Genomic DNA, 54,665 nt, shown 5'->3' with positions numbered 1-54,665 from the left:
CGCTGACGGGGGCGGTCGGGCCGATTCTGGCGCAGAACTGGGGCGCGGGACGCTTCGACCGGATGCGTCGCGGCCTGACGGCCTCGGCGCTGTTCGGGATCGGCTGCGTCGTCGTCGCGGGGCTCGCACTGGCGCTGCTGCGCGGACCGATCGTCGCCGCCTTCGGCGCGACCGGGCTGACGGCGGAGCTGGTGATGTTCTTCTGCCTGATTGCGGGACCGATGTGGCTGTTCGTCGGGCTGCTCTTCGTCGCCAACGCCGCCTTCAACAATCTCGGCATGCCCTTCATGTCGACGCTGTTCAGCTGGGGCCGGGCGACGCTCGGCACGATGCCGCTCGCCTTCCTCGGCGCGCAATATGCCGGGCCGCAAGGCGCGCTGGTCGGATCGGCGCTGGGCGCCGTCGCCTTCGGCATCCTCGCGCTGGTCTTCGCCTATCGCGGCGTCGCCCGGCTGGAGCGGATCGCGACCCGGGTTGCGCCGCTTGCCTCGCCCCCCGACGCTGCTATCGTCCCGATGCAGGCGGCGAGAGACCGCGCAGCAGCCGGAGGCACGCCATGATGAACCTCTTCGAGATGATGCAGCAGGCCCAGAACGGCCAGGCGATGCAGAACCTCGCCCGTCAATACGGCCTCAGCCAGCAGCAGACGCAGGCCGCGATCGACGCCCTCCTGCCGGCCTTCTCGATGGGGCTGCAGCGCCAGACGCAGGACCCCTACGCCTTCGGATCGCTGGCGCAGATGATGACGGCGCAGCCCTTCGGCCGGATGTTCGACGCCAATGGCGACGGCATTCCCGACAATGCCCGAAACGCCGGCAACGATGTGCTGAGCCAGCTCTTCGGATCGAAGGAGGTCAGCAATGCAGTCGCGGCGCAAGCGGCGGCGACGAGCGGCGTCGGCCAGGCGGTGCTGAAGCAGATGCTGCCGATCATCGCCTCGATGGTGATGGGCGGATTGTTCAAGTCGATGAACAGCCAGGGCATGGGCGGCATCCTCGGTCAGTTCTCGGAAATGATGCGAGGCCAGATGCCGGGCATGCAGCCGGCACCGGCACCGCAGCAGGCGCCTCCGACGAACCCGCTGGAGGCGATCCTCGGCGGCATGTTCGGCAATGCGCAGGCGCCGACCAAGGCCGAGACGCAGGGTGGCGGGCCCTTCGGCGGCGGCCAGATGCCAGGCGGGCAGATGGGTATGGACCAGATGGGCGGCATGCTCGGGCAGATACTGACGGGAATGCTGGGCGGGCAGGCGCCGCAAGCCGAGCCGCAACCGCGCGCGGCCCCCTCCCCGCGTCGCGCTCCTGAGCCCGAGCCCGAGCCCGAACCTGAGGACGAGGCGCCCTCCACCTCGCAGACCGGGCCGGGCTCGATCGGGCTCGATGCGCTGAACCAGATGTTCGAGCATGGCCGCAAGGTGCAGGACAGCCATCAGGACGCGCTGAAGACAATCTTCGATACGATGTTCGGCGGCCAGAAGGGGCGCTGACCCTCGATTGCGCCATGAAAAAGGGCGGAAGCACGAAGCTTCCGCCCGCAGGAACGTGCAGCCCCAAGGGGTCAGGCGCCGCACGCAACCGGATTGACGGCCTTGGCCTGCAAGGCCAGGGGCTGGGACGATGACATGGCTGCAGGCTTGATGCTCTGCTGCGCCGTCAAGGCCTGATGAACGCCGGCCTTGCGGCGCGTCTCCGCGGCGCCCAGCCGAGCGCTGGAGCGCTCGGCCAGCACCACGGAGGGGTCCGACAGCCAGGACACGGAGAGCGCGCCGTCGAGATCGGAACGGATGAGCCCGATGTCCTTCAGGCTGCGCTCGTCGAGTTCTCCGAGGCGCAGGACCTCTCGGCGGTGAATCAGGGCTTTCACGATGGCCACGATCGGCGTGAAACCAAGGGCGGCAACACGCGTGGCGCCGGCCGAAACGGACGAGAGCGACTTCGTTGCGAATGTCATGAGCAGCATGACGGCCTCCTGTGGTTCAAAAGCGACGGGCATTCCCCGACCTTGCCTGGACGCACCGCTGGCAAGGACCGGAAACTGACGAAACGGTAGCTTTGCTCTGGCCATAAGCCAAACGAATGCTTATGATGCTTCACAACACGGATATTGATGAACCGATGTGAGGGGCCGCCATGGCGCATGTGCTCGACGCCGACCAGCTCAAGACCTTCGTGGCGATCGCCGATACCGGCTCCTTCACCCGTGCCGCCGAGATCGTTTTCAAGACCCAGTCGGCGGTTTCGATGCAGATGAAGCGGCTGGAGGAGCGCGTCGGCCGGCCGCTCTTCGGCCGCGACGGCCGTCACGCCAAGCTGACAGAGGATGGCGAGCGGCTGCTCGACTATGCCCGCCGCATCGTGCGGCTGAACCTCGAATGCGTGGCGAGTTTCACCGATGCCGATCTGAAGGGCCGCATCCGACTGGGTGTGCCCGACGACTATGCCGATCGCTATCTGCCGGAAATTCTCGCCCGCTTCGCCCGCTCCAATCCGCGCGCCGAGGTCACGGTCGTCTGCGAGCCGACGCCGATGCTGGCCGAGCGGATCGCCACCGGCGACATCGACCTCGCCATCATCACCCATGTCGAGAGCCGCGGCCAAGGCGAGATCATCCGTATCGAGCCGCTGCTCTGGGTGACCTCGGCGCGCCATGCCGTCCATGAGGAGGACCCGCTGCCGCTCGCCCTGGGGCGGCCGACCTGCAACTGGCGGCAGGCGGCGGTCGATGCGCTGGAGACCAAGGGCCGACGCTTCCGCGTGCTTTATGCGAGCTGGAACTCGACCGCGGTCGGCGCCGCCGTCGTCGCGGGACTTGCGGTTTCCGTGCTGCCGGAAAGCGCGGTGAGGCCTGGCATGCGGATACTCGGACCGTCCGAGGGCTATGCGACGCTGCCATCCTGCAAGATCGGGCTGCTGCGGACCCGCTTCGATCCGTCGGTTTTGTCAAACGCGTTGGCAGAGCACATCATCCAGAGCCTGGACAACCTCGCGAGCTTCAAGACGGCGGCGGAATAGAACGACCAAGATCGAACGGGCACCGCCGGTTCAGCGGAAGCCTTCCATGACGCGTGAAGTCAACTCGCTCACATTGATGCCGATCTGGGTAATGACGGCGACTGCCGCAACCGAGATCAGCATGGCGATGAAGCAGTACTCAATTGCCGTCGCGCCGCGTTCGTCACGGGCAAATGTTACAAATCGGGCGGCAATCTGACGCATGGTCAGGACGATAGCGCGCGAATCCCGCCAAATTGTTAATGCGGCAACGCGAATCCCTCTGGACACCGAATTCGCGAGCTCGGCAGTTCACGAGGCCCGAGTCGCCCCACGACCTATGCGAACGCCGCGACCGCTATAACACCAATTCAGAGAACAGCGGCTCGACCCGGCCGTCCCACTCGGCGCGATAGCGCGCGGCGAGGCGTTGCGAGAGCGTGCGATCACCCGCCACGATCGCATCGAGCGGATCGAGGAAACCAGCTTCGTCGGCGCCTGCGCTGTTCCTTCGGGCGCGGCGCATGAGCCCGGCACGCGACAGGGCCAGCACTTCACAAGCGAGATCGCGCAGCTTCCGGCCGGAAATGCTGGTGGACAAGCCCTGCTTCGGCACGGCATCGCGCAGCGCCTGGCGCTCCTCGTTGCTCCAGCCCTTGACCAGATCCCAGGCCGCGTCGAGCGCCGAGGCGTCGTAGAGCAGTCCAACCCAGAATGCCGGCAGCGCGTTCAGCATCTCGGGCGAGCCGGCATCGGCGCCGCGCATCTCGAGGAAGCGCTTGAGACGGACTTCGGGGAAGAGCGTCGAGAGATGGTTGGCCCAGTCGGATATCGTCGCCTTCTCGCCGGGCAACTGCGCCAGCTTGCCGGCGAGCAGGTCGCGGAAGGAGGCGCCGGCGACATCGTGGTAGATGGCGCCGCGCTTGACGAAATACATGGGCACGTCGAGCGCCCAGTCGACATAGGCCTCGTAGGACATGCCCTCGTCGAAGGCGAAGGGAATCATGCCGGAACGGGCGTTGTCGGTGTCGCGCCAGATCTCGGAACGCATCGACTGGAAGCCGTTGAGCTGGCCCTCGGTGAAGGGCGAGGATGCGAAGAGGGCCGTCGCCAGCGGCTGCAGGGCGAGCGAGACCCTGAGCTTCCTGACCATGTCGGCCTCGGTTGCAAAGTCGAGGTTCACCTGCACCGTGCAGGTACGGAACATCATGTCGAGGCCGCGCGTGCCGACCTTCGGCATGTAGTTGGCCATGATCTTGTAGCGGCCCTTGGGCATCACCGGGGTCTGCACCCGCGTCCAGAGCGGCGAATGGCCGAGCGAGACGAAACCGATGCCATGCGGCTCCGCGACCGCTTTGACGTCTGCCAGATGCTCGGCGAGTTCGGCGGCCGTCTGGTGCAGGGTCTCGAGCGGAGCGCCCGAGAGCTCGAACTGGCCGCCGGGCTCCAGCGAGATCGCGCCGCCGCCATCGGGGCCGGCCAGCCCGATGATGTGGCCGGCATCGACGATCGGCTCCCAGCCGAGCTTCGCCTGCATGCCCTCGAGAAGGTGGCGGATGCCGCCCGCACCGGACCGCCCCTCATAGGGGACCGGCGAAAGATCGTCGCGATAGAACGGAAACTTCTCGTGCTCAGTGCCGAGCCGGAAGGCCGAAGGCGGCTTCTCGCCGGCGGCGAGCCAGGACATCAGTTCGTCCTTGGAACCGATCGGGGTCGAATCGGACACATCACGAGCCATGGGCGCTCCGGCAGAGAAACAAGGCGGCCAGGCTTCCGTCCGCGCCGTGTGACGCAGGGGATCAGGCTCCAGGAGCGCCAGACATAGGCGAGCGCGGAACGCTCGACAACGACCTCCGCCACGCATTGACGGACAATCGACGAACGGCTGGTGCAAGTCGCCGCCCGGTTGTGCTCAGGCGGCGCCGCGCCGACGCACCTCCTGTGTACCCCAGCCGGTCGCATCGAGCCGGGTCTCGGAGGCAATCCAGTCGACGACGGCAGCGAGACCCGCCGCCTGCCCGCCCTCGCGGATGCGCGCCTCTTCATAAACAGCGAGCTGGACATCGGCACTCGTGCCCAGGCCTGCGATCTGGCGGCAGGTCGCCAGTTCAGCCTGACAGCCGAGTGCCGCCGCGTCCTCGGCAAGCTCGGCGACAAGATCATCGAGAAGGCTCGGCACGCTGCGCATGCTGCGGCTCTCAGCATCGACGAGGCCGCCATGGATGCCGTAGCGCTGGGCGCGCCAGAGATTCTCCGCCGCGATGGCCCGAGAGGCCGCCGTCAAATTCGCATTGAGCCCCGGCCGGCGCAGCAGATGGCGGATCAGGCAGCAATAGAGCGCGGCGATGGCGAGCGTATCCTCCAGACGGGTGCAACTGTCCGCGATCCGCAGTTCCAGGGTCGGATGCTTCTCGGAGGGGCGGATCGCCCACCAGATGTAGCTGGCGTCCTTGATCGCGCCGGCGGCCACCATCGTGTCGAGATAGGTGCGGTAGTCCTCGGGATCGCTGAATAGGTCCGGCAGGCCGGTGCGCGGCAGTTCGCCATAGGCGGCGAGACGGTAGCCCATCAGCCCGGTGCGCCTGCCCTGCCAGAAGGGCGAGGAGGTCGAGAGCGCCAGCAGCAGGGGCAAATACGGCATGATCCGCGCCATCAGCCGGATGCGCTCATCCTCGTCCTTGACCTCGACATGGACATGCAGGCCGCAGAGCTGGTTGCGGCTGCCGAGCATCTGCAGGTCCCGCATCAGCGTGTCGTAGCGAGCCGCATCGGTGGCGCGCTGGCGTGACCAGGCGGCGCTGGGGTGCGTGCCGCAGGCCAGCAGCAGCATGTCGTGCTCGAGAGCCAGGCCGGCCAGCCCCGTGCGCAGGGTCGTCAACGAACGTCGCGCCTGACCCATCGATTCGCAGACCGGAGTCGCGACCTCGATCTGCGATTGCAGCATCTCGCGCTGGACCTCGTCGGGAAAGGCGTTCTGGGCCTCCTTGATGAAAGCCGGAGAGACCTTGCGCACGATCCCCCTGCTCCCGGCATCCGACAGGAAATACTCCTCCTCGATTCCGAAGCGGCAGGCTTCCTTCATGGCGTCATCCTCGTCAGGCAAATCGCTTCGGGCAGGTCGGTTCTGTCCTGCAGGCGATGAATCACCGGCAGGCGGCCTTGGGGGCCAGCGCGCCAGACACCCCCCGAATGAGTCGAGAATGCGTCCCCAGCATGAGCGGGAAACGCCGGAGGCCGGGTGACGTTCCGTCGGCTGGACTAGCCTCTCGGCCAGTCGCCGAGCACGGCCTGCACCAGCGCGAGGGCGGCCACGGCCGCAGTGTCCGCACGCAGGATGCGCGGGCCGAGCGAGATCGGCAGCGTCGCCGGCCGCGCCAGGATGCGTTGGCGTTCGGCCTCGTCGAAGCCGCCTTCGGGGCCGATCAGCACGGCGAGCGGCCCCGGCTCGGCGCGAGAAAGCGCTGCGACAGGGCTTTCCTGCGCCATCGCCTCGTCGCAGAAAACCAGCAGCCGTCCGGGTTCGAGCGCGGCGAGTGCGGCATCGAGCGTCTGCTCGGCGCGGATGTCGGGCAGCGAGAGGATCCCGCACTGCTCGGCCGCCTCGACGGCATTGGCGCGCATGCGGTCGAAATTCAGCCGCGAGACCTGGGTCCGGCGCGTCAGGACGGGCTGGATGACGCCAGCCCCCATCTCGACTGCCTTTTGGGCGATGTAGTCGAGCCGGGCATGCTTCAGCGGCGCGAAGAGATAGTGCAGATCGGGCGCCGGCGGCTGTGAACGCGTCTGCTTCACCATCGTCAGGCTAGCCTGCTTGCGGCCCTCGACCGAGATCGCGGCCAGCCATTCGCCATCGCGCCCGTTGAAGACGAGCACGGTGTCATCCTGCTTCATCCTGAGCACAGTAAGGAGATAATTCGCCTGTTCACGCTGCAGAGGCAGCCGCGCACCCTCGGCGAGGTCGTGCTCCAGAAAAAGCCGGTAACGGGCAAAATCGGGAATCGACATTGGCGGCACGAACTCCTGCGGAGATGGAACGATCAGGCCAGCGTGGGTGTGGACAACCCGCCGGCAGGGCCGCCTCGCGCGAAAACCGCCACAATCCCAGTCTATCGGCAGGCGCTGACTGGCAGGCAGCGTGGACTCGCAATGGTCCTTGGCGCTAACACAGCCTTGCTGGTAAGGAAATCGCGGAGGGACGCAAGCGCCCGCGCAGGCAATTCGGAGCGGAACGAGATGCGGCTGAGGATGGCTTCCGGAGTGATCGCGACGATGGGTCTCGCAGCAGCGGCCCTGATCGACGCCGCTCCCGCGCGGGCGCAGGCCTCGGGCTGCGAGCAGATGCAGACGCTCCTGCAGGAACGCCAGTCGCTCGTCGCCTCGCTGAACGCCGCGCAGAAATCCAAGCAGAAGCTTTCGCCGCAGATGGCCTGCAGCACGCTGGGCAAGCTCGTCAGCAACGGCTCGGCGACGGTCAAATTCGCTACCGACAATCAGGACTGGTGTCAGATTCCGGCCTCCTTCATCGACGGGATGAAGGCCGACAATCAGAAGGCCGCCGGAATTCGCAACCAGGCCTGCAACGCGGTGAAGCAGCAGGCGGAAATGATGCGCAAGGCGCAGCAGCAGGCGCAGGGCGGCGGCAACCCGTTCGGCGGCGGCGACGCCATCACGGGTGGCGGCATGCGCGTTCCCCAGGGTGCGCTTTAAGCTCTAGGGCGTGACCATCATGCAAAAGCCGGCGCCTGCGACAATCGGACCGGGGCCGGACGCTCCGCTACCTGACGCGCTGACCGGCCACTGGGTCGATACGCGCGCGCCGAGGGGTTTTCGCCCCTATCTCAAGCTCGCTCGCATCGAACGTCCGATCGGCTGGCAGCTTCTTCTGCTGCCATGCTGGTGGTCGGCAGGGCTCGCGGCCATCGCGACCGGCCAGCACTTGCCCAATCTCTGGCATTGCCTGCTCTTCCTGGTCGGCGCGATCGTGATGCGCGGTGCCGGTTGCACCTTCAACGACATCGTCGACCGCAAGCTCGACGCGCAGGTCGCGCGCACGCGCGGGCGCCCGCTGCCGTCCGGCCAGGTCACGGTGAAGGGCGCAGCGCTCTTCATGGTCGGGCTGTCGTTCGTCGGTCTCGCGGTGCTCATGCAGTTCAATCGCTTCACGATCGTCGCAGGCATCTGCTCGCTCGTGATCGTGGCGATCTATCCGTTCATGAAGCGGATCACCAACCTGCCGCAATTCGTGCTCGGCCTCGCCTTCTCATGGGGCGGTCTGCTCGGCTGGAGCGCGGTGTCGGGCCGGCTCGACGCTCCAGCCTACCTGATCTACGCTGCGGCCGTGGTCTGGACCGTCGGCTACGACACGATCTACGCGATGCAGGACCTCGAGGACGACGTCATCGCGGGCATCAAGTCGAGCGCGCGCTATTTCGGCGATCATGGCCCCGAGGCGATCGCGCTGTGCTTTGCGATCGCGGTCGTGCTGGCCGGGCTCGCCATCTGGACCGCGGGCGGCGGGCCGATCGCCTTTGCCGGCCTTGCCGCCTTCGCCGGTCATCTCGGCTGGCAGGTCTCGAAGCTCAAGGGCGCGACTTCGCCGGTCGCGCTAGGCCTGTTCCGGTCCAACTGGCATGCCGGCCTGCTCCTCGCAGCCGGCCTCGCGCTGGACGCGCTCGGCCGCTACGCACTGCAGGTCTGACCCGTCAGTCGGTCAGCCTGTCGCCACCGAGGACGACAGGGCGCTCCGCGAGTTTTCCGGGCTTGCGCCGCATCAGGAAGCGCGGGCGGCGGCCATTGAGGAAGGCATGGCGGCGCCTGACCCGGGTCGACCCCAGCGCGAGCGGGCCGATCTGCGGGAAGGGCTCGGAAATCTCGCCGTCGCTGGTTTCGAGCAGCAGCGGCATGCCGCTGGCCCGGCCGCAATCGCGCCAGAGCGCCACGGCATCGTCCTGATCCACGGTCGCGACCGTGATTGACCGGCCATCGCCGGCGGTCAGCGCGAGCTGGAAGACCTGATCCTCACCCGTCGCATTGGCCAGCCGCAAGGCGACACCGCGCCAGCCGGCTGACCCGCGCAGGATGCGCACGGAACCGATCCGCTCGATGCGGGGCGCGTCCGGCTGAACCGGCATCGGGTTTCTGGGAACGGTCGCGGGGTCGGTCGCGCCGCCGAGGCCATTCGGCATGAAACCGAATTCCCCGGCGGCCGGCGTGACTCTGGCCATCGATTTAACGCCTCTCTCTAATCCCTGCCGCTACGGAGCCCTCTGTGAAGTTCGGGGCTCTCGTGCTTGCCAAGCGAAATTGCGTCCCGGGCGTCTCCGAGCGCTTAAAGGGTTCGGTTAAAGGAGGGTGTTTTGTGCCTTCCAATGGCCCCAATGGCCTGTTTCATGCATGATGCTTGACGGAATCTTTCGGTGCGCGGGGGCATTTTCAGCTTGAACCGCGGCATCGGCATTCGTACGGAACGCGCATGACTTCTCCCCCCCTCCCCATTGCCCCGGACCTGCTCAGAGCGGTCCGCGAGAGCTGCCTGGAGGCCGGCGAGATCGCGGTCGACCTGTTCCGCCCCGGCGAGAAGACAGCCGCGAGAACCTGGTCCAAGAGCGGCGGTTCGCCCGTCACGGAAGCCGATATCGGCGTCGATACCTTCCTGCGCATCCGGCTCTCCGCGCTGCTGCCCGAGGCTGCCTGGCTATCGGAGGAAACCGTCGACGACGCCCAGCGGCTGTCTCGCCGTTTCGTCTGGGTCGTCGATCCGATCGACGGCACGCGCGCCTATATGAGCGGCTCGCCCGACTGGGCCGTCTGCGTGGCGCTGCTCGACGAAGGCGAGCCGATCCTCGGGGTCGTCCATGCGCCGGCCAGCGAGGCGACCTATACGACGCTGCGTGGCGGCGGCGCCCAGAAGAATGGCGACGCCATCACCGCCTCGCCCGCGACACGCCTTGCCGCTGCCCGGATCGCCGGGCCCAAGCCGATGCTCGACGCGCTCGCCCGCTTCGAGAGCTTCGAGCCCGTCGACAAGATTCCCTCGCTCGCGCTCCGGCTGACGCGGATCGCCGACGGCTCGATCGATGCCGGGCTGATCTCGACCGATGCCCGCGACTGGGACCTCGCCGCGGCCGACCTGATCCTGCGCGAAGCCGGCGGGCGTCTCAGCGGTGGCGGCGGCGAGCCCGTGGTCTACAACCGCGAAGCCCCGGTCCACGGCATGCTGATCGCCAGTTGCGGCGGCCTGTCGGAGCCGCTGCTCATCGCCATGCAGCGCCTGCGCGACGGACAGCCGCAGCGCATCTGACGCCTTTTTCGCCTGCTTGCAGCCCTGCTGCGCTTAAAGCGCGCCTTTCAGCACTCGCACACGGCGCATGGATGGCTTAACTGATGCCGCGCGGTTCCCGGACTGGACCGCGCGTGCTGGAGGGATCGATGGTTGTGGAACCGGAACAGAAACAGCTTCTCCACCTCGTCTTCGGCGGAGAGCTGAGTTCGCTCGAAGGCGTGACCTTCAAGGATCTCGACAAGCTCGACGTCGTCGGCGTGTTTCCGAACTATGCCACCGCCCATACGGCATGGAAGGCGAAGGCACAGGCAACAGTCGATCAGGCGCAGACGCGCTATTTCATCGTGCATCTGCATCGCCTGCTCGACCCCGAGAGCTAAGTCCGGCGCAAGCTTCAGGACCCAATCTGGATAATGGGCTTTTCGATCCTCAAGACGCGCGTGGCGCAGGAAGCGCTCGGCCGGATGCTGGCCGGCTATCTGCGCCTCGTGCAGCGCACGAACCGGTTCGTCGTCGAGCCGGCCGACATCTATGAGCGCGTCCGCCCCGAACTGCCGCTGATCATCGCGATGTGGCACGGCCAGCACATCATGATCCCGTTCTCGCGGCCGGACTGGATGCCGGCTTGCTCGCTGGTCTCGCGCCATGGCGATGGCGGCTTCAACGCTGTCGCTCTGCGGGAACTCGGCATCGGAGCGATCCGCGGCTCGGGCGCGCTGGGCAAGAAAATCCGCGAGAAAGGCGGCGCCAGCGCCTTCCTCGCCATGGTCAGGCGGCTCGCAGCGGGCGAAACCATGGTGCTGACCGCCGATATTCCCAAGCGGGCCCGCATCGCAGGGCCGGGCATCATCCAGCTCGCGCGGGCGTCCGGGCGGCCGGTGCACCCAATCGCGGTGGTGACGAGCCGGCGCATCGACTTCAAGAGCTGGGACCGGGCCTCGATCGGCCTGCCCTTCGGGCGCGGGGCCATCGTCGTCGGCGAGGCGATCCATGTCGCGCGCGAGGCCGACGAGGCGACCTGCGAGGCAGCGCGGCTGGCGCTCGAAACCGGGCTCGACGCCGTCCATGCCCGTGCCTACGAGATCGTCGGCGCGCAGGACCCCGGCGCCGGACTGCGGCAGGCGCATCTCTCCGCCACGAGCGGGCCCGGGAAGGATCTCCCGGCATGATCGGCAAGGGTGCCATCCTGACGAGCTACCGCACCGTGACCGGGCTGCTCGAACCGGCCGCGGCTGCGCTGCTGGTCTGGCGGCGCGGGCGCGGCAAGGAGGACCCGACGCGCCTGGCCGAGCGCCGCGGCTACCCCGGCGTCAGGCGGCCGGACCGCTCGCTAGTCTGGCTGCATGGCGCCAGCGTCGGCGAGACCGTGACGCTGCTGCCGCTCGTCGCTAGGCTGCAGAAGCGCGGCCTCACCGTGCTCGTCACCTCCGGTACCGTGACCTCGGCCAGGCTGCTCGCGGCGCGGCTGCCGGCCGGCGTCATCCATCAGTATCTGCCGCTCGACGTGCCCCGCTACATGCGGCGATTCCTGGACTACTGGCGCCCCGAGCTCGGGCTGATCTGTGAATCCGAGATCTGGCCCAATCTGCTCATCGAGGCGCGCAAGCGCGCGGTGCCGCTGGTCCTGGTCAATGCCCGCATGTCGGAGCGCTCCTTCGCGCGCTGGTACAGGGCGCCGCAGACCTCGCGCTATCTGCTCTCATGCTTCGACTCCTGCCTCGCCCAATCACAAGGCGATGCCGAGCGGCTGGCGCAGCTCGGTGCGCCGCGCGTCAGCGTCGCCGGCAACCTCAAATTCGATGTGCCCGCTCCTCCCGCCGATGCCGATACGCTGGCGATCCTCGATGGTTTGACCACCGGACGGCCGATCTGGGTCGCGGCCAGCACGCATCCCGGCGAGGAAGAACAGGTCGTCGCGGCCCATCTCGCGCTCAAGCCCTATCTGCCGAACCTCCTGACGATCATCGCGCCGCGCCATCCGCAGCGCGGCATTGAGGTCGAGGCGCTGGCGGAGGCGAACGGCATCGCCGTGGCAAGGCGAGGCGCCGGCCAGATGCCGGAACGCGACGTCGAGCTCTACATCGCCGACACGGTCGGCGAGCTCGGCCTGCTCTACAGGCTCTCGCAGGTTGCCTATCTCGGCGGCTCGCTGGTGCCATTGATCGGCGGGCACAACCCGATCGAGCCGGCCAAGCTCGGCTGCGCGCTGCTGCACGGCCCGTTCGTCCACAACAATGCCGACATCTTCGCCGCCTTCGATCAGGATGGCGGAGCACGCGAGGTCGCCGACGCGCAGGGGCTTGCCGGCGCCGTGCATCGCTGGCTCAGCGACCCCGCAAGCGCAAGGCAGGCGGCGCGCGCCGCCGCCCAGACCAGCGCCCAGCTCGGCGGCGCGTTGAACCGGACCGTGCAGGCGCTGGAGCCGCTGCTGATGCGGATCGCGCTTGGACAGCGCGACAGCATCTCCTGATGCGCGCGCCTGGCTTCTGGTGGCGGCCGCCGGGCCTGCTGGCCTGGCTCCTGTCGCCCTTCGGCAAGCTCTATGGCGCGATCACGCTGCGACGGATGCGAGGCCTCGGCAGCGATGTCGGCATTCCCGTCATCTGCGTCGGCAATTTCATCGCGGGCGGCGCTGGCAAGACGCCGACCGCGATCGCGCTGGCGGGACTGCTGACTCAGCGCGGCGAGACGCCCTTCGTTCTGATGCGCGGCTATGGCGGCTCGCTCTCCGGACCGGTCGAAGTCCATGCCTCGCATCACGCCGCCCATGCGGTCGGCGACGAGCCGCTGCTGATGGCGCGCCATGCCCGCACCGTGATCGCGCGGGACCGGACAGCCGGGGCCGCGCTCGCACGCGCGCTGGGCGCGAGCGTGATCGTGATGGATGACGGACTGCAGAATCCGGCGCTCACCAAGCGGCTGCGGCTCGCGGTCGTCGATGGAGCGTCGGGCGTCGGCAACGGCCACTGCCTGCCAGCGGGCCCCCTGCGCGCGCCGCTCGGCGGGCAACTCGCGCAGACGGATGCCGTGCTGGTCATCGGCGAGGGAGAGCCGGGCGAAGCCGTCGCAGCGACGGCTCGGGCGGCCGGCGTCGCGATCCTGCGCGCCCACCTGGAAACGGCTCAAGAGATTGTTGGAAAACTGAGGGGGCAGCCAGTTCTTGCGGTCTCAGGGATCGGCCGGCCGGAGAAGTTCACGGCTACCCTGCTTGGAGCCGGAGCGCAGATCGTCGCGGAGCACGCCTTCGGTGACCATTACGCCTATAAGGAAAGCGACGTAGCGAACCTCGTCGCCGACGCGAGACAGCATGATTGCCTGATCGCCACGACGGAAAAAGACATGGTCAAGCTCGGCCCACTCTGGCCGGACGGAGAGCGCCACCGCCTCCTGCCGGTGCCAGTCTCGCTGGTCTTCACGGAGCCGAAGCGGGTCGCGACGATGCTTAGTGCCACGCTGTCAGGCTCGGCCGGCGCGGCGCAGCCTTAGCTGCACGGCTTCGGGCGAGGCATAGGCTTCCTGCCACTCGACCGACCAGTAGCGAAGTTCCTCGATCCGGATCGGAGCGCCAGTGACGGCGCAGCGCACGAAAGCGCCCGGCCGCACCACGCGGAACTCGCCATGACCATAGTCGAGCGCCGCTTCAGGGCCGTGCAGGGGCGTGCGTTCGCTGATGTTCATGATGATATATCTAAAATGTTGCTCGATGGACGGATTATCGAAATAATCCAACTTCGTGATAGCGTTCCCATCGATGATGTCCAGTCTGGTGATGTCTTGCCTCGCGCGCCTTGGCACGGTCCTGACCGGGCTCGCGCTACTGACGACGGCGACGTTCGCCGGCGGCTATGAGCGTGTGCGCGTTCCCAGCTATGACGGCGACCTCGACGCGGTGCTGTATCTTCCGCCCGGTCCCGGGCCGTTTCCCGCGGTCGTCGCACTGCATGGCTGCGGCGGACTGTGGCGCGACAATGGCAAGATCTCGACGCGGCATTCCGACTGGGGCGAACGCCTGGCGATGGAAGGTTTCGCCGTGCTGATGCCCGACAGCTATGGCTCGCGAAAGCTCGGCTCGCAATGCGGCGTCAAGGAGTTGACCGTCCGGGCCAGCCGCGAGCGCGTCGCCGATGCCGCGGCCGCGCGCTACTGGCTCCAGTCCCGCAACGACATCCGCGCCGACAAAATTGCATTGCTCGGCTGGTCGGGCGGCGGCTCGACGGTTCTCGCCGCCATCCGCAGGGATCGCCGGCCGGCCGATGAGAAAGCCGATTTCGCCCGGGCTATCGCCTTCTATCCGGGCTGCCGGATCCAGTCGGAATCGACCAGCTTCGCCGCGCGGCTGCCGCTGATGATGCTGATGGGCGATGCCGACGACTGGACCCCCGCCGCACCTTGCGACTTCCTCGCCAAGGCCGCGCAATCGCGCGGCGAAAAGGTCGAGCTGGTGATCTATCCCGGCGCGCTGCATGATTTCGATCACCCTCGGCTCGAGGTGAAGGAACGCAGCGACATTGCCTATTCCGCCACCGGAACCGGCAAGGCGACGGTCGGCACCAATCCCGCCGCACGCGAGGACGCGATCAAGCGGGTGAAGGCGTTTCTCAAGGGGCTTTGAGCCCGTTTCACCTCCAGCCCTCATCCTAAGGAGCCGCGTAGCGGCGTCTCGAAGGATGCTTCAGGAGGCTCCGGAAACATCTGGACCATCCTTCGAGACGCCATTCCTGGCGGAATGGCTCCTCAGGGTGAGGGCTGAGTGTGCGATTGGCCAGTCTCTTAGAACAGGTCGCCCTGCCCTAGCGTCCGGCTCTCCGTCTTGGGGCCCTCCCGTCGCGGCGGTCGCGCCGGCCGCGACGGGCCATCGCTCCCACCCGCTACCATCACGCCGAAGCGTCCATCGCTGACCTGAACGCTCAGCGCCTGCCCTGGCCGCACCTGGCCCGTGTCGCGAATGAGCGCGCCGGCCTCGTCGCGCACCAGCGCATAGCCGCGCGCCAGGACTGCGTTGGGGCCGAGCGAAGCCGCCAGGGCCCAGAGGCTGCCGAGCTGATCGCGGCGGCGCTGCAGCAGACGCGCGAAGGCCGCCGTGAGATTGCCCGACATCGCTCCGAGGCGATCACCTGCGCGCCCGATCCGGTCGCGCTCGCGCCTCAGGAGATTGTCGCGGGCGACGGCCATCGCCTTCGAGAGGCCTTCGACATCCTTGCGAGCGGTCGCCAGCCGCAGCAGCGGCGAATGCCGTGCGAGGCGCTGCGAGGCCAACGCGAGCTGCTGCTCATGCGCGCGGGCATTGCGCGCGAGCGCCGGCGCCAGCCGCGCGGCCGCGAGGTCGAGCCGCTGGCGCGGGCCAGACAGCACCGCCTCCGGGCCGGGGAGAGCGCGGGCGAGCGCCCGCAGATCGCTGCGACGGCGGTCGGACAGACGGCGCATCGCGCCCACCTGACGGCGCGAGAGGTCGGCGACGAACGCCATCAGTTCGGCCCGGACGGGCACGACCTTCTCGGCCGCGCCCGTCGGCGTCGGCGCCCGTAGGTCGGCGGCGTGATCGATCAGGGTGACGTCGGTCTCGTGACCGACCGCCGAGACCAGCGGGATCGACGAGGCGGCGGCAGCGCGCACCACGACCTCCTCGTTGAAGCCCATCAGATCCTCGAGCGAGCCGCCGCCGCGCGCCACGATGATGACGTCGGGCCGCGGGATGCGTCCGCCCTCAGGCAGCGCATTGAAGCCGGTGATGGCCGCGGCGACCTCGGCCGCGCTGGTCTCGCCCTGAACGCGCACCGGCCAGACCAGGACATGGCGGGGAAAGCGGTCCTCCAGCCGGTGCAGGATGTCGCGGATAACAGCCCCCGTCGGCGAGGTCACGACGCCGATCACGACAGGCAGATAGGGGATGGGTCGCTTGCGCTCCTGCGCGAAGAGGCCCTCTGCGGCGAGGCGCTTGCGGCGCTCTTCCAGCAGCGCCATCAGCGCGCCGATGCCCGCGGGCTCCAGCGAGTCGATGATGATCTGGTAGCTCGACTTGCCGGCGAAGGTGGTGATCTTGCCGGTGGCGATGACCTCCAGCCCCTCCTGCGGCCGCGTCCTCAGCCGCCCGAAGACGCCCTTCCAGATCACCGCGTCGATCTTGGCGTTGGCGTCCTTCAGCGAGAAGTAGACGTGGCCAGAACCGACCGGGCCGCGATAGCCCGAGATTTCGCCGCGCACGCGCACGAAGCCGAAGGCATCCTCCAGCGTGCGCTTGAGCGCGCCGGAGAGATCCGAGACCGACCATTCGGGAGCGTTGCCGGCGGGCTTCTGCGATTCGCTGTCCATGAGCGGACCATAGCGGCGGGAAAGCATCGGCAGAAGCGTTGCGGTGGACGCGAGCGGGGGCTATTGCCCGGACAGACAAGCGGAGAATGGCGATGAACATCCTTCTGATCGGTTCGGGCGGCCGCGAGCATGCGCTCGCCTGGGCGATCTCCGGCTCGCCGCTCTGCGACCGTCTTTTCATCGCGCCGGGCAACCCGGGCACGGGGCAATGCGGCGAGAATGTCGTGCTCGACATCGCCGACCATCCGGCGGTGGTCGCCTTCTGCAAGCTGCAGCACATCGATCTCGTCGTGGTCGGCCCGGAGGGGCCGCTGGTCGACGGCATCGCGGATTCGCTCACAAGCGCGGGAATCAAGACCTTCGGCCCCTCAAGAGCCGCCGCCCAGCTCGAAGGTTCGAAGGCCTTCACCAAGGAACTCTGCGCCGAGTTCGGCATTCCCACCGCGGGCTTCGGCCGCTTCACGGATGCAGCCGCCGCCAAGGCCTATGTCGCGGCCCAAGGCGCGCCGATCGTGATCAAGGCGGACGGCCTCGCCGCCGGCAAGGGTGTGGTCATGGCGCAGACGCTGGCCGAGGCGAACGATGCGATCGACATGATGTTCGGCGGCGGGCTGGGTGCGGCCGGCGCCGAGGTCGTGATCGAGGAGTGGATGATCGGCGAGGAGGCGAGCTTCTTCGCACTCTGCGACGGAGCCCATGCGCTGGCGCTCGCATCGGCGCAGGACCATAAGCGCGTCGGTGACGGCGACACCGGCCCCAATACCGGCGGCATGGGCGCCTATTCGCCGGCGCCGGTGATGACCAAGGCGCTGGAAGAGCGGGTCATGGCCGAGATCATCAGGCCGACGCTGGCCGGCATGGCCGAGCGCGGGGCGCCGTTCCAGGGTGTGCTCTTCGCCGGGCTGATGATCACGGCCTCGGGCCCGAAGCTCGTCGAGTACAATGTCCGCTTCGGCGATCCCGAATGCGAAGTGCTGATGCCGCGCCTCAAGAGCGACATCGTGCCGGCGCTGCTCGCTTCATGCGACGGCGTGCTCGACAGCTTCGACCTGCGCTGGTCGGACGAGACGGCCCTGACGGTGGTGCTGGCAGCCAAGGGCTATCCCGGCAAGCCCGAGACGGGCACCATCATCAAGGGCATCGAGAAGGCGGAAGCGATCGACGACGTGCTCGTCTTCCATGCTGGCACGAAGCAGGACGCAGCGGGCGCGATCCTTGCCAATGGCGGGCGCGTGCTCAATGTCGTGGCCACGGCGAAAACTGTGAGCGAGGCCCAGGCGCGTGCCTATGCCGCAGTCGATGCGATCGACTGGCCAGGCGGCTTCTGCCGCCGCGACATCGGCTGGCAGGCGGTGAAGCGCGAGCGCGAAGGCTGACAAAGGCACGCTCGCGACGTATATATGCGGCGCAATCTCATATATACGTTCGGAGGTGCGTCGTGAGTGTACTCATCAAGGACGCGGAGACTGATCGCCTCATCCGCGACGTAGCGACCCGCACCGGCGAGACCATGACGCAGGCCGTGCGAACCGCGATGCAGGAACGCCTGGCTCGCTTGCCTCCAACTCAAAATGCCGGCCGCCTCGACATGGCGAAGATCGAAGCCTTTCTGGCCGAGATCGACGCCATGCCCAAGATCAACACCGATCTGACCGATGACGAGATCATCGGCTATGACGAGAATGGTGTCCCTAAGTGAACCTATCGCGGATCGTCGTGGACAGCTCGGCGATGATTGCGATCCTGCAGGGCGAGCCCGAGCGCGCCGCCATGGTCGATCGACTGAACCGCGCCGGGGAGGTGATGTGCTCGACGGTCAGCTTTGTGGAAACCTTTATGGTAGCAAGCCAGCGCCTCGTCGGTTTCGATCTCGACAACCATCGGGATTTTCTGACGCGGTTCGGGATTCAAAGCCGCGCAGTCGATGAGGAACAGGCCATCCTCGCCGCGCAAGCCTTCGCCCGCTTTGGCAAGGGCCGCCACCCGGCCAAGCTCAGTCTCGGCGACTGCTTCTCCTATGCGCTAGCCAAATCCCTGAACGCCCCCTTGCTCTATAAGGGGGACGATTTCGGCCAGACAGATATCGTCTCGGCGGCGAACATCGGAGCCCGCCCATGAGCAATCTCGACTCCCTCTTCCCCGGCTTCAAGGGCCATTGGATCGACGGCCCGGTCGGCAAGATCTTCGCGCGGGTCCGCGGCGAGGGGCCGCCGGTCGTGCTGATCCACGGCTTCCCACAGACCCATGCGGAATGGCACAAGATCGCTGGCGAGCTGGCGAAGAGCCACTCCGTCGTCTGCCCGGATCTGCGCGGCTATGGCTGGTCGGCCGCGCCGCATGGCGATGGAGGCGCACAGACCTACAGCAAGCGCGGCATGGGCGAGGACATCGTCGCCGTCATGCAGGCGCTCGGACATTTGCGCTTCGCCGTCGTCGGGCATGACCGCGGTGCGCGTGTGGCCTACCGGCTGGCGCTCGACCACCCCGGACGCGTCGACCGACTGGCGCTGCTCGACATCCTGCCGACGGTCTCGATGTGGGAAGGCATGAGCGCGGCGCGCGCCATGCAGGTCTATCACTGGACCTTCCTGGCCCAGCCCGAGCCCGTTCCGGAAAACCTGATCAAGGGCGATCCGGCCGGTTGGCTCGACCACACCATCGCGAGCTGGACGCGGGCGAAGTCGCTCGAACTGTTCGACCCGCTGGCGCTCCAGGCCTATGGCGAGTCCTTCAACGACCCGGCCCGCATCCACGCCGCCTGCGAGGATTATCGCGCCGGGGCGACCACCGATGTCGAGCATGACAAGGCCGATCTCGCTGCCGGCAGGCACATCCTCTGTCCGGTCCTGATCCTGTGGGGCGAGGCCGGGATTCCGGCCAAGGGCGCGAGCCCGCTCGAAATCTGGCGTGAAACCTTCGCGCCGCAGGCCGAAGGGCTGGCGATCGACAGCGGGCACTTCCTCCCGGAGGAGAATCCGGCGGCGACGCTGGCGGCGCTGATACCGTTTTTGTCCAAGACCGGCGCCTGACGCAGCCATGATCATGCGGCCGCCGGCCTTGCATCCGCCGGCCGAAGCGACCTGGAGCCCCCCGATGAAGCTCACCGATTTCAACACCCTGACGTTCGATTGCTACGGCACCCTGATCGATTGGGAGAGCGGCATGGTCGCGGCGCTCGCGCCGCTGGTGGCGAAGGTCGGCCGCCCCTTGAGCCGCAATGCCGTGCTCGAGGCCCATGCCCGGCATGAATCGAGCCAGCAGCGCCATACGCCGACGAAGCGCTACAGCGAGCTGCTCGCCATCGTCTACAAGCGCTTGGCCGAGGAATGGGGCGTGCCGGCGGCGTGGGAGGAGTGCCAGACCTATGGCCGCTCGGTCGGCGACTGGCCGGCTTTCCCCGACACGGCCGCCGCGCTGCAGCTGCTGAAGCGGCGCTACAAGCTCGTCATCCTCTCCAATGTCGACAACGAGTCCTTCGCGCTCAGCAATCGCCGCCTCGGCGTGACCTTCGACGCGATCTACACCGCCGAGGACATCGCCAGCTACAAGCCGGCCGCGGCGAATTTCGACTACATGCTTGAGGCGCTGGCCACGCTCGGCGTCGGCAAAGGCGACATCCTCCACACCGCCGAGAGCCTATTCCACGATCACAAGCCGGCGAACACGGCCGGCCTCGCCTCCTGCTGGATCTACCGGCGCCATGCCGATGAAGGCTTCGGCGCGACGATGAACCCGGGCAAGATGCCGCATTACGATTTCCGCTTCAACAGCCTCGGCGAGATGGCGCAAGCCGTTATGAAGGAGTGCGGCGAATCCTGAGCGCCGCGGCGGAGCGCGGCGGCACGATGGCACAGGCGAAGCGCAAATCAGTCGTCCGCCCGGGCGGGCCCGCACCGGAACTGGTTCTTGTGCTCGGCGCCGGCGGCGCGCGGGGGCTCAGCCACATCCTGGTGCTGGAGGCGCTCGACGAACTCGGCGTCCGGCCGACCCTCATCGCCGGTTGCTCGATAGGCGCGATCGTCGGCGCGGCCTATGCCGCTGGGCTTTCCGGCCGCGACCTACGCGAGCACGTCACCAGCACCTTCCGCGACCGCGCCCGCGTGATCGCCAGGCTGCTCGATGCCCGGGTCGGCAAGTTCACCGACTTGATGCGCCGGCTCGGCAACCCCGTGCTGATCGACGGCGAGCGGATGCTCGACCTGTTCTGGCCCGAGGCCGTGCCGGATCGGTTCGAAGAGCTGAGCATCCCCTTCGCGGTGACGGCGACCGACTATCATCTCCATGCCGAGGTTTCGCTGAGCCATGGCCCGCTGACACCTGCTGTCGCGGCCTCGCTGGCGATTCCGGGACTGGTGCGCCCGGTTGTAATCGAGGGACGAGTGCTCATCGATGGCGGCGCGATCAATCCCCTGCCCTATGACCGGCTGATGGCGCCAGGCCGGATCGTGATGGCGATCGACACCAGCGCGCCGGCGACGATCAGTGAGACGCGGGTTCCCGAACCGCTGGAGGCGATGCTCGGCGTCAGCCAGATCCTGACCCGGACAATCGTCCAGCGCATGATCGAGCGGCAACCGCCGGACATCCTGGTCCGCGCCGGAGGAGACGGCATCGGGGGGCTCGACTTCTTCAAGGCCAGGGCGATCCTCGACGCGGCGGAGCCGGTGAAGGAGGAGGTCAAGCGAAAGCTGGCACAGGTGCTGGAACGGCAGGGGTAGAGCACTTTAACGATCCGACTGGATCGCTAAAGTGCTCCAGCCATTGATTTCGACGCGTTTTCTTCACGCGAACCGGTGTCCACTTCGCTTGAAAACGCTCTGACCGGCTCCGGCGCATCGCAGCGGAACCCCGGCAGCGCCGCAGCCAGCGCCGCCCTGCCGGCTGGCGTCAGTGTCACGGCGCGGCTGTCCTTGCGGCGCAGGACCCAACCCGTCTCGAAGCAGCGGCAGGCCAGCGCCGCTGCGAGCGAGCCCGCCAGATGCGGACGGCGTTCGCTCCAGTCTAGGCAGGGCCGCAAGGCGGCACGCCGGCCCGGCTTGCTCGCGAGCGTGACGCCGAGCGCGACGAAGATCGCCTCTCCGGATGCGGTCAGGCCGTAGCCGCCATCGGCCACAGTGAGATGGCCGCCGGCGACCAGCGCGTCATGGATGGCGATTCCGAGCCGGCCGGCGAAATGGTCGTAGCAGGTGCGGGCCTCGCTCAGCTCCGCACCGACGCGTGAAGGCAGGCGTCGGCGCACTCCTTCGCCACCGGCCAGCACCATCAGCCCTTCGAGCGCCTGCGCGACCTCCGGACCGGCCAGACGATAATAGCGATGGCGCCCCTGCACCGCGACCGCCAGCAGGCCGCCCTGCATCAGCTTGGCGAGATGCCCGCTCGCCGTCTGAGGCGCGACGCCGGCGAGCCAGGCCAGTTCCTTGGCCGTCAGCGCCCGACCATCCATCAGCGCGTGGAGCATGTTGGCGCGGGCGGGGTCTCCCATCAGATGGGCGATCTCGGCGAGATAGGGGCCGTGCGTGCTCATGGCGGCATGATGCTCCGCTAGCGCTGGCGCGCAAGCGGGAACGCTACGGCCACGACCGTAGCATCCGGCCGCGACAGCAGGCGTCGGCAATGCCACAACCGGTTCATGACCGACCCCAGCCTCAGCCTCATCCTCTTCATCGCCGCCACCTTCCTGCTCGCCGGCTTCGTCAAGGGCGTCATCGGGCTCGGCCTGCCGACCATCGCGGTCGGCATTCTCGGCGTGGTGATGGTCCCGGCGCAGGCCGCAGCGCTGCTGGTGGTGCCCAACCTGATCACCAATGGCTGGCAGATCGCGACCGGCCCTGGGCTGAAGGCCATTCTGCTCCGGCTCTGGCCGATGCTGGCGGGCATCTGCGTGGGGACCTGGGCGGGAGCCGGCCTGCTCGAACAGCAGAAGAACGGCTCCGCCACGCTCTGGCTCGGCATCGCGCTCGTGCTCTATGCGCTTGTCGGGCTCAAGGCCGCGAAGCTGCGCGTTCCGGCCGGGATGGAAAGCTGGCTCGGGCCGGTGATCGGGATCGCGACCGGCGTCGCCACCGCCGCGACCGGCGTCTTCGTGCTGCCGGCGGTGCCCTATCTGCAGGCGCTCGGCCTCGACAAGGACGAACTGGTGCAGGCGCTCGGCCTGTCCTTCATCGTCTCGACGCTGGCGCTGTCGGTCGGATTGCTGGGCGCGGGCGCGCTCGATGCCAAGGTGGCCTGGCATTCGGCACTGGCGCTGCTGCCGGCTCTCGCCGGGATGGCGGCCGGGACGATGATCCGCAACCGCATCTCGGCGCAGACCTTCAAGCTCTGCTTCTTCGCGGGGCTGCTGGCGCTCGGGGCCTATCTGGTGCAGCGGGCGGCCTGAGCGGCCGCCCGCCACGCCGCATCAGCGGTTATAGGCTAGGCGGCGGTTGCCGCGCTTGTGGCCGTACCAGGAGATCTCGAGTTCGCCGACATCGACATGCACGATGCCGTTCGAGTAGGAGCCGACGCCGCCGGTGCTCTCGAGCGACTTGGCGACCGCAACCGCCTTGCGGGTGGAGGTGGCGAGCGGGCGGAAATCGATCGCATTGCCGCTGTAATGCTGTGAATGCCTGGCGTGGCGGCCGCCGCAGGTCGAGGTGATCTGGATCGGCCCGATCCTATCGGTCAACTCCTTGATCATCGCCACGGTCGCGGGCTTGAGACAGCCCAGCCCCTTGACCTGGGGCTGAAAGGAAACCTGCTTGATCGAAGTGTCTGCGCGAGCCAGAACAGGCACGGAAACTGCCAAGACAACAGCCGCAACAATACTACGCATTACTAACCTAACTGAATGGAGAAATGAAAAGCTACAGACACCATCTCATGGTCTGTCTGAGCGGTTCTCGGGACGCAATAGTTGGGTCACAAGGCTAAAAAAAGGCACAGCCGATTCGGATGATCTGGAGCTATAGCCACGCCCCGCCATCGCCACCGGCCGGCATTCTGAAATACCAACGAAACCGCCGCCGAAATGCGTCGCCTATCCGATCCATCGAAATTCAACCGGCGATTGCACGTCGCATTCGCCCGTTTTTGCAGCGTGCGTTGCCGAGGCGGAAATGCGCCTTGCTTTTCCTCGGGATTGCAAACCGACCGGCCAGCCGGCGCCGGGTGGCGCCGGGCGGCGCGCGATCAGCCGGCCTTCCTGGTCACGATCGTCAGTTCGCCCTCGTCGTCGATCTGGGCGATCACCACGTCGCGCGACGAAAACCCCTTGGCCTCGAGCGCCGATTTCGCGACCGGAGCGGCTTCGATGGCCTGCTGCAGGCGCTGAAGCTGATCGGCCGTGCGGGTCGCGGCGAGCTGGTTGACCTGGGTCTTGGTCTCCTCGGAAAGCTCATCCAGGGCGACGACGCTGACCTTCTTGATGGCGGGCGCGGGCGCCTGCGGCGCGGCGGCCGGCGGCGTCGCCTCGCTCGAGGGCGCCTGCGCGTTGACGGGGCCGGCGAGGATGAGGGCGGCGCCTGCGGCCGCCAGCATGATCATGCGCATGGATTGTCCTTCCATCGGTTGCGGATGGGCGCGATTGAGCCGGGCGAATGGGTCGGGAAGCCGGGCTGGATCGGGTCATTCCATGACGATGTCGGGGCCGGAATGCGTTGGCCGGCCGGCATTCGAAGATTTTCCGAATTGGATTGACGACCGGCTAACCGACGCTTCGTCAGGTCCGCGCAAGCCTCACGACCCCATGTTAGTCTGGGCCAGTTGCGTACGTTCCGTCATGGAGGCGTGGATGGCCGACGAGGTGCAGAACTACCTGATATCGGAGATCGAGACACTTCGCAGCGCGGTCCTTCGGGCCGGCGCGCTGAATGCCAAGACGCTCGGCCCTTGCGCCGAGACCCATCTGGAAAACGTCCTGCGCTTCGTCACCATCTCGCATGAGATGGAGGAAGCGACATACCTGGCCCTCTCGCAAATCGCCCTGTTCGCGCGCGCACTTTACGCCCAGGCGCAGATCGGCGAGATCGAGCAGGCGCGGCGCGACGCGCTGGTCGCGATCGATGCGCTCGCCATCGTCGTGGACGAATCGATCCCGAGCCCGGCCGCACCGTTCGCAGGGGCGCTGGAGGCGGACATCGTCCAGTCTGACCTGACCGCACCAGGCTAAGCCGCGCTGAGAGCTAGCGCCGGCCCTGAAAGAAGCTGCGCAGAAGCTCGGCCGCCTCGCTTTCGCGCAGGCCGCCATAGACCTCCGGCTGATGGTGGCAGGTCGCGCTGGCATAGAGTCTGACCCCGTTCTCGACAGCGCCCCCCTTGGGATCGCCCGCGCCGAAATAAAGCCGCCGGATGCGAGCAAAGGAAATCGCCGCCGCGCACATCGGGCAGGGCTCGAGCGTGACGTGCAGGTCGCAGCCGAGCAGGCGCTCGGAGCCTATGGCCTCGCAGGCCAGGCGCAGCGCCAGCATCTCGGCATGGGCGGTCGGATCCTTCAGCTCCAGCGTGCGGTTGCCGGCGCGGGCGAGCACCACGCCGCCGCGCGTCACGACGGCACCGACCGGCACCTCCCCGCGCGCAGCCGCAGCCCGCGCCTCGTCGAAGGCGAGCGCCATCGCATCCGGGATTTTGGCCTCTGGCCTCCCGGCATCGGGCGCCGATGATGGGCGCGGCTGCGGCATCGAACCTCCGTTTTGGCGCTCGCAGGCGCGGGGGCGCTCTGCTACAAGCGCCGGCTACACCAAGAATTCGAGCCTGTCCTCTTTCGCGAAAGTGCCTGTCACTTTCGGCGCGGCACGCTCAGGAGCAGTCATGAGCGACGACAACAATCAGAAAAGCCGGGGCCCGCGCAAGGGCGGCGGAGCCGGCGGGCGTGGCGGCGGATCTGGCGGCGGGCGCGATGGCGGGGGTTTCGGCGGCAAGGGCCCGCGCTCCGGCGGACCAGCCGGCGGCGAACGCAAGCCGTTCCGAAGCCGCAGCGAGGGCGCAGAACGCCCCGCCCGCAGCTTCGGCAAGCCGGAAGGAGCCCGCGCGCCCTTCCGCGAGCGCGCCGGGAGCGATCGCCCCGGCCGCGAGGGCGGCGCGGAACGCCCCTTCCGGGCGCGGCCCGAGGGCGAGCGCAGTTCGAGCCGTCCGCCGCGCGAGGGTTTTGCGCCGCGAGGCGAGCGTTCCGGCGGTGCCGGCGCTGGCGGCAAGCGTTTCGACCGGCCCAGAACCGAGCGTCCGCGGCGCCCGCGCGAGGAAGCTCCGGTCAGCGAGGCCAAGCTGCTGCCTTCGCTGATCCAGGAGCCCGAGCGCGTCGCCAAGGTGATGGCGCGCGCCGGCGTCGCCTCCCGCCGCGACTGCGAGGCGATGATCGCGGAAGGCCGCGTCAGCGTGAACGGCAAGGTGCTGGAGAGCCCGGCGCTCGATGTCGGCCCGGACGACGTCGTGCTGGTCGATGGCGAGTTGCTGCCGGCGCGCGAGCGCACGCGGATGTGGCTCTACCACAAGCCGCGCGGCCTCGTGACGACGAACCACGATCCCGAGGGTCGGCCGACCGTCTTCGACGCGCTGCCGGAGGATCTGCCGCGCGTGCTTTCGATCGGCCGGCTCGACATCAATACCGAAGGCCTGTTGCTGCTGACCAATGACGGCGGGCTGGCGCGCATGCTGGAACTGCCGGAGACGGGCTGGCTCAGGCGCTATCGCGTGCGTGCCTTCGGCTCGGTGACGCAGGACAAGCTGGACACACTGCGCGACGGCGTCACCATCGAGGGCGTTCACTACGGCCCGGTCGTGGCGCGCTTCGAGCGCCAGCAGGGCTCGAACACCTGGCTGACGGTTGATCTGCGCGAGGGCAAGAACCGCGAGGTCAAGACGGTGCTGGAGCATCTCGGCCTCGACGTGAACCGGCTGATCCGCGTCTCGTTCGGGCCGTTCCAGCTCGGCGACCTGCCCGAGGGCGAGGTCGACGAGCTGCGTTCGCGCGTACTCAAGGACCAGCTCGGCGAAGAGCTGATGGCGAAGGCCGGCGTCGATTTCGAGGCGCCGCGCCGCGACGAACTGCCGGCAGCGCCGCCAAAACCTCGCGCAAGCCAGGCTGCCCCGAGCGGCGACGACCGGCCGCGCCGACGCGAGACCGGCGATCGCGACGGCAGGCCGGAGCGGGAGCGCTGGCAGAGCGACGTCGTGCGCACTCCCTCGCTCGACGATCGCAGCGACAAGCCGTGGAAGCGCACCGTCTGGCGCGACGAGGAGGCCGAGCCGCAGCGCGAGCGCAAGGCGCCGCCGCGTCGCGGTGCCGACCCGAAGATCGAACGCCAGACGCGCGAGGCGACCGGCGAGGTGGTGCGCCGCCGCGACAAGGCGATCGCCGATCCGAGCGGCCGCCGCGTTCTGGTCGAGCGCGTCAGCGTCTCGGCGCGCGAGGAGCCACGCGCGGCGAGAGCTCCACGCGAGGATGCCAGCCCGAAGCGCAGGCCCGACCGCCTGCCGCGCAGCGAGCGCGGCGCCAGGGAGGGCCACCCGGCCCGGACGCAGGGGCGCGAGCGGAGGCAGGAGCGCCCCTGGCACGACGCGACTGAACGGCCCGAACGCGCCCCGCGTGGCGACAGGCTCGCGCGCGAGGGCGGCGAGCGCCCGCCCCGTCGCTTCGGCGAGCGGCCGGGCGAGGAGCGCGGCGGCGACAGGCGCCCCGGCGGCCGCAGCTTCGGTGACAAGCCGGGCGGAGCGGGAAAGAGCTATGCGGCGCGCTCCAGCGAGCGCCCGGCGGGGCGCAGCGGCACGGGCGAACGCAGCGGCGGCAAGTCGTTCGGGGGCAAATCCTTCGGGGGCAAGCCGTCTGGCGGCCGGCCGTCCGGCGGCAAGCCCGGCGGTGGCGGGCGCCCGGGTGGCGGCCGCCCCAGTGGTGGCAAGGGTCCGCGCCCCGGCGGCAATCGGGGCTGAGCGCTAGCCGATGCGGATCGTCGGCGGACGTTTGCGCGGGCGGCCGCTCGTCGGCCCGAAACCGGGGATCGGGAGCATTCGCCCGACTTCGGATCGCCTGCGCGAATCGCTCTTCAACGTGCTGGCCCATGCCTATGACGACCCGCTCATTGGGGCGCGCGTGCTCGACCTGTTCGCCGGCACCGGCGCGATGGCTTTCGAGGCGCTCTCGCGCGGGGCGGGTTTCGCGCTGCTGGTCGACGACGGCACCGAGGCGCGCGGGCTGATCCGCGAGAACCAGATGGCGCTCGGCCTCGCCGGCCATAGCCGCGTCTTCCGGCGCGACGCGACGAAGCTCGGCGCAATCGGCCCGATGGCGCCCTTCGGCGTGATCTTCTGCGACCCGCCCTATCGCAAGGGGCTGGGCGAAAAGGCGTTGGCCTCCGCCCGCGATGGCGGCTGGCTGGAGCCGGGCGCGCTGGTGGTGCTCGAGGAGGCAGCCGATGTCGCGATCGCGCTGCCGGAGGGCTTCGAGGAGATCGAGCGCCGGGCCTATGGCGAGACGCAGGTGGTGATGTTGCGGGCGGGGTGAGCCACACCGGCCGCTGAACGGGGATTGGCCGCGACCTTATCCCCGGCTTGTCCTTCGTGCTTAGTCTCCGTGTCCGTCGCGGAGATCAAACGCACGGATGCTTCCACTCTCATCGATACGACAAGCCGAGCATGCCGCTCGGCTGCGCCGCAACAGGCTCGCCAGCCAAGTAGCCGGCGAGCGCATGATGCGTGCCCTGGCGCGGCTGCAGGCCCTCGTCGAAAAGGCCGGCTTCAGGGAGGACCAACCCCGCATTCCCGGAGGAAGCGGGCCGGGCAGCGGCCAATGGATGTATGTCGAGGGCTACGCACAAGGCCGACAGCCGGGCATCGGCGACAATGGCGGGCCTTCGCTCGACCCACCTGAGCCTCCAAAAGAGCCGCCCAACGACAAGGTCTCGAAGACCCAGGCCGCCAAGGCGCTCGCCAAGCAGATCGCCCGCGTGGCGCTGCGGCGGGCCGGCCCGATCGGCGCAGCCTTCATGGCGATCGAGGCGGGGCATTGGCTGTATTCGGAGTGGCCGTCGATCCGATCCTATCAGGACGAGCCGAGGTCGCTTGCCGAGCTCCAGCAGAATGCCGGTCAGAGGCGGCCAGGTTATGAAGACCATCACATCGTCGAACAGGGTACGCAGATGCGCGAGGGCTTTTCCCCCTCGATGCTCGACAGTGTCCACAACGTTGTCAGCGTGCCGAAGTACAAGCATCATGAAATTACGGGGTGGTATAACAAGCCAAACCCCGATTTCGGCATGCAATCTCCACGGGCCTATCTTCGTGGCCGCGACTGGTCCGAACATGTCCGTGTCGGGCAGATGGCCATGCGCCGATTCGGAGTCCTCAAATGAAGCGCAGAGAGGATCTGAGCGCCCTATCGAGTGACGAAATCGTTCGTCGTTTCGAGCAACTCTGCGTCGAGCAATACGACGCGATGGAGCGCGATGAACTGGCGCGCGTCAACCGTCTCGTCTGGCGGGTTCATGCTCTAGAGACGGAGCTAAAGTCTCGGCCGGGCGATCAACGGCGCCTTCTCATGAAGTTGTTCGGCCATCCCAACATGCAGGTTCGGCTGTCGGCCGCCCGCGCCAATCTCGCGGTGGATTATCTCGCCGCTCGCTGCGAGATGCAGGCCATCGTGGATTCGAAATGGTACCCTCAAGCAGGCGACGCGGGAATTTCGCTGGAGAACATTGACACGGGCTTCTATCGACCAAGCTGATGAGATCTAACAGCCCTCCTCACCGCCGCCCGAACAGCCGCTCGATATCGGCGAGCTTCAATTCGACATAGGTCGGCCGGCCGTGGTTGCACTGGCCTGAATTGGGCGTGACCTCCATCTCGCGCAGCAGCGCATCCATCTCCTCGGGGCGCAGGCGGCGGCCGGCGCGGACGGAGTTGTGGCAGGCCATCGTCGCCAGGACATGGTCGAGGCGGCGCTCCAGCGAGCCGGCGGTGCCGTGCTCGGCCAGCGCATCGGCGACGTCGCGGACGAGCTTCTGGAGGTTGCCGCCGGCGAGCTGCTGCGGCGCCTCGCGGACGAGCACGGCGCCCGGCCCGAAGGGTTCGAGCCGCAAGCCCAGCGTTTCCAGTTCTTCGCTCGCCGTGTTCAGGCGATCCGCGTCGACGGGGTCGAGTTCGACGACCTCAGGCAGCAGCAGCGGCTGGCGCGCGATGCCATTCCTGGCGCGCTCTGCCTTGAGGCGTTCATAGACGAGGCGCTCATGGGCAGCGTGCTGGTCGACGATGACGATGCCCTCACGCGTCTGGGCGACGATATAGGTCTCATGGAGCTGGGTGCGAGCGGCGCCGAGTGGGCGGTCGAGCGCGTCGCGGGTCGGCTCGGCGAGATGCGCGCGGGCATCGGCCGAGGGCGCGCCGAAGCTGGAGAAGCCTTGCTGCGGGCGGGCGTCGAAGCCGCTGGCGGACGCCGTCCAGGCCGGCGTGTCGGGCAGGTTCGGGCGCAGAGGCGCAGCGGCGTTTCCGGCGCCGGCGAAGACCGCGCGGAAGGCCTCCAGCGTGCGGGCGCCGCCGGTGGTGGTGGCGCGGTGACCGGCCTCGGCCAGCGCCGCCTTCAGCCCGGAGACGACGAGGCCGCGCACCAGCGCGGGATCGCGGAAACGGACCTCGCTCTTGGCGGGATGGACGTTGACATCGACGAGGCGCGGATCGCAGGTGACGTTGAGGAAAAGCACCGGATGCCGGTCGGAGGGCACGACGTCGGCATAAGCGCCGCGCACGGCCGAGAGCAGCAGCTTATCGCGCACCGGGCGGCCGTTGACGGCGAGGTGGACTCCCGCCGAGGTGCCGCGATGGAAGGTCGGCAGGCCGGCGAAGCCTGTGACGCGGAAGCCCTCGCGCGCCGCATCGAGGCGAAGCGCATTCTCCGGGAAGTCACGGCCGAGCGCGCGGCCAAGCCGGCGGAGCTGGCCGTCATCGCCCAGCGCCTCGGCCGGCCAGTCGAAGGGCGAGACGTGCTCGCCTTCGAGCGCGAAGCGGATCGCGGGATGGGCGATGGCGTGGCGACGCAGCATCTCCGAGACAGCCTGCGCCTCGGCCCGGTCGCTCTTCAGGAATTTCAGTCGCGCCGGGGTGAAGGCGAAGAGATCGCTGACCTCGATGCGCGTGCCCGGCGCGGCGGCGACGGGACGCACGACGCCCTTCTCCCCCGCCTCGACGACGAGGCCGACGCCCTGGGCTGCCTCATGGCGGCGGGTCGCGATGGACAGGCGCGCGACCGAGCCGATCGAGGGCAGCGCCTCGCCACGGAAGCCGAGCGAATTGATCGCGAAGAGATCGCCGTCCGGGAGCTTGGAGGTGGCATGGCGCTCGACGGCGAGGGCCAGATCGTCGGGCGTCATGCCGGCACCGTCGTCGACGACGCGGATCAGTTCGCGCCCACCGGCTGCGATGGTCACCGTAATCGCGCGCGCACCGGCGTCGATCGCGTTCTCGACCAACTCCTTCACCGCGGCAGCCGGCCGCTCGATCACCTCACCGGCGGCGATGCGGTCGACCAGGACGGGATCGAGGCGGCGGACGGACATGAGGCGATCCGGGTGGATGAGATATGCGGCGGCGCCGAATCGTGTCGGTGCCAAGTCGGAGGATAGCGGTTGGGAGCGTCCGGCGCTCTTATCCGCGCCGTCATCCCGGACAAGCCGCGTCAGCGGTGCCGATCGGGGATCCATGTCGGAGCGCTACTTTTGAGAGGCTCAGGCATGGATTCCGGGTCTCCCTCCGGTCGCCCGGGATGACCCGCGCTTCTTGAGTAATATCAAGCCTTCAACTCAGACCAGATCGACCGGCCGACCCACCGCCTGCACGAGCAAACGCGGGTCGCCAAAGAGCCTATCCGCCACGCGCTTGACGTCAGCCAGCGTCACCGCCGCAAAGAGCCTATTGCGCTCGCCGAGGAACTCCGGCTCGAAGCCGTTCACCGCGAGGCCGAGCAGCTCGGAAGCGATCTTCGGCGAGGTGTCGAAGCGCAGCGGATAGGAGCCGATGATGTAGCGCTTGGCCTCCTCGACCTCGTGCTCGCTCGGTCCCTCGCTGGCGAGCTTGGCCATCTCCCCGCGGATCACGGTCATCGACTCGGCGGCGCGCTCGTTCTTGGTCGCGGTGCCGCCGACCAGCATGGCGCTCTCACGCAGCGGCAGCAGGCTCGACGAGACGCCATAGGCGAGGCCGCGCTTCTCGCGCACCTCCATGAACAACCGCGAGGTGAAGGCGGAACCGCCGAGGATGTGGTTCAGCACGCTGCCGGCGATGAAATCGGGATCGTGCCGCATCAGGCCGGGACCGACGAAGCGCAGCACGGTCTGCGGCACGTCGAGATCGATGACATGGGTTTCGCCCAGCCCCTGGATCGGCAGCGGCTCGCCGGGCAACGCACGCGGCAGGCCTTCAGGCAGCGCGCCGAAGACCTGATCGAGGCGGCGGGAGAGTTCGTCGGCCGTGATGTCGCCGACCACCACGACCTTGAGCCCCGCGCGGGTGAGCAGGTCGCGCGAGAGCGCCTTCAATGCGGCAGGCTCGAGCCGCGACACGCTGTCGACATCGCCCTTCTCGGGGCGGGCGTAGGGGTGGCCGGCGAAGGCCGCCGCATAGAGCGCATTGCGGCAGAGCGTCTCGGGATTCTGCGCCTGGCGCTGCAGGCCGGAAATGACCTGTCCCTTGACCCGCGCCACGGCGTCAGCGTCGAAGCGCGGCGCGTTGACGGCGAGCGCGAGCAGCTCGAAGGCGGTGTCGCGATGACCGGACAGCGTCTGGAGATGGCCGTGGAAATCGTCGCGGCGGGCATCGAAGCCCAGGCTGATCGCGTGATCGGCGAGCTTGCCGTGGAAGGCTTCGGCATCGAGATCGCCGGCGCCCTCGTCGAGCAGGCCCGAGACGAGATAGGCGCTGCCGGCGGCGTTGTCGGGATCGCGCGTCGCGCCGCCGTCGAAGGCAAAATCGACCGCGATCAGCGGCAGGCTGTGCTCCTCGACCAGCCAGGCCCCGACACCCGCAGGCGAGCGGACCTTCTGGACGGCGACGGAGGGCCCCGAGAGATTCGATACGGCGGCGGGGATGGGTGCGTTCATGTCATGTCCTGACGGCGGGTCGGCGGCCCCGAGGAAAGAGGGCGGCCGGTTCAGGCGGAAGGCAGCAGCAGGCCGGTGACGCAGCGGTCGGGCCGAAGATAGCGACGGGCCGCCTCGACCACGGCCTCGCGCGGCACGGCTTCGATCCGCGAGGGCCAGGCCAGCACGTCCGCGACGCTCTCGCCGACGGCGAGCGAGGCGCCGAAGATGCGCGCCAACGAAGACTGGCTGTCGCGGGCGAAGATCGTCTCAGCGACGAGGCGGGTGCGGGCACGGGCGAGTTCCAGTTCGCTCGGCCCCTCATCGAGGAAAGTGGCGAGCGCTGCATCGAGCCCGGCCTCCAACGCCGCCATCTCGACGCCGGGGCGCGGGCTGGCGGAGACCTGGAAAGCGGCGCGATCGACCATCGAGCCCATAAAATAAGCGCTGGCGCCAGAAGCCAACTCCTGTTCGACGCAGAGCCTGCGATAGAGCCGCGAGGTCGTGCCGCCGCCAAGGATTTCGGCGACAAGCTCGAGCGCGAAGACCTCGTCGGCATCGCCGCTGCGATAGGTCGGGGTCAGCCAGCCGCGCCGCAGCGAGGGCTGGCGCACGCGGGGATCGCTCAGCGTGATGCGGCGCGCGGCGCGCGGATCAGGCTCGGCCGGGCGCTTGCGGACCGGCATCGCGCCGCGCGCGGGGATCGCGCCGTAGGTCTCTTCGGCAAGGCGCCGCACGGTCGCGGCATCGGTGTCGCCGGCGATCACGAGGATCGCGTTCTCGGGCGTATAGAAGCGCTGGTAATAGGCGAAGGCGTCGTCGCGGTTCAGTTCCTCGATCTCGTGCTCCCAGCCGATGATCGGCGTGCCATAGGGGTGATGCACGAAGAGCGCCGAGGAGAATTCCTCGCCGAGCTGGGCAGCGGGGTCTGAATCGACGCGCATCTTGCGCTCTTCGAGGACGACGTCGCGCTCGGGACCGACGACGCTCTCATCGAAAGCCAGCCCGGTCATGCGGTCGGCCTCGTAATCCATCATCGCGCGCAGATGTTCCTTCGGCACGCGCTGGAAATAGGCGGTGTAGTCGAAGGAGGTGAAGGCGTTCTCCTGCCCGCCGAAGCCGGCAACGATCTTGGAGAACTCGCCGGCCGGCCAGCGGGCCGTGCCCTTGAACATCAGGTGCTCGAGGAAATGCGCGATGCCGGACTTGCCGGCCGGATCATCGGCCGAGCCATTGCGATACCAGACCATGTGGGTGACGACGGGCGCGCGACGGTCCGGGACGACGACGACGTCCATGCCATTGGCGAGCTGGAAGGATTCGACGGGCTGCGCGGCCTGCGCCTGGCGGGCCTGGCCCTGCTGCGAATGCTTGTTCACCTGGGGCCGTCTCCATTGCCGCACGCGGGGTCGAGAGCCCGCGCGGATACAGCATGCACAAGGGATTGCCGGCGCGCGAGGCTGGCTGCGCACCGGGATGGTCAGTCTACCGGAGATAAGGCGGCGTGACGTCTAGCGCCAGAGCCATGCGCCTTGGCGCGCCCGAAGCCGTTCCGCAGGGGGGGCACGACTCCGGCATCGCGCTTACTGCATCGGGACCTGACCGGTCAGGAACTCGCGCTGGCCGACCGCCTGCCTGTCCTCCTGGGGTCCTTGCTTGCCGGGGCCGAGCGCCGCAGTACCGGCCGGGCGACGATAACCGACCGGAGGCTCGGAGAGCAGGCGACGCGGCGGCTCCTCACCATAGACGAGCTGGTCGGCCGCGGCCTGGTTGTGGCGGCCCGCCATTTCGCGGCCGATGCGGATCGGCGCGATCTGGTTGTTGTAGTTGTTGTGGTCCTCGGCGATGACCGGACGGCCGGCGTCACGCGTGGTGCGGCCGCGGCGCAACTCCTCCTGGCTCAGCATGGGATTGTTGCGCCAGTTCGGGTTGGAGCCTGCCGGGGCACGGGCGCTGGCGGCGTCCGCGCGGCGCTTGGCGACGTCTGGATCGTTCGGCCAGGCTGCGTTGCGGGTGCTCGCCGGATCCTGCGGGCGCGGCAGAACCGAACTCGGCGGAACGACGAGCGGCGGGCGCTGGCGATACTCGATATCCTCGCCCGGCCGGCCGCCGATGACGCCCTCCATCAGGTTCTTGAAGAGCATGCCCTCCTGCGCCAGCGCGGGCTGGGCCGCCAGAACAAGACCGCCGGCCAACAGCAGATGCGTCACGCGGATGCGGTGAGCCATGTCAAACCTCCCTCGGGGATATCGCTTCCCCTACACAAGCCCCAGACGAACGGCGAAACGATGGCGAAACCCGGCTCAAGCCGTCTTTTCCGCGCCTGGGCGGAAGGACTCATATAGCAGACCGATCACTCCGACAACGATGGCCGCATCGGCTATGTTGAAGATGTACCAGCTGAAGCTGCCATAATGCAGGTGAACGAAGTCTACCACGGCACCGTAGACAGCACGGTCGAGCCCGTTGCCGAGCGCGCCGCCAACAATCAGCGCGAGGCTGGCCACCGTCAGGGGGCGCTGCTCGCGCCACATCCAGCGGCCGAGCCAGACCGCCGCGACGAAGGAGATGATCACCAGCGCCCAGCGTCCGATATCGGTGCCCTGCTGGAAGAGCCCGTAGGAAATGCCGCGGTTCCAGGCGAGCACGATGTCCATGAACGGCGTGATCGCGAAGGGGCCGGTCTCGGCCAGGCGCAGGCCGAAGAGCAGCCAGAGCTTGAGCGCCTGATCGGCCAGGAAGACGATCAGGACGACGATGACGCCAAGACGACGAGCAGGGCTCACGCAGCGCCCTTTCCGAGTTCGCGCAGCGCCCTTGCGTCACGCGGCGTCACCGAGGGATAGGCGGCGTCGGCCGTCGCCGGATCGAAATACTTCCAGGAACGGGCGCATTTGATGCCGTCGGCGCGATGCGGCACGACCGCGACGCCCGGCACCTCGGCGAGGCGGAAAGCCTCTTCCGGCCCATCCCCATTCTCGACGCGGATGCCCGAGGTGATGCTGATCTCGGCGAGATCGACGCCCGAGAGCGCGGCGAAGAGATCGGCATCCGTGATGAAGACCTGCGGTGCGGCCTCCAGCGAGGAGCCCAGCCGCTTGGCGGCGCGCTCCAGTTCGAGCGCGCCGGTGACAACACGGCGGACCTTGCGGATCTTGCTCCAGCGCTCGGCCAGTTCGGGATCGAGCCAGTCGGCCGGCGCCTTGGCGAAGAGTTGGAGGTGGACCGAGCCCTCGCCGACCTTCTGATCGGGGTAACGCTCGAGCCAGGCCTCCTCGGCCGTGAAGACCAGGATCGGCGCGAGCCAGGTCGTCAGGCAGCGGAAGAGATGGTCGACGACGGTGAGCGCGCTCTTGCGGACATGGCTGGAGAGCGGATCGCAATAGAGCGCGTCCTTGCGGACGTCGAAATAGAAGGCCGAGAGCTCGGTGTTCATGAACTGCGAGAGCAGCGTCACGACCTTCTTGTAGTCGTAGGTGCGATAGGCTTCCTCGACCTGGGGCCCGAGTTCGGCCAGCCGGTGCAGCATCAGCCGCTCCAGCTCCGGCATGGTCTGCGGCTCGGCGACGCGGATGTCCTCGCTGAAATGCGCGAGCGTGCCGAGCATCCAGCGCTGGGTGTTGCGCAGCTTGCGATAGGTCTCGACGAAGGTCTTGAGGATCTCCTTGCCGATGCGCAGATCGTCGGAATAATCCGCCGCCGCGACCCAGAGGCGCAGGATGTCGGCGCCGCTGTCCTTGATGATGTCCTGCGGGGCCGTGACGTTGCCCTTCGACTTCGACATCTTCTCGCCCTTCTCGTCCAGGCAGAAGCCGTGCGTCAGCACGATGTCATAGGGCGCGCGGCCGCGTGTGCCGCAGCTTTCGAGCAGCGAGGAATGGAACCAGCCGCGATGCTGGTCCGAGCCTTCGAGATACATCACGCGGTCATTGCCGCCATCGCCGCGACGCCGGGCGCGCAGATCGGCGCGCTTCTCCAGCGTGAAGGCATGGGTCGAGCCTGAATCGAACCAGACGTCGAGCACGTCGGTGACGCGCTCATACAGCGCCGGATCGTAGCCGAACGGCTTCAGGAAGCGGGCGCCGTCGGTGTCGGTGAACCAGGCGTCGGCGCCTTCAGCTTCGAAAGCCTCGGCGATGGCGGCGTTGACCTTCGGGTCGACCAGGATGTCCTTCGTCTCCTTTTCGACGAAGACGGTGATCGGCACGCCCCAGGCGCGCTGGCGCGAGACGACCCAGTCCGGCCGGTTGGCGATCATGCCGTTGATGCGGTTCTCGCCGGCAGCGGGGACCCATTCGGTCTCCTTGATCGCGCCGAGCGCGACCTCGCGCAGCGTCCGGTTGCCGAGCGTATCGACCGTCTTGTCCATCGCGATGAACCATTGCGGCGTGTTGCGGAAGATGACCGGCTTCTTCGAGCGCCACGAATGCGGATACTGGTGCTTCAGGCGGCCGCGCGCGACGAGACTGCCGGAAGCCGCGAGCGCCTTGATCACGGCATCGTTGGCGTCGCCCTTCTCGCCCTTGTCGGTGATGACCTGCGCGCCCTCGAAGCCGGGCGCATCCTTGGTGAAACGGCCATCGGCATCGACGGTGTAGGGGATGCGGGTCTCGATGCCGGCCTTCGCCAGCTTCTGGCCGTTCGCCATCCAGACGTCGAAGTCCTCGCGGCCGTGGCCCGGCGCGGTGTGGACGAAGCCGGTACCGGCATCGTCGGTGACATGGTCGCCGTCGAGAAGGGGGACGTCGAAATCGTAGCCATGGCCGCGCAGAGGGTGGGCGGCGGTGAGACCAACGTTCAGCAGGATTGGTTCAGCGAGCTTCTCATAGCCATCCACCTTGGCTGCCTTAAAGACCGCATCTGCGAGCTTCTCTGCAAGAAGATAAACCGCTCCAACCTTTGCCCAATTTCCTTCCGGCGCTTGGATAACCCGGTACAGCGCGTACTGGAGTTTGGATGAGAATGCGATCGCGCGGTTGCCCGGAATCGTCCAAGGCGTGGTCGTCCAGATAACTACGGAGGCGCCTTCAATCCCGAACTCGCGGAAATCCGCGGGTGAAGCGAGCCGACGCTGCTCTGCAGTTTTGGGATCATACACCGTCGCGGCGACCAGCGGAAACGCCACGAACACCGTGTCGCTCGTGTGCTCCTCATACTCGACCTCGGCCTCGGCGAGCGCGGTCTTCTCGACCACCGACCACATCACCGGCTTGGAGCCGCGATAGAGCTGGCCGGTCTCGGCGAACTTCATGATCTCGCGGGCGATCTGCGCCTCGGCGGGATAGGCCATGGTCAGGTAAGGATCGTCCCAGTCGCCCTCGACGCCGAGCCGCTTGAACTCCTCGCGCTGGACATCGACCCAGTGTTCGGCAAAGGCGCGGCATTCCTTGCGGAACTCGACGACATCGACGTCGTCCTTGTTCAGGCCCTTGGCGCGGTACTGCTCCTCGATCTTCCACTCGATCGGCAGGCCGTGGCAGTCCCAGCCCGGAACGTAGTTGGAGTCGTGGCCGAGCATCTGCTGCGAGCGGGTGACGAGGTCCTTCAGGACCTTGTTCAGCGCATGGCCGATATGGATGTTGCCGTTGGCGTAAGGAGGGCCGTCATGCAGGACGAAGCGGTCGCGGCCCTTCCCGGCCTCGCGCAGCTTGCGGTAGAGATCGATCTTGGCCCAGCGCGCGAGCAGTTCCGGCTCGCGCTGCGGCAGGCCTGCCCGCATCGGGAACTCTGTCTGCGGCAGGAACAGGGTCTGGGAATAGTCGACGGCGTCGGTCTTGTCGGTCAGCTTTGCTTGGGGCTTGTCGGTCATGGTCCGGCTCGGGCAATGCGGATGAGCCTGCCATGATTGCCTGGCTTGGCGCTGATCCGCTGAAAAAATCAGGAAAAGCGATCGTCACCCGGCTTGCGCAAGCGCCCACGCATCAGCGCAGGGCGGCAGCCGGGCCTGTAATTCGCCGGGAAACATCGATGAACTTGACGCAAAGGGCGAGCATGAGCGGCTTCTAGCAGGCGCACGCTAAGGAAGGAAGGGCGGCGTCCTCGTCAGGATGTCGCGCGCCCGCAGGCTGTCGGCGTCCATCTGGACAATCAGAGCGTCGAGCGAGTCGAACTTCGCTTCGCCGCGCAGCCAGGCGACGAGGGCGACATCGACCTGCTTGCCATAGAGGTCGCCGGAGAAGTCGAAGACGAAGGTTTCGAGCCGCGGAGCGCCGTCGTCGAAGGTGGGACGGCTGCCGAAGCTGGCGACGCCGTCATGCCAGACGCCCTCGATCTTCATCCTGACGGCATAGATGCCGTATTTCAGCCGGCAATCGCGGGCGAGATGCATATTCGCGGTGGGATAGCCGAGATCACGCCCGCGCTTGTCGCCATGGGCAACCACGCCGCGCACGAACCACGGCCGGCCGAGGAACTCAGCCGCACGGGCGACATCGCCCTTTTCCAGCAGGTTGCGGATCAGTGTCGAGGAGACCGGCTCGCCCGCCCAGGCATAGGGCGCAATGACGGCAACGGGCACGCCGGCATGTATGGCCCGCGCCTCGAGCATCTCCGGCGAGCCGCTCCGGCCCTGGCCGAAATGGAAATCATAACCGCAGACCAGCCCCGCAGCGCCGAGCTTGCCGAGCAGGAGTTCATCGACGAAGGCCTCGGCATGAATAGCGGCGATGTCGCGGGTGAAGGGCAGCACGAAGGTGAGCGGCAGGCCGACCGCGGCCAGCAGTTCCGTCTTCACGGCCGGCGGCGTCAGGCGGAAGACGGGATGCTCAGGGCGGAAGACGCTGCGCGGATGCGGCTCGAATGTCAGAGCGGCGGCCCGGGTTCCAAGCCTTGCCGCCATCTCGCCCGCGACGCGCGCCAGTTCGGCGTGGCCGCGATGGACGCCGTCGAAATTGCCGAGCGCGATAACCGCGCCTCGCATGGCATCGGGTATCGGCCTGTCGAGGTCGAGCACGAAGCTCGCGGCGGCGTCGGCGGAAGAGTTCATCGGGCAGGGCTATCCGGGCGCCCGGGCGCTCGCCGGGCAGGCCCGTCATTGGGCAGACGCGGCGAGGCGTCAAGCCGGCTGGCTCAACCCATGACCTGATCCGTGTGTCGATCCCTGCTGAATCCTTGGCTCGATGCCTGGGCTCAATCCCTGGGCGCGGACGGCGGCAAGGCGACCCAGGCCTCGCCCTCCAGAACCGCCTTGCCGTCGACGAGGCACTCGCAGAACAGCCGGGCCCGGCGGCGCTCCGTGACCAGTTCCACGACCTCGACGCGGGCGGTGACGACATCGCCGATCTTCACCGGCGCGAGGAAGGTCAGGGTCTGCGACAGATAGACTGCGCCGGGGCCCGGCAACTTCGTGCCGAGCAGCGCGGAGACCAGGCTCGCGGTCAGCATGCCATGGGCTATGCGCTGGCCGAACTTGGTGTTGGCGGCGAAGCGGTCGCAGAGATGGATCGGATTGGCGTCGCCCGAGAGATCGGCGAACAGCGACACGTCACGCTCCATCACAGTCCGCATCAGGCTCTCGCTCTGGCCGACGGTCAGGTCCTCGAAGGCGTGGACGGTGTAGAGCGTGCTGTTCATTGCTGTGATCGGCCTTCGTCTCCGGCGCGGCGCGAGACCTCCAGCCGGGATCGATCTGTCTATAAGGCAACCCTGTCACAGCAGCGGCAGGCCGACCATAGGACTTTGGTGGCCTCGCAGGAAGTCGTATGACCCTGCGTCACTCCGGCATCGGATTAACAGCTTTGAAAGCCGGGCGCGCTATCACCTTGACCTGTAGCCGCTGCCTTGATCAAGGCAGCGCAGCGTGGGTACCGCCCGCGCCTTCCCGTTTTCTTGGAGCACCGCAATGGCTCTCGACCCTTCCATGCCCATCCTGGTGGTCGACGATTACCAGACGATGGTCCGGATCATCCGCAATCTCCTGAAGCAGCTCGGCTTCGAGAATGTCGACGACGCCTCGGACGGCCAGGCCGCCATCGCCAAGATGCGCGACAAGCAGTACGGGCTGGTCATTTCCGACTGGAACATGGAGCCGATGACCGGATTCGAGCTGCTGCAGCGCGTGCGTGAGGAAGACGCGCTGTCGGCGACGCCCTTCATCATGGTCACCGCCGAGTCGAAAACCGAGAATGTCATCGCCGCCAAGAAGGCGGGCGTGAACAACTACATCGTCAAGCCGTTCAACGCGCAGACGCTACGGTCCAAGATCGAAGCCGTCGTTTGCGCCGCCTGAAGGCAAACGCCACGTCTCAACTGGCGGCGGCCTCACCAGACGAGATGAGGCAGCGCGTAGGCCGGACGATGGCTTTGCCGCGCGAACCAGCCATGACGCTGGTCCCATGAAGCTTCCATCAGATCCTGGGCATGGATGCCCGCCAGCACCATGATACCGGTGGCGCCGAAGGTATCGGCGCCGGCGATGTCGGTGCGAATCGCATCGCCAATGGCGCAGATCCGGCCCTGCGCGATCGGGGCGCCGCGCTTCTCCTGCGCGAGCGCCAGCGCCGCCTCGTAGATCGGTCGGTGCGGCTTGCCGGCATAGATCACCTTCCCGCCCAATTCCTCATAGGCCAGCGCCACCGAGCCGGCGCAGGGCACGATCTGGCCGCCGCGCTCGACCACCAGATCAGGGTTGGCGCAGATCATCTCGAGGCTGCGGGCGGCGAAGCCGGCGAGCAGATCGGCATAGCTCTCGGCAGTCTCGGTCGTGTCGTCGAACAGGCCGGTGCAGAGCACATAGCTCGCCGCGTCCGGGCCGACCTGCGGCGCATCGAGCCCGGCGATCAGCGGCAGATCACGATCGGGACCGAGCCTGAACATCGGCTGGCCGGCGCGGGCCTGGATCAGGGCCCGGCAGACATCCCCGGAGGTCACGATCGCGTCATAAGCGGCCTGCGGCACCTGGAGGCCCTCGAGCTGGCGCGCGATTTCGGCGTTCGGGCGCGGTGCATTGGTGACGAGGACGACACTGATGCCGCGTTCGCGCATCTTGACCAGCGCTTCGACCGCATCGCCGAAGGCGGCCACGCCGTTATGGACGACACCCCAGACATCGCAGAGGCAGAGATCGAAACGATCGGCGATCTCGGAAAAGCCCGGCAGGGGCCGGGTGACGGCGATCTCGGGTGACGGCACGGTTATCACTCTCCAAGGCTGATTGCCGACGCTCTACAGCATCGGGGCCGCTCCCGCACCCACGGCGAGGCGACGGCGCCCTGCCGTGGCCGACATTTTTTGCAGAGCGAAAGCTCAGGCGGTGGCGCGGCGCAGGACGGAGCGGAAGGACTGCCGCTCGGGCGGCGCTTCCTGAACCGGAGCCTCCTGCATGGCGGCAGGAGCCGCCGCCGGGTGGCCGACGATTTCGGCGGGCTGGCGCTGCGGGGCCGGCTCCGGCGCCGGCTCGGGCGCGGGCTGGGCGGGTTCGGCGAAGACGTCCGGCTTGACCGGCCGCGGCGGCGAGAAAACGAGCCCCTGCGCCATCATGACGCCGAGGTCGATCATGTCGGCGACCGTCGGATTGTCCGCGACGTCATCCGCGACCAGGACGATCGAGGCCCGCGCCAACAAGGTCGAGAGGTCGCCGGCCGCGATGTCGGTGGCGGCGCCGCCCTCGGCATGCTCCATCAGCAACGCAGCCGGCGCCTTGACGAAGCGGATTCCGCGATCGAACAGCGCGACCGGGTCGAGCCGGAGATCGACGAGTTGATCGAGCGCGAAACGCACGCCATTGGCCGACATCGCGCCAAGCAGCCCCAGGCTCGTCGGATCGAGATCGCGGAAGACGCGCTGCGGCATCTCGATGATCAGATGGCCGGTGTGCTCGCGATATTTGTCGAGGATGCGCGACAGCGTGACCAGCGCCTTGGACGAGCCCCAGGTCGCCGCGCCGAAATTGCAGGAGACGAAAAGCTCGCCCTCCTTCGAGCCGAGATGGCGGGCGATGGCGAGCGCGCGCGTCAGGACGAGCGCGTCCAGCGTCGGGCCGAAGCCACGCTCCTCGATGACGGGCAGGAATTCGTGCGGCAGCAGGAGCGTGTTCTCGTCGAGCCGCAGGCGCACCAGCGCCTCGTAGCCGCGGGTGCGCCGCTGCGGCAGTTGCACGATCGGCTGCAGGTGAACCTCCACCCTGCCCTCGGAGAGCGCGGCGCTGATGACCGCGGCGCGCTCGGCCGCAGCCTTTTCCTGCGCCTGCCGCGCCGCCTCGGCCCGTTCGACGGCCATAGCCTGCAAACGCTCCTGCCGCGCCGCCTCGGGATCGATGACCACGACAGGGGCCTCGGCAGGCTGCCGCGGAGCCGCCTTCGCCTGGATGGCGGCGAGCGCGGCGTCGTGATCCGACAGTGTCGTCGCGACCTGATGGATCAAGTCGCCCAAGAGCCCGACCTCGGCCGTCAGTTCATTGATGGCGGCGCGCGCCGGCACCGCGTCGGCCTCGCGCATCGGCATCTGGTCGACGCGACTGGACAGGGCATCGAGCCGGATCGCGCTGGTCGCGAGCCGGACCTTGACCTCGCCAATCGCAGCCAGCACCTGTTCGCGCTGTGCCAGACCACGCCGCTCGAACAGCCAGAAGGAACCGATCGAGCCCGCACCTGCCAGGAGCAGGCCCAGCGCAGTGCCCAGCGGCGTCGGCAGCAAAAGCAGCAGGACCGCGCCCGCCGACAGCCCGGCGACGGCGCTGGCGAGAGGATGCAGGGCGTTCGGTCGGAGAGGGGCCAAGACAGCGATCGCGCGAGGGGTTGATCGGAAAGGACGGCGAATCACACCACTTTTACGAGATTAACCTTACGCCCGCCGGCAAGCGAGCTTTTGCCCTCGTTCGATGCCCGCAAGCCGCCGAAACCGCTGAATCACGGCGCGCCCCGCCTCCCTCGGGTCAGGGCTGCGCGATGGCGAGGTCGGAAAGGATGCGCTCAATGACCTCTGGGCCGAAGCCCCGGCGCATCAGCCAAAGCCGCGGCTCGCTGTCGAAGAGCTGAGAACTCCGGCGCAGTGCGGCGATGGCCTCGCCCTTCTCGGCCTTGCTGCCCTTCTGCGCGGCCTGGAGCGCCCGGCCGAGCAGAGCGTAAGGATTCGAGTCGGCCGCCAGAAACTCGGCATGGCCGCGCGACAGCTGGCGAGCGCCGAGGAGATGGGCTCCGAGCAGGGCGAAGAAATCATAGGCCGGCGGGCGCCCGGCGCTCAGCTCGATGGCGCGCTCGACCAGCGGCAGGCCTTCGGTGGGGCGGTTCAACTGGATGTAGCGGGCGCCCAGGCTGGCCATGATGTCGGAATCATAGGGGTTGCGGCTCAGCGCCTCGCGCCCTGCCTTGATGGCTTCCTCAGTCGCGCCGCGCGCGAACAAGGCGTCCATCATCGCCTGCTGGGCCCTCGCACTGGAAGGCGCCAGCCGGACGGCCGTGAGAGCGGCCGAAAGCGCCCGTTCGAGCGGCGACCCCGGCTGCGGATTGAGGCCTGAGGTGTATTCGCCCAGGGTCAGGAAGGCGAGTTGCACCCAGGCGGGGTAGAAGCTCGGATCGCGATCGACCAGTTCCTGCACGCATTTGAGCGCCGCAAGATGATCCTCCGGCTTCATTGTGCGGCGGACATCGACAGCCTGGTAGATGCAACGCATCGGTCCCGACGTCGCGTTCTGACGGATGTCGGCATGGATGATGCCGAAGGGCTCGGCCAGGCGCGTCGCCAGGCGACGGGCAACGTCGGGCAGATCCCTGTCGTCGGCGCTCAATGGCCGGGCTGATGATGCCGACCAGACGATGCGGCCGTCACGGACCGAACGCAGGCGGCCGAAGCTCTCCATCGTGCCGTCGACCATCTGACCGGCCATCTCGAAGATGTAATCGGCGCCGTTCGGAGGCGCCTGACCGAGCGGCGGTGCCTTGACGGAGACGAGGTCGTCGAAGCGTGACAGGGCATCGACCAGGAACGCCGAGAACCGGCGCGCCAGTGCCTCGAGCCTCGGGTCGCTCGGCAACTCGGGAACCGAAATCGCCAGGACGGTGAGTTCGGGCGCCGTGCCGCGCGGAGCCGGATCGGGGCCGCGAGCCGTCTCGCGGGGCGCAGGAATGGACGAGGCGCCCGGTCCCGGGCTGGCTCCGGGCAGGCCGAGATGCCAGGCCGCCAGAGATGCGAGCGCGACCAAAAGTCCCATAGCGGCGATCAGCGGCCAGCGCCTGGCAATCCAGCGCTCCGGCGGCGACTCCCGCACCGGCTCGGCGCTCGCACCCGGTTCGGGCGGCCGGGTCGCAAGGGACAGCCCCTGCGGTGGCTGCTCGGGCCTGGGCTCATCCATCTCCGGTGGCCCGACCCAGTCGAACGCCGGGACATAGGCGCCGACCGGCATCGAGATCCGCAACGGATCCTGCGCGCCCTCGCCGGCATAGTATTGCGCCAGCGCCCGGCGCAGGCGGCCGGCCTCGACGCGCACGATCGGATCGGTCTGCGGATCGAAATCGGCGGAACGGCCGAAGGCTTCGACAGCGATCGTATAGCCCTTCAGCTCGGCGGCGCGCCCCTCGACGGCACGCTCGACGATGAAGCCGAGAAAGGCGGAAAGCTGTGGCGCGGCGCGAAAGGCATCGGAGGCGAGCACGCGGGCGAGAGCCGCGCGGATCGACGCATCAAAATCACCATCCGGCCGGCCCGACGTTGGCTCGAGATCGTCCATCGGGGTCCGGTCCAGTTTGCGCCCCTTTTTCCATGATACGCCACAAGCGACGCTGCGTCACCTGACGGCACGATCGGCGGTCGCCCTCCCGCCGGGCGCAGGGATGCCGCGTCCCGGCGGCAATTTACAGCCCGCATCGTGCTGTTAGGTTGAGGGATGATTAATCACTGGATCGCCCGATGACTGCAGCCCCCTCCCCGATCGCGACCCCCAACGATCTCGAAGCCTTCTGGATGCCATTCACGGCGAACCGCTCGTTCAAAAAGAACCCGCGAATGGTCGCGCGGGCAGAGGGCATGTTCTACTACACGCCCGAGGGCAAGCCGGTTATGGACGGCACAGCCGGGCTCTGGTGCTGCAATGCCGGCCACTCGCGCGAGCCGATCATCCAGGCTATCCAGGCGCAGGCGCGCGATCTCGACTATGCCCCCTCCTTCCAATACGGCCACCCGAAGGTCTTCGCGGCCGCCGCCCGCATCGCCGCGCTGGCGCCGGGCGATCTCGACCATGTCTTCTTCGCCGGCTCCGGCTCGGAAGCGGCCGATTCGGCCCTGAAGATCGCGCTGGCCTACTGGAACGTCTCCGGCAAAGCCGCCAAGACCCGGCTGATCGGCCGCGAGCGCGGCTATCACGGCGTCGGCTTCGGCGGCATCTCCGTCGGCGGCATGTCGAACAACCGCAAGTTCTTCGGCTCGCTGCTGACCGGCGTCGACCACATCGCCCACACCTATGACCGCGAGAAGCAGGCCTTCAGCAAGGGCGAGCCTGAATACGGCGCGCATTTCGCGGATGATCTCGAGCGCATCGTCGCGCTGCACGACGCCTCGACCATCGCCGCCGTGATCGTCGAGCCGATGGCCGGCTCGACCGGCGCCCTGCCGCCGCCGAAGGGCTATCTCAAGCGCCTGCGCGAGATCTGCGACAAGCACGGCATCCTCCTGATCTTCGACGAGGTCATCACCGGCTTCGGCCGCCTTGGCTTCGCCTTCGCTGCCGAGCGTTACGGCGTGATCCCGGACATGATCACCTTCGCCAAGGGCGTGACCTCGGGCACCGTGCCGATGGGCGGCGTGATCGTGCGCAAGCACATCTACGGCGCCTTCATGGGCGGGCCGGACAATGTCATCGAACTGTTCCACGGCTATACCTATTCCGGCCATCCGCTGGCGGCGGCGGCCTCGCTCGCCACGCTCGACATCTACCGCGAGGAAGGGCTGTTCGAGCGAGCACGTGCCATGGAAGGCGCCTTCGCCGATGCGGTGATGAGTCTGAAGGGCGAACCCAACGTCGTCGATATCCGCACGCTCGGCCTCGTCGGGGCCGTCGACCTCGCGCCACGCGCCGAGGGCGCCGGCAAGCGCGGCTATGAGGCGATCGATCGCGCCTTCCACGAGGAAGGCCTGATGATCCGCACCGCGGCCGACACCATCGCCTTCTCGCCGCCGCTGATCATCACGGAGTCGCAGGTCGACGAGTTGATCGGCAAGCTGCGCCGGGTCATCCGGGCGGTCGCGAACTGAAGCCCCGACAGACAGGGATGTGCCCGAGATGGATCGACGCGCTTTCCTCGCTGGTGCGAGCGCGACCATGATGGCGCGCGCGGCCGTGGCGCAGGCGCCGGTCCGTTCATGGCAGACGCTGTCGCTCGCCGAGGCGGGCTTTCGGCCTGACGCGAGCGATCGCATTGGAAAGGCCTTCGCCGCCGGCGAACTGAACGGGCTTCACGGACTTGTCGTGCTCCGGCACGGCAAGATCGCGATGGAGCACTATTTCGCCGGTGCGGATGAGATCTGGGGCGACAGCCGCGGTGTCGTCGCCTTCAATGCCGACGAACTGCACGATTTGCGCTCGGTGTCGAAGAGCATCGTCGGCCTGCTTTATGGCATCGCGCTCGCCGAGAGGCTGGTGCCAAAGCCGGATGCGCCGTTGCTGGCGAGCTTTCCGGACTATTCCGATCTCGCTGCTGATCCGGACCGGCAACGGCTCCGGATCGAGCATGTGCTGACGATGAGCATGGGCCTCGTCTGGGACGAATCCCTGCCCTACAGCGATCCGCGCAACAGCGAGATCGCGATGGAGCACGCGTCCGATCGTTACCGCTTCATTCTCGACCGCCCGATTGTCCGCCCGCCCGGCGAAGCCTGGACCTATAGCGGCGGCGCGACGGCATTGCTCGGACATCTGGCTGCCAAAGGCGCCGGGCAACGCCTCGGCACATTCGCTTCGAGCCGCCTCTTCGCGCCGCTCGGCATCGAGCGCTTCGCCTGGACGAACGGCACCAATGGCGAGGAGGCCGCTGCGTCGGGGCTCCGCCTGCGCCCGCGCGATCTCGCAGCGATCGGCCAGTTGTTGCTCGACAAGGGGCGCCATGATGGCCGCCAGATCGTGCCTGCGGACTGGCTGGAGCAGAGTTTGACACCGCATACGCGGCTGCCCGACGGGCTCGGCTACGGCTATCAATGGTATCTGGGCCGCGACCAGTCCGGCGCGCCTTGGTACGGGGCCTTCGGCAATGGCGGGCAGCGCCTCGTCGTCGCGCCCAGGCACCAGATCGTCATCGCCATCACCGCCGGCAATTACAACCGGCCGGATGGCTGGAAGATGCCGCTGCGCGTGGCGAGCGAATTCGTCTTCGGCGCCCTGGCCTCGTAGCCGGCACCTCTCTCAACCCCGCCGCAGCTTGTTGTAGCGCGCAATCAACCTGTCGCGCTTGAGCCGCGACAGGCGGTCGATCCAGAAGATGCCGTCGAGCTGGTCGATCTCGTGCTGGTGGCAGACGGCGAGGAAGCCGTCGGCTTCCTCCTCATGTTCGACGCCGTCGAGGTTGCGATAGCCGACGCGAACCTTCGCAGCGCGCTCGACCTCCTCGGTGACGCCGGGCATCGAGACACTGCCCTCGATGGCGCGGGCCGTCTCCGGCGATGCCCAGACGAGCTTCGGATTGACATAGATCCGCACCTCGCCCGGCGACAATTCGAGGACGACGAGGCGCCGGGGGACGCCGACATGCGGCGCGGTGATGCCGACGCCGGGCGCGGCCCGCATCGTCTCGAGCAGATCGTCGGCCAGGCGCCGCAGATCGGCGTCGAAATGCTCGACCGGCTCCGCGACCGCGCGCAGGCGCGGATCGGGGAACCGGACGATCGGCAGGATCGCCATGCCGGCCTCAGGCCGCGGCCTTCGCAGCAGCCGCGCCGTAGTAGCTCTCGCCGGTCTTCGCCATGCGCTTGAGCTGGCGATTGGGCTTGAAGCGCTCGCCATGCTTCTTCGCCAGCGCCTCGCAGAGCTTCACGAAGGCGGCCGCCCCCATATTGTCGATGTAGCTCAGCGTGCCGCCGCTATAGGGCGCGAAGCCGAAGCCGATGATCGAGCCGACATCGGCCTCGCGCGGATCGGTGACGACGCCCTCCTCATAGGTGCGCGCGGCTTCAAGCGCCTGCGTGACCAGTAGACGGTGCTGCAACTCCGCCATATCGACCTGTTCCGGCGCGAGCCGCTTGCCGACGAGATCGGCAAGGCCCGGCCAGAGGCGCTTCGGCCCGGCTTCGGGGTAGTCGTAGAAGCCCTTGCGGTTCTTGCGGCCGAGGCGGCCATGCTTCTCGACCATGTCGGAGAGCAGCTTCTCCTGCGCCGGATCGACCGCCCCCTCGCCGAGTTGGGCCTTGGTCGCCTTGAGAACCTTGAAGGCGAGATCGACCGCGACCTCGTCATTCAGCGAAAGCGGGCCGACGGGCATGCCGGCCTGCTTGCCGGCCTGCTCGATCATCGCCGGCGGCACGCCTTCCATCAGCATGAGGTGACCCTCGCGGATGTAGTTGCCGACGCAGCGATTGGCGTAGAAGCCGCGCGTGTCGTTGACGACGATCGGCGTCTTCTTGATCGCGCGCACGAAATCCAGCGCCATGGCGAGGGCCTTCTTGCCGGTCTTCCTGGCCATGATGACCTCGACCAGCAGCATCTTCTCGACCGGCGAGAAGAAATGGATGCCGATGAAGTTCTGCGGCCGCTGGCTCGTGCTGGCGAGGCCGGTGATCGGCAGCGTCGAGGTGTTGGAGCCGAAGATGGTCTTCGGCCCGACGACAGCCTCGACCTTGGCGATCACCTCGGCCTTGACCTTGGGATCCTCGAACACGGCCTCGACGACGAGATCGCAGCCCTTCAGCGCCGCATAGTCGGCGGTCGCGGTGATGCGGGCGAGCAGCGCCTCACGATCGGCTGTCTTGGCGCGACCCTTCATGATCTGGTCGGAGACCAGCTTGTGCGAATAAGCCTTGCCCTTGTCGGCGGCCTCCTGGTCGCGGTCGACGAGCACGACCTCGATGCCGGCCTGCGCCGTGACATAGGCGATGCCGGCGCCCATGAAGCCGGCGCCGACGATGCCGACCTTCTTGAGTTTCGATGGCGGCACGTCGGCCGGGCGGCGGGCGCCCTTGTTCAACTCCTGCATCGAGACGAAGAGCGAGCGGATCATCGAAGCCGCCTCCTTCGTCCGCAGGATCTTGGCGAAGTAGCGGCTCTCGACGCGCAGGCCGAGGTCGATGGGAAGCTGGAGCCCCTCATAGACGGCCGAGAGGATGGCGCGGGCGGCCGGGTAATTGTCGTTGGTCTCGCGGCGATAGATCGCGTTGGCCGGCGGCCAAATCTGCATGCCGGCCGGCGAATAGACCTTGTTCGAGGGCAGCTTGAACTTCGGATCGTCCCAGGGCGCCTTGGCCTGCGGATTGGCCTTGAGCCACTCCTTCGCATTCGCGACGAGCTCTGCGCGCGGGACGACGGCATGGACGAGGCCGGTGTTGCGCGCCGGCAGCGCCTTCACCTGCTCACCCTTGAACATCATCTGGAGGGCGTCGCCGGTCTGCATCAGGCGGGCGACGCGCTGGGTGCCGCCGGCGCCGGGGAACAGCCCGACCTTGATCTCGGGCAGGCCGACGCGGGTCGAGGCATCGTCCGAGACGACGCGGTACTGGCAGGCCAGCGCCAGCTCGAAGGCGCCGCCGAGGCAGACGCCATGGATCGCGGCGGCGAAGGGCTTCCCGCAGGTCTCAAGCTTGCGATAGAGCAGCGACAGCTTGCGGCTCTCGTCGAAGAAGCTCTGCATCGCGGCCTGCTCGCCCTTGTCCTTGGCGAGGCGGATATAGAGGTCGCGCAGACCCTGCAGCATGGTGAGGTCGGCGCCGCCGGAAAAGGCCTCCTTGCCGGAGGTGACGACGCAGCCCTTGATCGCCTCATCGGAGGCGACCTTGTCGATGATCTGGTCGATCTCGGCCATCAATTCAGGGGTGATGACGTTCATCGAGCGGCCCGGCATGTCCCAGGTCGCGGTGGCGATGCCGTCGGCGTCGACGTCGAAGCGGAAATTGGTGAGGTTCATGATGGCTCTCCTCAAACCCGCTCGATGATGGTGGCGACGCCCATGCCGGCGGCGACGCAAAGGGTGACCAAAGCGGTGTTCTTGTTCGTGCGCTCCAGTTCGTCGAGCACGGTGCCGAGGATCATCGCGCCGGTGGCGCCAAGCGGGTGGCCCATGGCGATGGCGCCGCCATTCACGTTCAGCACCTCGTCGTCGATGTCGAAGGCCTGCTGGTAGCGCAGCACGACCGAGGAGAAGGCCTCGTTCAGCTCGAACAGGTCGATGTCGCTGGTCTTCATACCGGCCTTCTTCAGCACCAATTCGGTGACGTCGACCGGGCCGGTCAGCATCAGCGCGAGGTCCGAGCCGATCGTGGCGAAGGCCCGGATGCGGGCTCGGGGCTTAAGGCCGGCCGCCTTGCCGCCCTTCTTCGAGCCGACCAGCACGGCGGCCGCCCCATCGACGATGCCCGAGGAGTTGCCGGCATGGTGGACGTGGTTGACGAACTCGACATCCGGGTGGGCTGCGGTCGCGACCGCGTCGAAACCGCCCATCTCCCCCATCTGGACGAAGGAGGCCTTGAGCGCAGCGAGCGCCTGCATGTCGGTGCCCGGGCGGATCGTCTCGTCGCGGTCGAGCAGGATCAGCCCGTTGACGTCGGTGACCGGGATCACCGAGTTCCTGAAGCGCCCGGCCTCCCAGGCCGCATGGGCGCGCTGGTGCGAGCGCACGGCATAGGCGTCGACATCGTCGCGCGAGAAGCCGTATTTCGTCGCGATCAGGTCAGCCGAGACGCCCTGCGGCATGAAGTAGGTATCGATGGCGACGGATGGATCGACCGCGATGGCGAAGCCCGAGGCGCCCATGCCGACGCGGCTCATGCTCTCGACGCCGCCGCCGATCGCCATCTCCTTCTGCCCGGACATGACCTGGGCGGCGGCGAGGTTCACGGCGTCCAGCCCCGAGGCGCAGAAGCGGTTGATCTGCACGCCGGGTACTTCCTTGCCGTAACCAGCCTTGAGCGCGACCGTGCGGGCGATGTCGGCGCCGGCCTCGCCGACCGGATCGACGCAGCCGAAGACCACGTCCTCGACCAGCTTCGGATCGAGGCCGTTGCGGCCCTTGAGCGCGCGCAGGGCCTGCGTGCCGAGCTCGATCGCCGTGACCTCATGCAGCGAGCCGTCGGCCTTGCCCTTGCCGCGCGGCGTGCGGACATGGTCGTAGATGAATGCGTCTGCCATCAGGAGCCTCCCGGGCTGGCCGCTCGCGGGCGGCTCGTTCTCGTGCCGGACGTCGTGGTCGGGCTTGATCCGACCATCTCGTCATCCAGCGGGTTCTGCAAGAGATGGCCGGGTCAAGCCCGACCATGACGGTAGTGGTCAGAACTGGTCCGCCGTCAGCGCCATCGTGCTGTCGGCGCCCGCCGTGATCCGGGCGAGATGCACGGCCGTCTCCGGCAGGCTGCGCTCCATGAAGAAGCGGGCCGTGACGAGCTTGCCGTTCATGCGCTCGGCCCTGCCATTGGCGCCGGCCTTGAGCTTGTCCTGCGCGACCCTGGCGATCTTCGCCCACATATAGCCGAGCGAAACGAGGCCGAGCAGGTGCATATAGTCGGTCGCGCCTGCGCCGGCATTGTCGGGCTTCGCCAGCGCATTGTTCATGAACCACATCGTCGCCTGCTGGAGATGGCCGAGCGAGGCCATGAGCGGCGCCAGAAGCGGCTTCAGCGCCTCGTCCTCGGCATTCTCCTTCAGGAAACCGCCGACCTCGTTGAAGAAGGCCATGATGGCGCGGCCGCCGTCGCGACCGAGCTTTCGGCCTACGAGATCCATCGCCTGCACACCATTGGCGCCCTCATAGATCATCGCGATGCGAGCATCGCGCACGAACTGCTCCATCCCGTGCTCGGCGATGTAGCCGTGGCCGCCGAACATCTGCTGGGCCTTCACCGCATTGTCGAAGCCGACATCGGTGAGCACGCCCTTGAGCACCGGCGTCATCAACCCGAGCTGGTCGTCGGCGGCCTGGCGCTCGGCCGTATCGCCGGAGCGATGGGCGATGTCCGACTTCAACGCGTTCCAGAGCACGAAGGCGCGGGCGGCCTCATTGAAGGCCTTGATCGACATCAGCGTGCGGCGGACATCGGGATGGACGATGATCGGGTCGGCCGCCTTCTCCGGGTTCTTGGCGCCGGTCAGCGAACGGCCCTGGATGCGGTCCTTCGCATAGGCAACCGCGTTCTGATAGGCGACCTCGGACTGCGCCAGCCCCTGGATCGCGACACCGAGCCGCGCCTCGTTCATCATCACGAACATGGCGGCGAGGCCCTTGTTCTCCGCGCCGACGAGCCAGCCCTGCGCGCCATCATAGTTCATGACACAGGTCGCGTTGCCGTGAATGCCCATCTTGTGCTCGATCGAGCCGCAGGAAACCTGGTTGTTCGCCCCGACGGCACCGTCGGGTCCGATCACGTTGCGCGGCACGACGAAGAGCGAGATGCCCTTCACGCCGGCCGGCGCGCCCTCGATGCGGGCGAGCACGAGGTGGATGATGTTCTCGGTGATGTCCTGCTCGCCGGCCGAGATGAAGATCTTGGTGCCGGTGATGGCATAAGAGCCGTCGCCATTGGGAACGGCCTTGGTCTTGATCAGCCCGAGATCGGTGCCGCAATGCGGCTCGGTCAGGTTCATCGTGCCGGACCATGCGCCCTCGATCATCTTCGGCAGATAGGTCCGCTTCTGCTCATCGGTGCCGTGGACGTTGAGCGCCGCGATCGCGCCCATGGTCAGGCCCGGATACATCGCGAAGGCCATGTTCGCCGAGGAGGCGAACTCGTTCATCACCGCGCCCAGCGTATAGGGCAGGCCCTGCCCGCCATATTCGGGATCCATGGCGAGCCCGATCCAGCCGGCGCGGGCATAGGCCTCGTAGGCTTCCTTGAAGCCTTTGGGCGTCGAGACGGTGCCGTCGGCGTTGCGCTTGCAGCCCTCGCGATCGCCGGAGAGGTTGAGCGGCTGGAGGATCTCCTCGCAGACCTTGGCGCCCTCGCCGAGCACGGCCTCGATCACATCCGGCGTCGCATCGGCGAAGCCCGGCAGGTTGTTGTAACGCTCGATGTTGAAGACGTCGTTCAGCAGGAAAAGCGTGTCTTCGACGGGCGCCTTGTAGACCGGCATGGCATTCCTCCCTCTCGTCGCAAAGCCGCGGCCCGAGAGCGGCGCGGCATCGAATAGTTTACATATAAACTATCTTCGCCGCCTTGGCAAAGGGGGAGAACGCATTTTCGCGAGGCGGCCGCGCCTCGACCCCGGCCGATACGAAAAACGCCCCGGCCCGAGGGCCGAGGCGTGAAGATACACGGCGCCTGATCGGATCGCGCGACGGCTATCAGGCCTTGGCGAAACGCGCGGCGGACGCTTCGAGCTCGGCGATGGCGCCGTCGATCTCGGCACGCTGGGCGCGCAGCAGTTCGAGCTGTTCGACGACCTGTTCACGGCTGAGCTGAAGACCGCCGACCGAAGCCGAGCCGGCCTCGGCGCCCTTCTTCTCCTCATTGGCGAGCATGGCGCGGATCTCGACCAGCGTGAACCCGAGCTGCTTGCCCTTGAGGATCAGCGCGAGACGGGCGCGATCACGGGCGGAATAAATCCGCGTCATGCCGGAGCGAGCCGGCGCGATCAGGCCGCGCGATTCATAGAAGCGCAGGGTGCGCAGCGTAACGCCGAAATCACGGGCGAGATCGCTGATCGTGAAGCCCTCGGCATTATCCGACTCGGATGCGGCGGAGGGAGAGTTACGGCCGTCATGATTCGGAGCGGCCGCCAGAGCGGAGCTTTGGCGCGACATTCGGTTTCAATCCTTGAAGATGGGAGCGGACACGCCGGCATCAATGGCGGCGACGATAGGCATGGCGATCCAGATAGGCGAAGAGCTGTCGTTGCGTCAGGTAATGTGGTCCTGCCGTGAGGCAAGTTACGGTTACCCGGCTATCAGCGTGGCTCGCGGGCTGGCGCATTCGCAGAAAATTAACGGATGGCTGCCG

The 54,665-nt window shown here is 67.7% G+C and carries 55 protein-coding genes (2 of these 55 running past the window's edge); 27 read left to right on the top strand and 28 right to left on the bottom strand.

Annotation, left to right across the window (positions count from 1 at the left end; translation table 11 throughout):
• Together AC1RMY_RS12155 and AC1RMY_RS12150 are read left to right on the top strand one after the other, a co-directional pair.
• Window positions 1-560, top strand: partial view of an MATE family efflux transporter gene (locus AC1RMY_RS12155; RefSeq protein WP_492865304.1) — the end only. 826 nt of this gene lie to the left of the window's left edge; 560 of the gene's 1,386 nt are visible here — the last part of the coding sequence; its start codon lies off the left edge, out of view; it ends in the stop codon at window positions 558-560.
• The gene (locus AC1RMY_RS12150; protein ID WP_492864734.1) at window positions 557-1,486 is read left to right on the top strand and encodes a DUF937 domain-containing protein; all 930 of its coding nucleotides are present in this window, start codon (window positions 557-559) and stop codon (window positions 1,484-1,486) included. Before AC1RMY_RS12155 ends, AC1RMY_RS12150 begins: the two co-directional genes overlap by 4 nt.
• Before the next feature lie 71 nt (window positions 1,487-1,557).
• Here the strand turns inward: AC1RMY_RS12150 and AC1RMY_RS12145 are convergent, their stop codons facing one another.
• Window positions 1,558-1,959, bottom strand: coding sequence for a DUF1127 domain-containing protein (locus AC1RMY_RS12145; protein ID WP_492864732.1), 402 nt, complete (start codon window positions 1,957-1,959; stop codon window positions 1,558-1,560).
• 170 nt (window positions 1,960-2,129) lie between these two features.
• Here AC1RMY_RS12145 and AC1RMY_RS12140 point away from each other — a divergent pair, with 170 nt between their 5' ends.
• Window positions 2,130-3,011: a LysR substrate-binding domain-containing protein gene (locus tag AC1RMY_RS12140; RefSeq protein WP_108044861.1), complete on the top strand. Its 882-nt coding sequence runs from the start codon at window positions 2,130-2,132 to the stop codon at window positions 3,009-3,011.
• A 30-nt stretch (window positions 3,012-3,041) separates the two neighbouring features.
• Here the strand turns inward: AC1RMY_RS12140 and AC1RMY_RS12135 are convergent, their stop codons facing one another.
• The 4 genes from AC1RMY_RS12135 to AC1RMY_RS12120 form a co-directional block, all read right to left on the bottom strand.
• Window positions 3,042-3,215 (bottom strand): Flp family type IVb pilin, encoded by a 174-nt coding sequence (locus tag AC1RMY_RS12135; RefSeq protein WP_492864730.1) that lies wholly within the window; start codon window positions 3,213-3,215, stop codon window positions 3,042-3,044.
• 133 nt (window positions 3,216-3,348) lie between these two features.
• Window positions 3,349-4,728, bottom strand: a complete 1,380-nt coding sequence (locus tag AC1RMY_RS12130; protein ID WP_492864728.1) for a glutamate--cysteine ligase — start codon at window positions 4,726-4,728, stop codon at window positions 3,349-3,351.
• A gap of 174 nt (window positions 4,729-4,902) precedes the next feature.
• Window positions 4,903-6,072 carry a carboxylate-amine ligase gene (locus AC1RMY_RS12125; protein ID WP_492864726.1) on the bottom strand — a complete coding sequence of 390 codons (1,170 nt, stop codon included), beginning with the start codon at window positions 6,070-6,072 and terminating at the stop codon, window positions 4,903-4,905.
• A gap of 176 nt (window positions 6,073-6,248) precedes the next feature.
• Complete coding sequence (locus tag AC1RMY_RS12120; RefSeq protein ID WP_492864724.1) at window positions 6,249-6,995, bottom strand: 16S rRNA (uracil(1498)-N(3))-methyltransferase; 747 nt, start codon at window positions 6,993-6,995, stop codon at window positions 6,249-6,251.
• Window positions 6,996-7,235: 240 nt separating this feature from the next.
• Between AC1RMY_RS12120 and AC1RMY_RS12115 the strand changes: the two genes are divergently transcribed.
• Window positions 7,236-7,697: a hypothetical protein gene (locus AC1RMY_RS12115; protein ID WP_492864722.1), complete on the top strand. Its 462-nt coding sequence runs from the start codon at window positions 7,236-7,238 to the stop codon at window positions 7,695-7,697.
• Window positions 7,698-7,716: 19 nt separating this feature from the next.
• Window positions 7,717-8,688, top strand: coding sequence for a 4-hydroxybenzoate octaprenyltransferase (gene ubiA, locus AC1RMY_RS12110; RefSeq protein ID WP_492865303.1), 972 nt, complete (start codon window positions 7,717-7,719; stop codon window positions 8,686-8,688).
• Window positions 8,689-8,692: 4 nt separating this feature from the next.
• Here ubiA and AC1RMY_RS12105 read toward each other — a convergent pair whose 3' ends face one another.
• Window positions 8,693-9,214 (bottom strand): DUF6101 family protein, encoded by a 522-nt coding sequence (locus AC1RMY_RS12105; protein WP_492864721.1) that lies wholly within the window; start codon window positions 9,212-9,214, stop codon window positions 8,693-8,695.
• 248 nt (window positions 9,215-9,462) lie between these two features.
• Between AC1RMY_RS12105 and AC1RMY_RS12100 the strand changes: the two genes are divergently transcribed.
• The 5 genes from AC1RMY_RS12100 (at window position 9,463) to lpxK (ending at window position 13,758) form a co-directional block, all read left to right on the top strand.
• Window positions 9,463-10,290: a 3'(2'),5'-bisphosphate nucleotidase CysQ gene (locus AC1RMY_RS12100; protein ID WP_492864719.1), complete on the top strand. Its 828-nt coding sequence runs from the start codon at window positions 9,463-9,465 to the stop codon at window positions 10,288-10,290.
• Window positions 10,291-10,418: 128 nt separating this feature from the next.
• On the top strand, window positions 10,419-10,652 hold the full coding sequence (locus tag AC1RMY_RS12095; RefSeq protein ID WP_492864717.1) for a DUF4170 domain-containing protein: 234 nt from the start codon (window positions 10,419-10,421) through the stop codon (window positions 10,650-10,652).
• A gap of 33 nt (window positions 10,653-10,685) precedes the next feature.
• The gene (locus AC1RMY_RS12090) at window positions 10,686-11,441 is read left to right on the top strand and encodes a lysophospholipid acyltransferase family protein (RefSeq protein WP_492864715.1); all 756 of its coding nucleotides are present in this window, start codon (window positions 10,686-10,688) and stop codon (window positions 11,439-11,441) included.
• Window positions 11,438-12,742, top strand: a complete 1,305-nt coding sequence (locus AC1RMY_RS12085) for a 3-deoxy-D-manno-octulosonic acid transferase (RefSeq protein WP_492864713.1) — start codon at window positions 11,438-11,440, stop codon at window positions 12,740-12,742. Before AC1RMY_RS12090 ends, AC1RMY_RS12085 begins: the two co-directional genes overlap by 4 nt.
• Window positions 12,742-13,758 (top strand): tetraacyldisaccharide 4'-kinase, encoded by a 1,017-nt coding sequence (gene lpxK, locus AC1RMY_RS12080; protein ID WP_492864712.1) that lies wholly within the window; start codon window positions 12,742-12,744, stop codon window positions 13,756-13,758. The genes AC1RMY_RS12085 and lpxK overlap by 1 nt, the downstream gene beginning before the upstream one ends.
• Here lpxK and AC1RMY_RS12075 read toward each other — a convergent pair.
• Window positions 13,729-13,950: a DUF2093 domain-containing protein gene (locus AC1RMY_RS12075; RefSeq protein ID WP_492864710.1), complete on the bottom strand. Its 222-nt coding sequence runs from the start codon at window positions 13,948-13,950 to the stop codon at window positions 13,729-13,731. The genes lpxK and AC1RMY_RS12075 overlap by 30 nt on opposite strands.
• Before the next feature lie 73 nt (window positions 13,951-14,023).
• Between AC1RMY_RS12075 and AC1RMY_RS12070 the strand changes: the two genes are divergently transcribed.
• Complete coding sequence (locus AC1RMY_RS12070; protein ID WP_492864708.1) at window positions 14,024-14,884, top strand: dienelactone hydrolase family protein; 861 nt, start codon at window positions 14,024-14,026, stop codon at window positions 14,882-14,884.
• 158 nt (window positions 14,885-15,042) lie between these two features.
• Here AC1RMY_RS12070 and xseA read toward each other — a convergent pair whose 3' ends face one another.
• A complete protein-coding gene (gene xseA / locus AC1RMY_RS12065; protein ID WP_492864706.1) occupies window positions 15,043-16,581 on the bottom strand; it encodes an exodeoxyribonuclease VII large subunit in 1,539 nt (512 codons plus the stop codon).
• Between the two features lie 92 nt (window positions 16,582-16,673).
• Between xseA and purD the strand changes: the two genes are divergently transcribed.
• The 6 genes from purD to AC1RMY_RS12035 all read left to right on the top strand — a co-directional run bounded on the left by purD (window position 16,674) and on the right by AC1RMY_RS12035 (window position 21,299).
• On the top strand, window positions 16,674-17,957 hold the full coding sequence (gene purD / locus AC1RMY_RS12060) for a phosphoribosylamine--glycine ligase (protein ID WP_492864705.1): 1,284 nt from the start codon (window positions 16,674-16,676) through the stop codon (window positions 17,955-17,957).
• 62 nt (window positions 17,958-18,019) lie between these two features.
• Window positions 18,020-18,280, top strand: coding sequence for a type II toxin-antitoxin system VapB family antitoxin (locus tag AC1RMY_RS12055; RefSeq protein WP_492864703.1), 261 nt, complete (start codon window positions 18,020-18,022; stop codon window positions 18,278-18,280).
• Complete coding sequence (locus AC1RMY_RS12050) at window positions 18,277-18,699, top strand: type II toxin-antitoxin system VapC family toxin (protein WP_492864701.1); 423 nt, start codon at window positions 18,277-18,279, stop codon at window positions 18,697-18,699. The genes AC1RMY_RS12055 and AC1RMY_RS12050 overlap by 4 nt, the downstream gene beginning before the upstream one ends.
• Entirely contained in the window at window positions 18,696-19,610 is a 915-nt protein-coding gene (locus tag AC1RMY_RS12045) for an alpha/beta fold hydrolase (RefSeq protein WP_492864699.1), read from the top strand. The genes AC1RMY_RS12050 and AC1RMY_RS12045 overlap by 4 nt, the downstream gene beginning before the upstream one ends.
• A 64-nt stretch (window positions 19,611-19,674) precedes the next feature.
• Window positions 19,675-20,400 carry a haloacid dehalogenase type II gene (locus AC1RMY_RS12040; RefSeq protein WP_492864697.1) on the top strand — a complete coding sequence of 242 codons (726 nt, stop codon included), beginning with the start codon at window positions 19,675-19,677 and terminating at the stop codon, window positions 20,398-20,400.
• 26 nt (window positions 20,401-20,426) lie between these two features.
• Window positions 20,427-21,299, top strand: a complete 873-nt coding sequence (locus AC1RMY_RS12035) for a patatin-like phospholipase family protein (RefSeq protein WP_492864695.1) — start codon at window positions 20,427-20,429, stop codon at window positions 21,297-21,299.
• Window positions 21,300-21,325: 26 nt separating this feature from the next.
• Here AC1RMY_RS12035 and AC1RMY_RS12030 read toward each other — a convergent pair whose 3' ends face one another.
• On the bottom strand, window positions 21,326-22,105 hold the full coding sequence (locus AC1RMY_RS12030; protein ID WP_492864693.1) for an ArsR/SmtB family transcription factor: 780 nt from the start codon (window positions 22,103-22,105) through the stop codon (window positions 21,326-21,328).
• 105 nt (window positions 22,106-22,210) lie between these two features.
• Between AC1RMY_RS12030 and AC1RMY_RS12025 the strand changes: the two genes are divergently transcribed.
• Complete coding sequence (locus tag AC1RMY_RS12025) at window positions 22,211-22,957, top strand: sulfite exporter TauE/SafE family protein (protein ID WP_492864691.1); 747 nt, start codon at window positions 22,211-22,213, stop codon at window positions 22,955-22,957.
• 21 nt (window positions 22,958-22,978) lie between these two features.
• Here AC1RMY_RS12025 and AC1RMY_RS12020 read toward each other — a convergent pair whose 3' ends face one another.
• Both AC1RMY_RS12020 and AC1RMY_RS12015 read right to left on the bottom strand, forming a co-directional pair.
• The gene (locus tag AC1RMY_RS12020; RefSeq protein ID WP_492864689.1) at window positions 22,979-23,353 is read right to left on the bottom strand and encodes a peptidoglycan L,D-endopeptidase MepK; all 375 of its coding nucleotides are present in this window, start codon (window positions 23,351-23,353) and stop codon (window positions 22,979-22,981) included.
• Window positions 23,354-23,748: 395 nt separating this feature from the next.
• Window positions 23,749-24,108: a hypothetical protein gene (locus AC1RMY_RS12015; protein WP_492864687.1), complete on the bottom strand. Its 360-nt coding sequence runs from the start codon at window positions 24,106-24,108 to the stop codon at window positions 23,749-23,751.
• Window positions 24,109-24,349: 241 nt separating this feature from the next.
• Here AC1RMY_RS12015 and AC1RMY_RS12010 point away from each other — a divergent pair, with 241 nt between their 5' ends.
• Window positions 24,350-24,727, top strand: a complete 378-nt coding sequence (locus AC1RMY_RS12010) for a hypothetical protein (protein ID WP_492864685.1) — start codon at window positions 24,350-24,352, stop codon at window positions 24,725-24,727.
• 13 nt (window positions 24,728-24,740) lie between these two features.
• On the opposite strand, the gene AC1RMY_RS12005 is transcribed toward AC1RMY_RS12010, so the two are convergent.
• Window positions 24,741-25,169 (bottom strand): nucleoside deaminase, encoded by a 429-nt coding sequence (locus tag AC1RMY_RS12005; RefSeq protein WP_492865301.1) that lies wholly within the window; start codon window positions 25,167-25,169, stop codon window positions 24,741-24,743.
• A 196-nt stretch (window positions 25,170-25,365) separates the two neighbouring features.
• On the opposite strand from AC1RMY_RS12005, the gene AC1RMY_RS12000 reads away from it, so the two are divergent.
• From AC1RMY_RS12000 to AC1RMY_RS11985, 4 genes are all read left to right on the top strand, one after another.
• Window positions 25,366-27,480: a pseudouridine synthase gene (locus tag AC1RMY_RS12000; protein WP_492864683.1), complete on the top strand. Its 2,115-nt coding sequence runs from the start codon at window positions 25,366-25,368 to the stop codon at window positions 27,478-27,480.
• 10 nt (window positions 27,481-27,490) lie between these two features.
• Window positions 27,491-28,051, top strand: coding sequence for a 16S rRNA (guanine(966)-N(2))-methyltransferase RsmD (gene rsmD, locus AC1RMY_RS11995; protein WP_492864681.1), 561 nt, complete (start codon window positions 27,491-27,493; stop codon window positions 28,049-28,051).
• 289 nt (window positions 28,052-28,340) lie between these two features.
• Window positions 28,341-28,898 carry a hypothetical protein gene (locus AC1RMY_RS11990; protein ID WP_492864679.1) on the top strand — a complete coding sequence of 186 codons (558 nt, stop codon included), beginning with the start codon at window positions 28,341-28,343 and terminating at the stop codon, window positions 28,896-28,898.
• Window positions 28,895-29,269: a DUF2019 domain-containing protein gene (locus AC1RMY_RS11985; protein WP_492864677.1), complete on the top strand. Its 375-nt coding sequence runs from the start codon at window positions 28,895-28,897 to the stop codon at window positions 29,267-29,269. The genes AC1RMY_RS11990 and AC1RMY_RS11985 overlap by 4 nt, the downstream gene beginning before the upstream one ends.
• A gap of 19 nt (window positions 29,270-29,288) precedes the next feature.
• Here the strand turns inward: AC1RMY_RS11985 and mutL are convergent, their stop codons facing one another.
• The 8 genes from mutL to AC1RMY_RS11945 all read right to left on the bottom strand — a co-directional run bounded on the left by mutL (window position 29,289) and on the right by AC1RMY_RS11945 (window position 40,184).
• On the bottom strand, window positions 29,289-31,094 hold the full coding sequence (mutL, locus tag AC1RMY_RS11980; protein ID WP_492864675.1) for a DNA mismatch repair endonuclease MutL: 1,806 nt from the start codon (window positions 31,092-31,094) through the stop codon (window positions 29,289-29,291).
• Between the two features lie 243 nt (window positions 31,095-31,337).
• Entirely contained in the window at window positions 31,338-32,633 is a 1,296-nt protein-coding gene (locus AC1RMY_RS11975) for a M16 family metallopeptidase (RefSeq protein WP_492864673.1), read from the bottom strand.
• A 50-nt stretch (window positions 32,634-32,683) separates the two neighbouring features.
• Window positions 32,684-33,991 carry a M16 family metallopeptidase gene (locus AC1RMY_RS11970; RefSeq protein WP_492864671.1) on the bottom strand — a complete coding sequence of 436 codons (1,308 nt, stop codon included), beginning with the start codon at window positions 33,989-33,991 and terminating at the stop codon, window positions 32,684-32,686.
• 204 nt (window positions 33,992-34,195) lie between these two features.
• Complete coding sequence (locus AC1RMY_RS11965) at window positions 34,196-34,840, bottom strand: hypothetical protein (protein WP_492864669.1); 645 nt, start codon at window positions 34,838-34,840, stop codon at window positions 34,196-34,198.
• Window positions 34,841-34,915: 75 nt separating this feature from the next.
• On the bottom strand, window positions 34,916-35,398 hold the full coding sequence (gene lspA / locus AC1RMY_RS11960; protein ID WP_492864667.1) for a signal peptidase II: 483 nt from the start codon (window positions 35,396-35,398) through the stop codon (window positions 34,916-34,918).
• Window positions 35,395-38,421, bottom strand: coding sequence for an isoleucine--tRNA ligase (gene ileS / locus AC1RMY_RS11955; protein WP_492864666.1), 3,027 nt, complete (start codon window positions 38,419-38,421; stop codon window positions 35,395-35,397). Before ileS ends, lspA begins: the two co-directional genes overlap by 4 nt.
• A gap of 207 nt (window positions 38,422-38,628) precedes the next feature.
• Window positions 38,629-39,597, bottom strand: coding sequence for a bifunctional riboflavin kinase/FAD synthetase (locus AC1RMY_RS11950; protein ID WP_492864664.1), 969 nt, complete (start codon window positions 39,595-39,597; stop codon window positions 38,629-38,631).
• A gap of 143 nt (window positions 39,598-39,740) precedes the next feature.
• A complete protein-coding gene (locus AC1RMY_RS11945; protein ID WP_492864662.1) occupies window positions 39,741-40,184 on the bottom strand; it encodes a MaoC family dehydratase in 444 nt (147 codons plus the stop codon).
• Window positions 40,185-40,452: 268 nt separating this feature from the next.
• Between AC1RMY_RS11945 and AC1RMY_RS11940 the strand changes: the two genes are divergently transcribed.
• Entirely contained in the window at window positions 40,453-40,839 is a 387-nt protein-coding gene (locus AC1RMY_RS11940; protein WP_492864660.1) for a response regulator, read from the top strand.
• Window positions 40,840-40,871: 32 nt separating this feature from the next.
• Here AC1RMY_RS11940 and AC1RMY_RS11935 read toward each other — a convergent pair whose 3' ends face one another.
• The 3 genes from AC1RMY_RS11935 to AC1RMY_RS11925 all read right to left on the bottom strand — a co-directional run bounded on the left by AC1RMY_RS11935 (window position 40,872) and on the right by AC1RMY_RS11925 (window position 45,273).
• On the bottom strand, window positions 40,872-41,741 hold the full coding sequence (locus AC1RMY_RS11935; RefSeq protein WP_492864658.1) for a TIGR01459 family HAD-type hydrolase: 870 nt from the start codon (window positions 41,739-41,741) through the stop codon (window positions 40,872-40,874).
• Window positions 41,742-41,855: 114 nt separating this feature from the next.
• Window positions 41,856-43,325, bottom strand: a complete 1,470-nt coding sequence (locus tag AC1RMY_RS11930) for an EAL domain-containing protein (protein WP_492864656.1) — start codon at window positions 43,323-43,325, stop codon at window positions 41,856-41,858.
• Window positions 43,326-43,482: 157 nt separating this feature from the next.
• The gene (locus AC1RMY_RS11925; RefSeq protein WP_492864654.1) at window positions 43,483-45,273 is read right to left on the bottom strand and encodes a tetratricopeptide repeat protein; all 1,791 of its coding nucleotides are present in this window, start codon (window positions 45,271-45,273) and stop codon (window positions 43,483-43,485) included.
• A gap of 179 nt (window positions 45,274-45,452) precedes the next feature.
• On the opposite strand from AC1RMY_RS11925, the gene aptA reads away from it, so the two are divergent.
• Window positions 45,453-46,793, top strand: a complete 1,341-nt coding sequence (gene aptA / locus AC1RMY_RS11920) for an omega-aminotransferase AptA (RefSeq protein WP_492864652.1) — start codon at window positions 45,453-45,455, stop codon at window positions 46,791-46,793.
• A 28-nt stretch (window positions 46,794-46,821) separates the two neighbouring features.
• Window positions 46,822-47,925 (top strand): serine hydrolase domain-containing protein, encoded by a 1,104-nt coding sequence (locus AC1RMY_RS11915; RefSeq protein ID WP_492864650.1) that lies wholly within the window; start codon window positions 46,822-46,824, stop codon window positions 47,923-47,925.
• A 12-nt stretch (window positions 47,926-47,937) separates the two neighbouring features.
• On the opposite strand, the gene AC1RMY_RS11910 is transcribed toward AC1RMY_RS11915, so the two are convergent.
• The 5 genes from AC1RMY_RS11910 to AC1RMY_RS11890 form a co-directional block, all read right to left on the bottom strand.
• Window positions 47,938-48,432: a peptide deformylase gene (locus AC1RMY_RS11910; RefSeq protein WP_492864648.1), complete on the bottom strand. Its 495-nt coding sequence runs from the start codon at window positions 48,430-48,432 to the stop codon at window positions 47,938-47,940.
• Window positions 48,433-48,439: 7 nt separating this feature from the next.
• Complete coding sequence (locus tag AC1RMY_RS11905) at window positions 48,440-50,644, bottom strand: FAD-dependent oxidoreductase (protein ID WP_492864646.1); 2,205 nt, start codon at window positions 50,642-50,644, stop codon at window positions 48,440-48,442.
• An 11-nt stretch (window positions 50,645-50,655) separates the two neighbouring features.
• Window positions 50,656-51,864: an acetyl-CoA C-acetyltransferase gene (locus tag AC1RMY_RS11900; RefSeq protein ID WP_492864644.1), complete on the bottom strand. Its 1,209-nt coding sequence runs from the start codon at window positions 51,862-51,864 to the stop codon at window positions 50,656-50,658.
• 138 nt (window positions 51,865-52,002) lie between these two features.
• Window positions 52,003-53,799: an acyl-CoA dehydrogenase C-terminal domain-containing protein gene (locus tag AC1RMY_RS11895; protein WP_492864642.1), complete on the bottom strand. Its 1,797-nt coding sequence runs from the start codon at window positions 53,797-53,799 to the stop codon at window positions 52,003-52,005.
• 211 nt (window positions 53,800-54,010) lie between these two features.
• A complete protein-coding gene (locus AC1RMY_RS11890) occupies window positions 54,011-54,469 on the bottom strand; it encodes a MerR family transcriptional regulator (protein WP_492864640.1) in 459 nt (152 codons plus the stop codon).
• 61 nt (window positions 54,470-54,530) lie between these two features.
• Between AC1RMY_RS11890 and AC1RMY_RS11885 the strand changes: the two genes are divergently transcribed.
• Window positions 54,531-54,665 carry the beginning of a hypothetical protein gene (locus tag AC1RMY_RS11885; RefSeq protein WP_492864639.1) on the top strand. It continues 174 nt past the right edge of the window, so the window shows 135 of its 309 coding nt (coding positions 1-135); the start codon lies at window positions 54,531-54,533; the stop codon falls past the right edge of the window.

Source organism: Allobosea sp. GW822-FHT03F07 (assembly GCF_058801345.1).
The sequence above is the reverse complement of the archived record's forward strand: the minus strand, read 5'-3'. Positions and strand labels throughout refer to the sequence as shown.

What these genes read in the sequence shown, in the direction of transcription:
- AC1RMY_RS11990 (WP_492864679.1), top strand. Translation starts at nt 28,341, where the DNA reads ATGTATGTCGAGGGCTACGCACAAGGCCGACAGCCGGGCATCGGCGAC.
- AC1RMY_RS12130 (WP_492864728.1), bottom strand. Translation starts at nt 4,728, where the DNA reads ATGGCTCGTGATGTGTCCGATTCGACCCCGATCGGTTCCAAGGACGAA.
- AC1RMY_RS11950 (WP_492864664.1), bottom strand. Translation starts at nt 39,597, where the DNA reads ATGAACTCTTCCGCCGACGCCGCCGCGAGCTTCGTGCTCGACCTCGAC.
- AC1RMY_RS12105 (WP_492864721.1), bottom strand. Translation starts at nt 9,214, where the DNA reads ATGGCCAGAGTCACGCCGGCCGCCGGGGAATTCGGTTTCATGCCGAAT.
- AC1RMY_RS12115 (WP_492864722.1), top strand. Translation starts at nt 7,236, where the DNA reads ATGGCTTCCGGAGTGATCGCGACGATGGGTCTCGCAGCAGCGGCCCTG.
- AC1RMY_RS11910 (WP_492864648.1), bottom strand. Translation starts at nt 48,432, where the DNA reads ATGGCGATCCTGCCGATCGTCCGGTTCCCCGATCCGCGCCTGCGCGCG.
- AC1RMY_RS12070 (WP_492864708.1), top strand. Translation starts at nt 14,024, where the DNA reads ATGATGTCCAGTCTGGTGATGTCTTGCCTCGCGCGCCTTGGCACGGTC.
- AC1RMY_RS12015 (WP_492864687.1), bottom strand. Translation starts at nt 24,108, where the DNA reads ATGCGCATGATCATGCTGGCGGCCGCAGGCGCCGCCCTCATCCTCGCC.
- AC1RMY_RS11945 (WP_492864662.1), bottom strand. Translation starts at nt 40,184, where the DNA reads ATGAACAGCACGCTCTACACCGTCCACGCCTTCGAGGACCTGACCGTC.
- AC1RMY_RS12000 (WP_492864683.1), top strand. Translation starts at nt 25,366, where the DNA reads ATGAGCGACGACAACAATCAGAAAAGCCGGGGCCCGCGCAAGGGCGGC.
- AC1RMY_RS12135 (WP_492864730.1), bottom strand. Translation starts at nt 3,215, where the DNA reads ATGCGTCAGATTGCCGCCCGATTTGTAACATTTGCCCGTGACGAACGC.
- AC1RMY_RS11900 (WP_492864644.1), bottom strand. Translation starts at nt 51,864, where the DNA reads ATGGCAGACGCATTCATCTACGACCATGTCCGCACGCCGCGCGGCAAG.
- AC1RMY_RS11905 (WP_492864646.1), bottom strand. Translation starts at nt 50,644, where the DNA reads ATGAACCTCACCAATTTCCGCTTCGACGTCGACGCCGACGGCATCGCC.
- AC1RMY_RS11965 (WP_492864669.1), bottom strand. Translation starts at nt 34,840, where the DNA reads ATGGCTCACCGCATCCGCGTGACGCATCTGCTGTTGGCCGGCGGTCTT.
- AC1RMY_RS12025 (WP_492864691.1), top strand. Translation starts at nt 22,211, where the DNA reads ATGACCGACCCCAGCCTCAGCCTCATCCTCTTCATCGCCGCCACCTTC.
- ubiA (WP_492865303.1), top strand. Translation starts at nt 7,717, where the DNA reads ATGCAAAAGCCGGCGCCTGCGACAATCGGACCGGGGCCGGACGCTCCG.
- AC1RMY_RS12085 (WP_492864713.1), top strand. Translation starts at nt 11,438, where the DNA reads ATGATCGGCAAGGGTGCCATCCTGACGAGCTACCGCACCGTGACCGGG.
- AC1RMY_RS12010 (WP_492864685.1), top strand. Translation starts at nt 24,350, where the DNA reads ATGGCCGACGAGGTGCAGAACTACCTGATATCGGAGATCGAGACACTT.
- AC1RMY_RS12090 (WP_492864715.1), top strand. Translation starts at nt 10,686, where the DNA reads ATGGGCTTTTCGATCCTCAAGACGCGCGTGGCGCAGGAAGCGCTCGGC.
- rsmD (WP_492864681.1), top strand. Translation starts at nt 27,491, where the DNA reads ATGCGGATCGTCGGCGGACGTTTGCGCGGGCGGCCGCTCGTCGGCCCG.
- AC1RMY_RS12075 (WP_492864710.1), bottom strand. Translation starts at nt 13,950, where the DNA reads ATGAACATCAGCGAACGCACGCCCCTGCACGGCCCTGAAGCGGCGCTC.
- purD (WP_492864705.1), top strand. Translation starts at nt 16,674, where the DNA reads ATGAACATCCTTCTGATCGGTTCGGGCGGCCGCGAGCATGCGCTCGCC.
- ileS (WP_492864666.1), bottom strand. Translation starts at nt 38,421, where the DNA reads ATGACCGACAAGCCCCAAGCAAAGCTGACCGACAAGACCGACGCCGTC.
- AC1RMY_RS11985 (WP_492864677.1), top strand. Translation starts at nt 28,895, where the DNA reads ATGAAGCGCAGAGAGGATCTGAGCGCCCTATCGAGTGACGAAATCGTT.
- AC1RMY_RS12140 (WP_108044861.1), top strand. Translation starts at nt 2,130, where the DNA reads ATGGCGCATGTGCTCGACGCCGACCAGCTCAAGACCTTCGTGGCGATC.
- AC1RMY_RS12045 (WP_492864699.1), top strand. Translation starts at nt 18,696, where the DNA reads ATGAGCAATCTCGACTCCCTCTTCCCCGGCTTCAAGGGCCATTGGATC.
- AC1RMY_RS12005 (WP_492865301.1), bottom strand. Translation starts at nt 25,169, where the DNA reads ATGGCGCTCGCCTTCGACGAGGCGCGGGCTGCGGCTGCGCGCGGGGAG.
- AC1RMY_RS12150 (WP_492864734.1), top strand. Translation starts at nt 557, where the DNA reads ATGATGAACCTCTTCGAGATGATGCAGCAGGCCCAGAACGGCCAGGCG.
- AC1RMY_RS11915 (WP_492864650.1), top strand. Translation starts at nt 46,822, where the DNA reads ATGGATCGACGCGCTTTCCTCGCTGGTGCGAGCGCGACCATGATGGCG.
- AC1RMY_RS12100 (WP_492864719.1), top strand. Translation starts at nt 9,463, where the DNA reads ATGACTTCTCCCCCCCTCCCCATTGCCCCGGACCTGCTCAGAGCGGTC.
- xseA (WP_492864706.1), bottom strand. Translation starts at nt 16,581, where the DNA reads ATGGACAGCGAATCGCAGAAGCCCGCCGGCAACGCTCCCGAATGGTCG.
- AC1RMY_RS12120 (WP_492864724.1), bottom strand. Translation starts at nt 6,995, where the DNA reads ATGTCGATTCCCGATTTTGCCCGTTACCGGCTTTTTCTGGAGCACGAC.
- lpxK (WP_492864712.1), top strand. Translation starts at nt 12,742, where the DNA reads ATGCGCGCGCCTGGCTTCTGGTGGCGGCCGCCGGGCCTGCTGGCCTGG.
- AC1RMY_RS12030 (WP_492864693.1), bottom strand. Translation starts at nt 22,105, where the DNA reads ATGAGCACGCACGGCCCCTATCTCGCCGAGATCGCCCATCTGATGGGA.
- mutL (WP_492864675.1), bottom strand. Translation starts at nt 31,094, where the DNA reads ATGTCCGTCCGCCGCCTCGATCCCGTCCTGGTCGACCGCATCGCCGCC.
- AC1RMY_RS12145 (WP_492864732.1), bottom strand. Translation starts at nt 1,959, where the DNA reads ATGCTGCTCATGACATTCGCAACGAAGTCGCTCTCGTCCGTTTCGGCC.
- AC1RMY_RS12095 (WP_492864717.1), top strand. Translation starts at nt 10,419, where the DNA reads ATGGTTGTGGAACCGGAACAGAAACAGCTTCTCCACCTCGTCTTCGGC.
- AC1RMY_RS11925 (WP_492864654.1), bottom strand. Translation starts at nt 45,273, where the DNA reads ATGGACGATCTCGAGCCAACGTCGGGCCGGCCGGATGGTGATTTTGAT.
- AC1RMY_RS11975 (WP_492864673.1), bottom strand. Translation starts at nt 32,633, where the DNA reads ATGAACGCACCCATCCCCGCCGCCGTATCGAATCTCTCGGGGCCCTCC.
- aptA (WP_492864652.1), top strand. Translation starts at nt 45,453, where the DNA reads ATGACTGCAGCCCCCTCCCCGATCGCGACCCCCAACGATCTCGAAGCC.
- AC1RMY_RS12035 (WP_492864695.1), top strand. Translation starts at nt 20,427, where the DNA reads ATGGCACAGGCGAAGCGCAAATCAGTCGTCCGCCCGGGCGGGCCCGCA.
- AC1RMY_RS12125 (WP_492864726.1), bottom strand. Translation starts at nt 6,072, where the DNA reads ATGAAGGAAGCCTGCCGCTTCGGAATCGAGGAGGAGTATTTCCTGTCG.
- AC1RMY_RS12040 (WP_492864697.1), top strand. Translation starts at nt 19,675, where the DNA reads ATGAAGCTCACCGATTTCAACACCCTGACGTTCGATTGCTACGGCACC.
- AC1RMY_RS11940 (WP_492864660.1), top strand. Translation starts at nt 40,453, where the DNA reads ATGGCTCTCGACCCTTCCATGCCCATCCTGGTGGTCGACGATTACCAG.
- AC1RMY_RS11895 (WP_492864642.1), bottom strand. Translation starts at nt 53,799, where the DNA reads ATGCCGGTCTACAAGGCGCCCGTCGAAGACACGCTTTTCCTGCTGAAC.
- AC1RMY_RS11890 (WP_492864640.1), bottom strand. Translation starts at nt 54,469, where the DNA reads ATGTCGCGCCAAAGCTCCGCTCTGGCGGCCGCTCCGAATCATGACGGC.